The 56,595-nt window shown below is 56.2% G+C and carries 57 protein-coding genes (1 of these 57 only partly in view); 45 read left to right on the top strand and 12 right to left on the bottom strand.

What is annotated here, in order from left to right:
* Positions 1-265: 265 nt before the first annotated feature.
* From OKF39_RS16935 to sixA, 4 genes are all read left to right on the top strand, one after another.
* Positions 266-550, top strand: coding sequence for a YfcZ/YiiS family protein (locus tag OKF39_RS16935; RefSeq protein WP_041908873.1), 285 nt, complete (start codon positions 266-268; stop codon positions 548-550).
* Positions 551-796: 246 nt separating this feature from the next.
* Positions 797-2,107, top strand: a complete 1,311-nt coding sequence (gene fadI, locus OKF39_RS16930; protein ID WP_041908875.1) for an acetyl-CoA C-acyltransferase FadI — start codon at positions 797-799, stop codon at positions 2,105-2,107.
* The gene (gene fadJ / locus OKF39_RS16925; protein ID WP_479983172.1) at positions 2,107-4,254 is read left to right on the top strand and encodes a fatty acid oxidation complex subunit alpha FadJ; all 2,148 of its coding nucleotides are present in this window, start codon (positions 2,107-2,109) and stop codon (positions 4,252-4,254) included. Before fadI ends, fadJ begins: the two co-directional genes overlap by 1 nt.
* Before the next feature lie 209 nt (positions 4,255-4,463).
* The gene (sixA, locus tag OKF39_RS16920) at positions 4,464-4,949 is read left to right on the top strand and encodes a phosphohistidine phosphatase SixA (RefSeq protein ID WP_003861375.1); all 486 of its coding nucleotides are present in this window, start codon (positions 4,464-4,466) and stop codon (positions 4,947-4,949) included.
* Positions 4,950-4,995: 46 nt separating this feature from the next.
* Here sixA and smrB read toward each other — a convergent pair whose 3' ends face one another.
* Complete coding sequence (gene smrB / locus OKF39_RS16915) at positions 4,996-5,547, bottom strand: endonuclease SmrB (protein WP_008502613.1); 552 nt, start codon at positions 5,545-5,547, stop codon at positions 4,996-4,998.
* A 145-nt stretch (positions 5,548-5,692) separates the two neighbouring features.
* On the opposite strand from smrB, the gene prmB reads away from it, so the two are divergent.
* The 6 genes from prmB to OKF39_RS16885 are packed head-to-tail and all read left to right on the top strand — an operon-like array spanning position 5,693 to position 10,241.
* Positions 5,693-6,625: a 50S ribosomal protein L3 N(5)-glutamine methyltransferase gene (gene prmB / locus OKF39_RS16910; RefSeq protein ID WP_023312578.1), complete on the top strand. Its 933-nt coding sequence runs from the start codon at positions 5,693-5,695 to the stop codon at positions 6,623-6,625.
* 60 nt (positions 6,626-6,685) lie between these two features.
* Positions 6,686-7,771, top strand: a complete 1,086-nt coding sequence (gene aroC, locus OKF39_RS16905) for a chorismate synthase (RefSeq protein WP_028013970.1) — start codon at positions 6,686-6,688, stop codon at positions 7,769-7,771.
* Positions 7,772-7,773: 2 nt separating this feature from the next.
* Positions 7,774-8,598, top strand: a complete 825-nt coding sequence (gene mepA, locus OKF39_RS16900; protein ID WP_479983171.1) for a penicillin-insensitive murein endopeptidase — start codon at positions 7,774-7,776, stop codon at positions 8,596-8,598.
* Positions 8,598-9,407 (top strand): sulfite exporter TauE/SafE family protein, encoded by an 810-nt coding sequence (locus OKF39_RS16895; protein ID WP_041908882.1) that lies wholly within the window; start codon positions 8,598-8,600, stop codon positions 9,405-9,407. Before mepA ends, OKF39_RS16895 begins: the two co-directional genes overlap by 1 nt.
* A complete protein-coding gene (locus OKF39_RS16890) occupies positions 9,407-9,952 on the top strand; it encodes an elongation factor P hydroxylase (protein WP_045259677.1) in 546 nt (181 codons plus the stop codon). The genes OKF39_RS16895 and OKF39_RS16890 overlap by 1 nt, the downstream gene beginning before the upstream one ends.
* Before the next feature lie 13 nt (positions 9,953-9,965).
* Entirely contained in the window at positions 9,966-10,241 is a 276-nt protein-coding gene (locus OKF39_RS16885; protein WP_028013966.1) for a YfcL family protein, read from the top strand.
* 53 nt (positions 10,242-10,294) lie between these two features.
* On the opposite strand, the gene mnmC is transcribed toward OKF39_RS16885, so the two are convergent.
* The gene (mnmC, locus tag OKF39_RS16880) at positions 10,295-12,292 is read right to left on the bottom strand and encodes a bifunctional tRNA (5-methylaminomethyl-2-thiouridine)(34)-methyltransferase MnmC2/FAD-dependent 5-carboxymethylaminomethyl-2-thiouridine(34) oxidoreductase MnmC1 (protein WP_479983170.1); all 1,998 of its coding nucleotides are present in this window, start codon (positions 12,290-12,292) and stop codon (positions 10,295-10,297) included.
* 158 nt (positions 12,293-12,450) lie between these two features.
* Between mnmC and fabB the strand changes: the two genes are divergently transcribed.
* Positions 12,451-13,668 (top strand): beta-ketoacyl-ACP synthase I, encoded by a 1,218-nt coding sequence (gene fabB, locus OKF39_RS16875; RefSeq protein WP_023336433.1) that lies wholly within the window; start codon positions 12,451-12,453, stop codon positions 13,666-13,668.
* A 68-nt stretch (positions 13,669-13,736) separates the two neighbouring features.
* Positions 13,737-14,915 (top strand): MFS transporter, encoded by a 1,179-nt coding sequence (locus OKF39_RS16870; RefSeq protein WP_045259679.1) that lies wholly within the window; start codon positions 13,737-13,739, stop codon positions 14,913-14,915.
* 89 nt (positions 14,916-15,004) lie between these two features.
* Here the strand turns inward: OKF39_RS16870 and flk are convergent, their stop codons facing one another.
* The gene (flk, locus tag OKF39_RS16865) at positions 15,005-16,009 is read right to left on the bottom strand and encodes a flagella biosynthesis regulator Flk (protein ID WP_028013964.1); all 1,005 of its coding nucleotides are present in this window, start codon (positions 16,007-16,009) and stop codon (positions 15,005-15,007) included.
* 113 nt (positions 16,010-16,122) lie between these two features.
* Between flk and pdxB the strand changes: the two genes are divergently transcribed.
* The 15 genes from pdxB to hisP all read left to right on the top strand — a co-directional run bounded on the left by pdxB (position 16,123) and on the right by hisP (position 30,121).
* The gene (gene pdxB / locus OKF39_RS16860; RefSeq protein WP_479983169.1) at positions 16,123-17,259 is read left to right on the top strand and encodes a 4-phosphoerythronate dehydrogenase PdxB; all 1,137 of its coding nucleotides are present in this window, start codon (positions 16,123-16,125) and stop codon (positions 17,257-17,259) included.
* A 67-nt stretch (positions 17,260-17,326) separates the two neighbouring features.
* On the top strand, positions 17,327-18,340 hold the full coding sequence (locus OKF39_RS16855; protein WP_088204761.1) for an aspartate-semialdehyde dehydrogenase: 1,014 nt from the start codon (positions 17,327-17,329) through the stop codon (positions 18,338-18,340).
* Entirely contained in the window at positions 18,340-19,152 is an 813-nt protein-coding gene (gene truA / locus OKF39_RS16850) for a tRNA pseudouridine(38-40) synthase TruA (RefSeq protein ID WP_045259682.1), read from the top strand. The genes OKF39_RS16855 and truA overlap by 1 nt, the downstream gene beginning before the upstream one ends.
* Before the next feature lie 28 nt (positions 19,153-19,180).
* Positions 19,181-19,840 (top strand): DedA family protein, encoded by a 660-nt coding sequence (locus tag OKF39_RS16845; protein ID WP_008502599.1) that lies wholly within the window; start codon positions 19,181-19,183, stop codon positions 19,838-19,840.
* Between the two features lie 154 nt (positions 19,841-19,994).
* Positions 19,995-20,900 carry an acetyl-CoA carboxylase, carboxyltransferase subunit beta gene (gene accD / locus OKF39_RS16840; RefSeq protein ID WP_003861408.1) on the top strand — a complete coding sequence of 302 codons (906 nt, stop codon included), beginning with the start codon at positions 19,995-19,997 and terminating at the stop codon, positions 20,898-20,900.
* A 70-nt stretch (positions 20,901-20,970) separates the two neighbouring features.
* Positions 20,971-22,239: a bifunctional tetrahydrofolate synthase/dihydrofolate synthase gene (gene folC / locus OKF39_RS16835; protein ID WP_479983168.1), complete on the top strand. Its 1,269-nt coding sequence runs from the start codon at positions 20,971-20,973 to the stop codon at positions 22,237-22,239.
* Positions 22,229-22,921, top strand: coding sequence for a cell division protein DedD (dedD, locus tag OKF39_RS16830; protein WP_045259684.1), 693 nt, complete (start codon positions 22,229-22,231; stop codon positions 22,919-22,921). Before folC ends, dedD begins: the two co-directional genes overlap by 11 nt.
* Positions 22,922-23,085: 164 nt before the next feature.
* On the top strand, positions 23,086-23,574 hold the full coding sequence (gene cvpA, locus OKF39_RS16825) for a colicin V production protein (RefSeq protein WP_000262116.1): 489 nt from the start codon (positions 23,086-23,088) through the stop codon (positions 23,572-23,574).
* Between the two features lie 33 nt (positions 23,575-23,607).
* Positions 23,608-25,125: an amidophosphoribosyltransferase gene (purF, locus tag OKF39_RS16820; protein ID WP_014884664.1), complete on the top strand. Its 1,518-nt coding sequence runs from the start codon at positions 23,608-23,610 to the stop codon at positions 25,123-25,125.
* Between the two features lie 88 nt (positions 25,126-25,213).
* Entirely contained in the window at positions 25,214-25,783 is a 570-nt protein-coding gene (locus tag OKF39_RS16815) for a UbiX family flavin prenyltransferase (protein WP_048958028.1), read from the top strand.
* A gap of 290 nt (positions 25,784-26,073) precedes the next feature.
* The gene (gene argT / locus OKF39_RS16810; protein ID WP_028013956.1) at positions 26,074-26,856 is read left to right on the top strand and encodes a lysine/arginine/ornithine ABC transporter substrate-binding protein ArgT; all 783 of its coding nucleotides are present in this window, start codon (positions 26,074-26,076) and stop codon (positions 26,854-26,856) included.
* Between the two features lie 213 nt (positions 26,857-27,069).
* The gene (hisJ, locus tag OKF39_RS16805; RefSeq protein WP_047367997.1) at positions 27,070-27,852 is read left to right on the top strand and encodes a histidine ABC transporter substrate-binding protein HisJ; all 783 of its coding nucleotides are present in this window, start codon (positions 27,070-27,072) and stop codon (positions 27,850-27,852) included.
* Positions 27,853-27,939: 87 nt separating this feature from the next.
* Positions 27,940-28,626: a histidine ABC transporter permease HisQ gene (locus OKF39_RS16800; RefSeq protein ID WP_028013954.1), complete on the top strand. Its 687-nt coding sequence runs from the start codon at positions 27,940-27,942 to the stop codon at positions 28,624-28,626.
* Complete coding sequence (locus OKF39_RS16795; protein WP_028013953.1) at positions 28,623-29,339, top strand: ABC transporter permease; 717 nt, start codon at positions 28,623-28,625, stop codon at positions 29,337-29,339. The genes OKF39_RS16800 and OKF39_RS16795 overlap by 4 nt, the downstream gene beginning before the upstream one ends.
* An 8-nt stretch (positions 29,340-29,347) precedes the next feature.
* Complete coding sequence (hisP, locus tag OKF39_RS16790) at positions 29,348-30,121, top strand: histidine ABC transporter ATP-binding protein HisP (protein ID WP_028016220.1); 774 nt, start codon at positions 29,348-29,350, stop codon at positions 30,119-30,121.
* Positions 30,122-30,220: 99 nt separating this feature from the next.
* Here hisP and OKF39_RS16785 read toward each other — a convergent pair whose 3' ends face one another.
* From OKF39_RS16785 to yfcG, 4 genes are all read right to left on the bottom strand, one after another.
* Positions 30,221-30,730, bottom strand: a complete 510-nt coding sequence (locus OKF39_RS16785) for a GNAT family N-acetyltransferase (protein ID WP_479983167.1) — start codon at positions 30,728-30,730, stop codon at positions 30,221-30,223.
* A 44-nt stretch (positions 30,731-30,774) separates the two neighbouring features.
* Positions 30,775-31,668 carry a TIGR01777 family oxidoreductase gene (locus OKF39_RS16780; protein WP_479983166.1) on the bottom strand — a complete coding sequence of 298 codons (894 nt, stop codon included), beginning with the start codon at positions 31,666-31,668 and terminating at the stop codon, positions 30,775-30,777.
* Between the two features lie 13 nt (positions 31,669-31,681).
* Positions 31,682-32,050, bottom strand: a complete 369-nt coding sequence (gene folX, locus OKF39_RS16775; RefSeq protein ID WP_028013950.1) for a dihydroneopterin triphosphate 2'-epimerase — start codon at positions 32,048-32,050, stop codon at positions 31,682-31,684.
* Between the two features lie 75 nt (positions 32,051-32,125).
* Entirely contained in the window at positions 32,126-32,755 is a 630-nt protein-coding gene (yfcG, locus tag OKF39_RS16770) for a GSH-dependent disulfide bond oxidoreductase (protein WP_028013949.1), read from the bottom strand.
* Between the two features lie 140 nt (positions 32,756-32,895).
* Here yfcG and yfcF point away from each other — a divergent pair, with 140 nt between their 5' ends.
* From yfcF to yfcD, 3 genes are read left to right on the top strand one after another with little or no spacing between them, the layout of a single operon-like run.
* Positions 32,896-33,540 (top strand): glutathione transferase, encoded by a 645-nt coding sequence (gene yfcF, locus OKF39_RS16765; protein WP_479983165.1) that lies wholly within the window; start codon positions 32,896-32,898, stop codon positions 33,538-33,540.
* A 55-nt stretch (positions 33,541-33,595) separates the two neighbouring features.
* Positions 33,596-34,147, top strand: coding sequence for a phosphodiesterase (yfcE, locus tag OKF39_RS16760; RefSeq protein WP_479983164.1), 552 nt, complete (start codon positions 33,596-33,598; stop codon positions 34,145-34,147).
* A gap of 55 nt (positions 34,148-34,202) precedes the next feature.
* Positions 34,203-34,769, top strand: a complete 567-nt coding sequence (gene yfcD / locus OKF39_RS16755; RefSeq protein ID WP_006811396.1) for an NUDIX hydrolase YfcD — start codon at positions 34,203-34,205, stop codon at positions 34,767-34,769.
* A 3-nt stretch (positions 34,770-34,772) separates the two neighbouring features.
* Here the strand turns inward: yfcD and OKF39_RS16750 are convergent, their stop codons facing one another.
* Positions 34,773-35,792: a LacI family DNA-binding transcriptional regulator gene (locus OKF39_RS16750; protein ID WP_041908911.1), complete on the bottom strand. Its 1,020-nt coding sequence runs from the start codon at positions 35,790-35,792 to the stop codon at positions 34,773-34,775.
* 232 nt (positions 35,793-36,024) lie between these two features.
* Between OKF39_RS16750 and OKF39_RS16745 the strand changes: the two genes are divergently transcribed.
* The 5 genes from OKF39_RS16745 (at position 36,025) to OKF39_RS16725 (ending at position 40,007) form a co-directional block, all read left to right on the top strand.
* Complete coding sequence (locus OKF39_RS16745) at positions 36,025-36,468, top strand: PTS sugar transporter subunit IIA (protein WP_049137261.1); 444 nt, start codon at positions 36,025-36,027, stop codon at positions 36,466-36,468.
* Between the two features lie 80 nt (positions 36,469-36,548).
* Positions 36,549-36,821, top strand: coding sequence for a PTS sugar transporter subunit IIB (locus OKF39_RS16740; RefSeq protein WP_041908914.1), 273 nt, complete (start codon positions 36,549-36,551; stop codon positions 36,819-36,821).
* 21 nt (positions 36,822-36,842) lie between these two features.
* On the top strand, positions 36,843-38,234 hold the full coding sequence (locus OKF39_RS16735) for a PTS ascorbate transporter subunit IIC (protein ID WP_045259690.1): 1,392 nt from the start codon (positions 36,843-36,845) through the stop codon (positions 38,232-38,234).
* A complete protein-coding gene (locus OKF39_RS16730; protein ID WP_028013942.1) occupies positions 38,231-39,061 on the top strand; it encodes a transketolase in 831 nt (276 codons plus the stop codon). Before OKF39_RS16735 ends, OKF39_RS16730 begins: the two co-directional genes overlap by 4 nt.
* Positions 39,054-40,007 (top strand): transketolase family protein, encoded by a 954-nt coding sequence (locus OKF39_RS16725; protein ID WP_047346623.1) that lies wholly within the window; start codon positions 39,054-39,056, stop codon positions 40,005-40,007. The genes OKF39_RS16730 and OKF39_RS16725 overlap by 8 nt, the downstream gene beginning before the upstream one ends.
* A 107-nt stretch (positions 40,008-40,114) precedes the next feature.
* Here the strand turns inward: OKF39_RS16725 and pta are convergent, their stop codons facing one another.
* Together pta and ackA are read right to left on the bottom strand one after the other, a co-directional pair.
* Positions 40,115-42,256, bottom strand: coding sequence for a phosphate acetyltransferase (gene pta / locus OKF39_RS16720; RefSeq protein ID WP_422711716.1), 2,142 nt, complete (start codon positions 42,254-42,256; stop codon positions 40,115-40,117).
* A 75-nt stretch (positions 42,257-42,331) separates the two neighbouring features.
* On the bottom strand, positions 42,332-43,534 hold the full coding sequence (gene ackA / locus OKF39_RS16715; protein ID WP_041908924.1) for an acetate kinase: 1,203 nt from the start codon (positions 43,532-43,534) through the stop codon (positions 42,332-42,334).
* A 337-nt stretch (positions 43,535-43,871) separates the two neighbouring features.
* On the opposite strand from ackA, the gene yfbV reads away from it, so the two are divergent.
* The 4 genes from yfbV to OKF39_RS16695 all read left to right on the top strand — a co-directional run bounded on the left by yfbV (position 43,872) and on the right by OKF39_RS16695 (position 47,493).
* Positions 43,872-44,327 (top strand): terminus macrodomain insulation protein YfbV, encoded by a 456-nt coding sequence (gene yfbV, locus OKF39_RS16710; RefSeq protein ID WP_028013938.1) that lies wholly within the window; start codon positions 43,872-43,874, stop codon positions 44,325-44,327.
* A gap of 92 nt (positions 44,328-44,419) precedes the next feature.
* A complete protein-coding gene (locus tag OKF39_RS16705; RefSeq protein ID WP_003861461.1) occupies positions 44,420-44,914 on the top strand; it encodes a YfbU family protein in 495 nt (164 codons plus the stop codon).
* 11 nt (positions 44,915-44,925) lie between these two features.
* Positions 44,926-45,585: a sugar phosphatase gene (locus OKF39_RS16700; protein WP_333022191.1), complete on the top strand. Its 660-nt coding sequence runs from the start codon at positions 44,926-44,928 to the stop codon at positions 45,583-45,585.
* 75 nt (positions 45,586-45,660) lie between these two features.
* Positions 45,661-47,493 (top strand): SLC13 family permease, encoded by a 1,833-nt coding sequence (locus tag OKF39_RS16695; RefSeq protein ID WP_273905860.1) that lies wholly within the window; start codon positions 45,661-45,663, stop codon positions 47,491-47,493.
* A 52-nt stretch (positions 47,494-47,545) separates the two neighbouring features.
* Here the strand turns inward: OKF39_RS16695 and yfbR are convergent, their stop codons facing one another.
* Positions 47,546-48,145 (bottom strand): 5'-deoxynucleotidase, encoded by a 600-nt coding sequence (gene yfbR / locus OKF39_RS16690; protein WP_028013935.1) that lies wholly within the window; start codon positions 48,143-48,145, stop codon positions 47,546-47,548.
* Between the two features lie 94 nt (positions 48,146-48,239).
* Positions 48,240-49,454 (bottom strand): alanine transaminase AlaA, encoded by a 1,215-nt coding sequence (gene alaA / locus OKF39_RS16685; RefSeq protein ID WP_003861471.1) that lies wholly within the window; start codon positions 49,452-49,454, stop codon positions 48,240-48,242.
* Between the two features lie 938 nt (positions 49,455-50,392).
* On the opposite strand from alaA, the gene lrhA reads away from it, so the two are divergent.
* From lrhA to nuoF, 6 genes are all read left to right on the top strand, one after another.
* On the top strand, positions 50,393-51,331 hold the full coding sequence (gene lrhA, locus OKF39_RS16680) for a transcriptional regulator LrhA (RefSeq protein ID WP_028013934.1): 939 nt from the start codon (positions 50,393-50,395) through the stop codon (positions 51,329-51,331).
* A gap of 630 nt (positions 51,332-51,961) precedes the next feature.
* Positions 51,962-52,402 carry an NADH-quinone oxidoreductase subunit NuoA gene (nuoA, locus tag OKF39_RS16675; RefSeq protein WP_014171000.1) on the top strand — a complete coding sequence of 147 codons (441 nt, stop codon included), beginning with the start codon at positions 51,962-51,964 and terminating at the stop codon, positions 52,400-52,402.
* Between the two features lie 15 nt (positions 52,403-52,417).
* Positions 52,418-53,092 (top strand): NADH-quinone oxidoreductase subunit NuoB, encoded by a 675-nt coding sequence (gene nuoB / locus OKF39_RS16670; protein WP_003861482.1) that lies wholly within the window; start codon positions 52,418-52,420, stop codon positions 53,090-53,092.
* A gap of 89 nt (positions 53,093-53,181) precedes the next feature.
* Positions 53,182-54,984 (top strand): NADH-quinone oxidoreductase subunit C/D, encoded by a 1,803-nt coding sequence (gene nuoC / locus OKF39_RS16665; RefSeq protein WP_028013933.1) that lies wholly within the window; start codon positions 53,182-53,184, stop codon positions 54,982-54,984.
* 2 nt (positions 54,985-54,986) lie between these two features.
* Positions 54,987-55,487 (top strand): NADH-quinone oxidoreductase subunit NuoE, encoded by a 501-nt coding sequence (nuoE, locus tag OKF39_RS16660; protein ID WP_006176513.1) that lies wholly within the window; start codon positions 54,987-54,989, stop codon positions 55,485-55,487.
* Positions 55,484-56,595: the 5' portion of an NADH-quinone oxidoreductase subunit NuoF gene (gene nuoF, locus OKF39_RS16655; RefSeq protein ID WP_006811381.1), read on the top strand. It continues 226 nt past the right edge of the window; the window shows 1,112 of its 1,338 coding nt (coding positions 1-1,112); the start codon lies at positions 55,484-55,486; the stop codon falls past the right edge of the window. The genes nuoE and nuoF overlap by 4 nt, the downstream gene beginning before the upstream one ends.

The raw sequence follows: 56,595 nt of genomic DNA, 5'->3' as shown, positions 1-56,595 counted from the left end.
AGTATAGGTCCGACCAGCCTGAATGTTGCAAGTTTGTTTATTAATATTTTCAAACATGTTTCTTGAAACGAGATCTGGTTGGCAAAATTGTGACCATCGCGGCGCACTCAAAAGGGTGGTTTTTGTTTTAGATCATTTTTTAGTGTGATATCGGTCACTTATCCGATTTTGCGCCATTAACGGCTGGAGAGAGCCAGCGCTGGGGCGTAAAATATCAGCATCGTGTTTATCTCGCGCGCTGCGCGAATACAGAGGAAATTGAGCTATGAGTAAATGCAGTGCTGATGAAACCCCGGTTTGCTGCTGTATGGATGTTGGCACCATCATGGACAACACCGATTGCACCGCGTCTTACAGCCGTGTGTTCACCAACCGCGCCGAAGCCGAAGATACGCTGGCCGCGCTGAGCAAGCGCGCGCGTGATGTGGAGTCCGATCCGTGTGAAATCAAATCTACCTTCACGGAAGTGGACGGCGGCGTGAAGCTGGATATCGACTTTGTGTTTGCCTGCGAAGCTGAAACGCTGATTTTCCAGCTCGGTCTGCGTTAATCCTTTTTGCCCGGCGGCGCTTCGCTTGCACGGGCCTACGATCGTGTAGGCCGGGTAAGGCACCGTCGCCACCCGGCAACAAACCGCACAATTGCCTCTGCCATGCAGGGGCATTTTCTTTTTCTTCTCTGTGTTTTACCTCGCATTTTTAAGCTTCCCCGATTGGCTGAATGTAAAAAAATGGTTAAGACTGTTATCAGGTCAGACCACTTTATAGTCATGTAAAATTTTTCACAGGGGAAGGTTATGAGTCAGGCATTACCGCTAATCACCCGACAAGGTGACCGCATTGCCATTGTCAGCGGTCTGCGTACGCCGTTTGCACGTCAGGCGACGGCGTTTCACGGTATACCGGCTGTCGATCTGGGGAAAATGGTAGTGGGGGAGATGCTGGCTCGCAGCGAAATTCCGCCTGAGGTCATCGAACAGCTGGTCTTCGGCCAGGTGGTGCAGATGCCTGAAGCCCCTAACATTGCGCGTGAGATTGTTCTCGGTACCGGCATGAACGTTCATACCGATGCCTACAGCGTTAGCCGCGCGTGCGCGACCAGCTTCCAGGCGGTAGCAAACGTGGCGGAAAGTCTGATGGCGGGCACCATTCGCGCCGGGATCGCAGGTGGCGCCGATTCTTCCTCCGTACTGCCGATTGGCGTCAGTAAAAAGCTGGCCCGCATTCTGGTGGATGCTAATAAAGCCCGCACCACCGGTGCGAAGCTCAAACTCTTCTCGCGTTTACGCCTGCGCGATCTCATGCCCGTGCCACCTGCCGTAGCGGAATATTCGACTGGCCTGCGAATGGGCGATACCGCCGAGCAGATGGCCAAAACCTACGGCATCACCCGCGAGCAGCAGGATGCGCTGGCGCATCGCTCGCATCAGCTGGCAGCGAAAGCCTGGTCGGAGGGCAAACTCACCGACGAGGTCATGACCGCCTACACGCCTCCCTATCGAGAGCCTCTTACTGAAGACAACAATATTCGTGGTACCTCGACGCTGGCGGATTACGCCAAACTGCGTCCGGCGTTTGACCGCAAGCACGGCACCGTGACGGCGGCCAACAGTACGCCGCTGACCGATGGTGCTGCTGCGGTGATCCTGATGACGGAGTCGCGTGCAAAAGAGCTGGGCATCACGCCGCTGGGCTATTTGCGCAGCTATGCCTTTACCGCCATTGATGTCTGGCAGGACATGCTGTTAGGTCCGGCGTGGTCCACGCCGCTGGCGCTGGATCGCGCGGGGCTAACCCTGGCGGATTTAACCCTGATTGATATGCACGAAGCCTTTGCCGCGCAAACCCTGGCAAACGTGCAGCTGCTGGCAAGCGAGCGTTTTGCACGCGACGTGCTGGGCCGCGCCCATGCCACCGGCGAAGTGGATCAGAGCAAATTCAACGTGTTGGGTGGGTCGATCGCCTACGGCCATCCGTTTGCGGCCACGGGCGCGCGAATGATCACCCAGACACTACACGAACTCCGTCGCCGCGGCGGCGGGTTTGGTCTCGTCACCGCCTGCGCGGCGGGCGGCCTTGGTGCAGCAATGGTTCTGGAGGCTGAATAATGGATATGCCATCTGCATTTAATCTGACGGTTCGCCTCGATAACGTCGCGGTTATCACTATTGATGTGCCTGATGAAAAGATGAATACCCTGAAGGCTGAATTCGGCACTCAGGTTCGCGCCATGCTCAAGCAGATCCGCGAAAATAAAGCGATTCGTGGTCTGGTCTTTATCTCGGCTAAGCCGGATAACTTTATTGCCGGGGCCGATATCAACATGATCGCCCGAGCGAAAAGCGCGCAGGAAGCTGAAGATCTGGCGCGTCAGGGACAGCAGGTGATGGCTGAAATCAACGCTCTGCCGATTCCGGTTATTGCCGCGATCCACGGTGCCTGCCTGGGCGGCGGGCTGGAGCTGGCGCTGGCCTGTCACAGCCGTATCTGCACTGACGATCCGAAAACCGTTTTAGGGTTGCCAGAAGTGCAGTTAGGTCTGCTGCCGGGATCGGGTGGAACACAGCGTCTGCCGCGTCTGGTTGGGGTTAGCACCGCCCTGGAGATGATCTTAACCGGCAAGCAGCTACGCCCCCGTCAGGCACTGAAAGTGGGGTTGGTTGACGACGTCGTTCCGCACACCATTTTACTGGACGCTGCCGTTGAGCTGGCGCTGAAGGGACGTCAGACAAAACGTCCTCTCCCCGTACGCGAGCGCGTGCTGGCAGGGCCACTGGGGCGCGCGCTCCTGTTCAACATGGTAGGCAAAAAAACCGAGCAAAAAACCAAAGGCAACTACCCGGCGGCAAAGCGCATTCTGGAAGTGATTGAAACCGGGTTGTCGCAGGGCAGCAGCAGCGGCTATGCCGCTGAGGCCAAAGCCTTTGGCGAACTGGCGATGACGCCGCAGTCGCAGGCGCTGCGCAGCATCTTCTTCGCCAGTACTGAGGTGAAAAAAGATCCGGGCAGCGAGGCTGAGCCTGCGCCGCTGCGCGCCGTTGGCGTGCTGGGCGGTGGGCTCATGGGCGGCGGAATCGCGTTTGTTACCGCCAGCAAAGGCAAATTGCCCGTGCGTATCAAAGACATCAGCGCAAAGGGCATCAACCACGCGCTGCAGTACAGCTGGCAGAACCTTGATCGGAAGGTCAAACGCCGCCATATCAAGGCAAGCGAGCGTGATAAAACCCTGGCGACGATCTCCGGCACGACGGATTACAGCGGTTTTGCGCACCGGGACCTGGTGATTGAAGCCGTATTTGAAGACCTGGCGCTTAAGCAGCAGATGGTGGCCGACGTAGAGCAGCACTGCGCGCCGCACACTATTTTCGCCTCAAACACCTCGTCTTTACCGATTGGCGATATCGCGGCGAAAGCTGCTCGTCCGGAGCAGGTCATTGGTCTGCACTTTTTCAGTCCGGTCGAAAAAATGCCGCTGGTGGAGGTGATCCCGCACGCCACGACCAGCCCGCAGACCATCGCCACCGTGGTGAAGCTGGCGAAAAAACAGGGTAAAACCCCTATTGTGGTCGCGGACAAGGCTGGCTTCTACGTCAACCGTATTCTGGCACCCTATATCAACGAAGCGATGCGGCTGCTAACGGAAGGGGAGAAAATCGAGCACGTCGACGAGGCGCTCGTAAAGTTTGGCTTCCCCGTCGGTCCAATCCAACTTTTGGATGAGGTGGGAATAGACACCGGCACTAAAATTATACCTGTGCTGGAAGCGGCTTATGGCGATCGTTTTACCCCGCCTGCAAACATTGTTTCTGCAATTTTGAAGGACGATCGCAAAGGCAGAAAAAATGAACGCGGTTTCTATCTTTACGGCGCGAAAGGGCGTAAAAGCAAGAAACAGGTCGACCCTTCGGTTTATGGGCTTATTTCGGCCACCGGTCAGGGAAGACTGTCTGCCGTTCAGTGCGCAGAACGTTGCGTCATGATGATGCTCAATGAAGCGGCGCGCTGCTTTGGTGAACAGGTGATCAAGAGCGCACGCGATGGCGACATCGGCGCGGTATTTGGTATTGGTTTCCCGCCGTTCCTTGGCGGCCCGTTCCGTTACATGGATACGCTCGGTGCGGGTGAAGTGGTTGTCATTTTGCAACGTCTGGCCTCGCAATACGGTCCGCGGTTTACACCGTGTGACGAATTATTGCAGATGGCGGAGCGGGGCCAGACATTCTGGCCTGCAAGGGAAACTGATTTCGTAAACTGAAGTCAAAGAAGGGTAAATCCTGAGGTGAATGAACCTGTTCTGGCGATTTTGTAAACAGAGATTGACTATACTTACGCCATTGAGGTAAAAAACAGCGTTTCATTCACCGAATGGATCAGGCACAATGCCCGGCCATCGGGTTTTCTACCTCAGAGCATTAATCGCGGGTAGTTAACGCCGGTGATTCTGGTTAACAAAAGCGGTGCAATATGCAAGTTTTTATCATGCGTCACGGCGACGCGGCACTCGATGCCGCCAGTGACTCAGTACGTCCTTTAACCGTCTGTGGCTGTGACGAATCCCGTCAAATGGCGACGTGGCTTAAAGGTCAAAAAGTGGACATTGAACGTGTTCTGGTGAGTCCGTTCCTGCGTGCAGAACAGACGCTGGACGTGGTTGGGGAGTGTATGAACCTGCCATCCAGCGTGGACGTTCTCCCTGAGCTGACGCCATGCGGCGATGTCGGTCTTGTCAGCGCTTACCTTCAGGCGCTGTGCAATGAAGGTGTCGCTTCCGCACTGGTCATTTCCCACCTGCCGCTGGTCGGCTATCTGGTATCTGAGCTCTGCCCGGGCGAAACGCCGCCAATGTTCACCACTTCCGCCATTGCCAACGTCACTCTCGACGAAACCGGCAAAGGGGTCTTCAACTGGCAAATGAGCCCGTGCAACCTGAAGATGGCAAAAGCCATCTGACGTGACGTGTGACAGGGCGGGGTACTACGTGTTTCCCGCCCTTCTGTCAGGGCAACTCTGGCGGCTGCCACTCCTCAACTTCAATCAACACCAGCAATGCGGCATCGCCGCCGTACTCTTTCGGTGCCTGATGAAACGCCATCACGTGCGGGTGCTGAGCCAGCCACAGCGGCGTCTGTTGCTTCAGAATGTGTTTACCGTGGCCGTGCATCACGCAGGCGCAAAAAACATGTTCGCGGCGACAGGCGGCAATCAACGCCCCCAGCTCCTGTTTCGCCTGCATCTGGGTTAAGCCGTGCAGATCGAGAAACAGCTCCGGCGAATAATCTCCGCGTCGTAACTTTTTCAGCTCAAAATGGCTGACGTCTTCGCGCACGTACTTCACAGCCCCTTGCGTATTGAGCAGCGGCTGAAATTCATCTGAAAAATAGTGGCTGTTATCCGCCTGCTCCTGGAGCAGCCGTTTGACCGGAACTTCGCTGATTTTTTTACGCTGCGGACGGTGGACAATCGTGTCCTGCGCGATTTTACGCGTCCCGGTCATTAGCTGGCGGAAGAGAGCCTGATCCTCCTCGCTGAGCGATGTTTTCTTTTTCATTCGTCATTCTCATCTCGTATTTCCGATAGTGTACCCGACTAAACGCATTTTTTAACCTCAAGCGGTACGCGTCATTGCTGATTTATCGCCGTCTTCATGGCAAACTAGCCGCCGAAAATTATGCGAGCATGCCCTGGAGGAAAGAGTGGATAAAATATTTGTCGATGAAGCAGTAAACGAGCTGCATACCATACAGGACATGTTGCGCTGGTCGGTTAGCCGCTTCAGCGCCGCTAATATCTGGTACGGTCACGGTACCGATAACCCGTGGGACGAGGCCGTTCAGCTGGTGCTGCCGTCTCTTTACCTGCCGCTGGACATTCCGGAAGACATGCGCACCGCGCGCCTGACCTCCAGCGAAAAACATCGCATCGTTGAGCGCGTGATCCGTCGCGTAAACGAGCGCATTCCGGTGGCTTACCTGACCAACAAAGCCTGGTTCTGCGGCCACGAGTTTTACGTCGATGAACGCGTGCTGGTACCGCGCTCGCCGATTGGTGAGCTAATCAACAACCACTTTGAAGGCCTGATTAACCATCAGCCGCAGCACATTCTCGATATGTGCACCGGCAGCGGCTGCATCGCTATTGCCTGCGCCTACGCTTTCCCTGAAGCGGAAGTGGACGCCGTCGATATCTCCACCGACGCGCTGGCCGTGACCGAACACAACATCGAAGAGCACGGCCTGATCCATCACGTCACGCCAATCCGCTCTGACCTGTTCCGCGACCTGCCGACGCTGCAATACGATCTGATCGTCACTAACCCGCCGTACGTCGATGCAGAAGACATGTCCGATCTGCCGAACGAATATCGTCACGAGCCGGAGCTGGGCCTGGCGTCAGGCTCTGACGGCTTGAAGCTGACCCGCCGCATTCTGGCCTGCGCGCCGGATTACCTGACCGATGACGGCGTTCTGATTTGTGAAGTGGGCAACAGCATGGTACATCTGATAGAGCAGTACCCGGATGTGCCGTTCACCTGGCTTGAGTTCGACAACGGCGGTGACGGCGTCTTTATGCTGACCAAAGCGCAGCTGCTCGACGCGCGCGAACACTTCAGCATCTATAAAGATTAATCCAGCGGGCTTCGGCCCGTTTCACAACGCTCAAACACAAACAACAACATCGGAGCCGTGATGGCAGGAAACAGTATTGGACAGTTATTCCGCGTGACCACCTTTGGCGAGTCGCACGGGCTGGCGCTGGGCTGTATCGTTGATGGCGTACCGCCAGGCATCGAACTGACCGAAGCAGATTTACAGCACGACCTTGACCGCCGTCGTCCGGGCACCTCTCGCTACACCACGCAGCGTCGCGAGCCGGACCAGGTCAAAATTCTCTCCGGCGTTTTTGAAGGCCGCACCACCGGCACCAGCATTGGTCTGCTGATTGAAAACACCGATCAGCGCTCTCAGGACTACGGTGCTATCAAGGACGTGTTCCGCCCGGGCCATGCCGACTACACCTACGAGCAAAAGTACGGCTTTCGCGACTATCGCGGCGGCGGACGCTCTTCCGCGCGTGAAACCGCGATGCGCGTGGCCGCTGGCGCTATTGCAAAAAAGTATTTGCAGCAGAAATTTGGCATCGTCATTCGCGGCTGTCTGACCCAGATGGGCGACATTCCGCTGGCGATCAAGGACTGGGATCAGGTCGAGCAAAACCCGTTCTTCTGCGCCGATGCGGATAAGCTTGACGCCCTGGACGAACTGATGCGCGGCCTGAAAAAAGAGGGCGACTCCATTGGCGCGAAAGTCACCGTGGTGGCAGATGGCGTCCCGGCTGGCTGGGGCGAGCCGGTATTTGACCGTCTCGACGCCGATATCGCCCACGCGCTGATGAGCATCAACGCGGTGAAGGGCGTCGAGATTGGCGACGGCTTCGACGTGGTGGCGCTTCGCGGCAGCCAGAACCGCGACGAAATCACGAAAGCGGGCTTCCAGAGCAACCATGCGGGCGGCATTCTCGGCGGTATCAGCAGTGGACAGCAGATTATTGCCAACATCGCGCTGAAGCCGACCTCAAGCATCACCGTGCCGGGCCACACGATTAACCGCTCAGGCGAAGAAGTTGAGATGATCACCAAAGGTCGTCACGATCCGTGCGTGGGGATCCGCGCGGTGCCGATCGCGGAAGCGATGCTGGCGATCGTGCTGATGGATCACTTCCTGCGCCAGCGCGCGCAGAACGCGGACGTGACGACCACCATTCCACGCTGGTAAACATGAAAAAAACCGCAATTGCTCTGCTGGCGCTGCTGGCCAGTGGAGCCAGTCTGGCCGCCACGCCGTGGCAAAAAATCACCCATCCGGTGGCGGGAAGCGCGCAGTCCATCGGCGCCTTCTCTAACGGCTGTATCGTGGGCGCGCAGGAGCTGCCGCTGCAATCAGATACCTATCAGGTGATGCGTACCGACCAGCGTCGTTACTTCGGCCACCCTGACCTGGTGCTGTTCATTCAGCGACTGGGGAACCAGGTGCATAACCTGGGGCTGGGGACGATGCTGATTGGCGATATGGGGATGCCTGCCGGTGGCCGCTTTAACGGCGGGCACGCCAGCCACCAGACCGGACTGGATGTCGACATCTTCCTGCAGCTGCCGAAAACGCGCTGGACGTCTGCGCAGCTGCTGAAGCCGCAGGCGCTGGATCTGGTGTCGCGCGACGGCAAAAATGTGGTGCCCTCGCTGTGGACGCGGGAGGTTTCCAGCATGATCAAGCTGGCGGCGAAAGATAACGACGTCACGCGGATCTTTGTGAACCCGGCGATCAAGCAGCAGCTCTGTCTGGATGCGGGGACGGATCGCGACTGGCTGCGCAAAGTGCGCCCGTGGTTCCAGCATCGTGCGCATATGCACGTTCGTCTGCGCTGCCCGGCGAACAGCCTGGAATGTGAAGATCAGCCGCTACCGCCGCCAGGCGATGGCTGTGGTTACGAACTGCAAAGCTGGTTTGAGCCGGCAAAACCTGGAACCTCTAAGCCTGAGAAGAAGACACCGCCTCCGTTGCCGCCTTCCTGCCAGGCGCTACTGGATGAGCATGTACTTTAATGGATAATTTCGTCGATCTGTTTATGGTGTCACCGCTGCTGCTGGTGGTGCTGTTCTTCGTGGCCATGCTGGCCGGTTTTATCGATGCCCTTGCGGGCGGCGGCGGGCTGTTAACCGTGCCCGCGCTGCTGGCGGCGGGCATGAGCCCGGCGCAGGCGCTTGCCACCAATAAGCTGCAGGCCTGCGGCGGCTCGCTTTCGGCGTCGCTCTATTTTATCCGCCGCAAGGTGGTGAATCTCGCCGATCAAAAGCTCAATATCCTGATGACCTTTATCGGCTCAACGTCGGGCGCGCTGCTGGTGCAGCACGTGCAGTCGGATATTTTGCGCCAGATCCTGCCGATTCTGGTTATCTGCATTGGCCTGTATTTCCTGCTGATGCCTAAGCTCGGCGAGGAAGACCGGGCGCGGCGGCTGCACGGCCTGCCGTTTGCGCTGATTGCCGGTGGCTGCGTCGGCTTTTACGACGGCTTCTTTGGCCCGGGGGCAGGCTCGTTTTACGCGCTGGCGTTCGTGACGCTGGCCGGCTTTAACCTCGCCAAATCCACCGCCCACGCCAAGGTGCTGAATGCGACCTCGAACGTCGGCGGCCTGCTGCTGTTTATCATTGGCGGCAAGGTTATCTGGGCAACCGGGTTTGTGATGATGGCAGGGCAGTTTTTGGGCGCGCGCGCAGGCTCGCGTCTGGTATTAAGCAAAGGGCAAAAGCTGATCCGCCCGATGATCGTTGTCGTCTCGGCGGTGATGAGCGCCAAACTTCTTTATGACAGCCATGGACAGGAGATCCTCACCTGGTTGGGGATGAACTAATGAACAGTACGCATAAATACGAACAGCTGATTGAGATCTTCGATAGCTGTTTTGCTGATGATTTTAATACCCGTCTGATTAAAGGCGACGACGAACCGATCTATCTTCCTGCTGATGCAGAGGTTCCGTACAACCGCATCGTCTTTGCCCACGGCTTTTACGCCAGCGGTTTGCACGAGATTTCGCACTGGTGCATCGCGGGGAAAGCGCGTCGCGAGCTGGTGGACTTCGGTTACTGGTACTGTCCGGACGGGCGCGACGCCGCAACCCAGGGCCAGTTTGAAGACGTGGAAGTGAAGCCGCAGGCGCTGGAATGGCTGTTCTGCGTGGCGGCGGGTTTCCCGTTCAACGTGAGCTGTGACAACCTTGAAGGTGACTTTGAGCCAGACCGTATCGTCTTCCAGCGCCGCGTGCATGCGCAGGTGATGGAGTATCTTGAGAAAGGCATCCCGGAACGTCCGGCGCGCCTGATCGAGGCTTTACAGAATTATTACCACACGCCGGAGATCACGGCGGAATGCTTCCCTTGGCCGGAAGATCTTTAACAGAGGAAAGAAGATGATCGCAGAATTTGAATCACGCATTCTGGCGTTAATTGATGACATGGTGGAACACGCCAGTGATGATGAGCTGTTCGCCAGCGGTTATCTGCGTGGTCACCTGACGCTGGCGGTAGCCGAGCTGGAAGCAGGTGACGATCACTCTGCCGACGCCGTTCACGCTGAAGTCACGCGCAGCCTGGAAAAAGCCATTCTGGCCGGGGAGCTCTCTCCGCGCGACCAGTCTCTGGTGCTGGGGATGTGGGACAATTTATTCCAGCAGGCTAAACGCTAAGCCGCTGCCTACTCTTCCCTCTCCCCTTTGGGGAGAGGGGATTCGACCGCACCCTACTTAACCATTTTCCCCTTCAGCAGTTTCCGTACCCACAGTCGATTCGGGTTCAGCCCCGCAAGCGTGGTTCTGTCCAGCGGAACAGGCTCATTACTCATTTGCGCGGCTAACGTTTCAGCCAGCAGCGGCGCGGAGCACAATCCTCGCGATCCTAATCCGCCCAGCATGAACAGTTCCGGATAAACCGGGGCACTTACCGCCGTTTCCTTGTTTTCTGCCAGATCCTGATAGAGTTCAAGCGTGGCTTCATAGTCCGGCACGTTTCCCGCCATCGGCAGATGATCGCGGGTCGCGCAGCGCACGCCGCAGCGCGCTTCGCCCTCGCTCACGTCAACCTCTTTCGCCCACGCCGCGTCCGGGAAGCAGTCAATCAGGCGCTGGCGGTTTTGCTGCTGATCCGCTTCGCTGTAGCGCATATCCGCTTCGCCACGATGGTAGCTGGCGCCGATGCAGTGATGTCCGTTAGACGGATTTTGTGGCGTCAGATAGCCGTCATAGCACAGCACCTGGCGCAGCTTGCTCAGTTCGGGCGCGGTCGGGATATGGCTTACCTGGCCGCCGACCGGATAAACCGGCAACGTCTCGGTCTGGATATACTGGCTGATGTTATGTCCGTTTGCCAGCACAACGCTGGCATGGTGTGCCGCTTTGCCATCAGCAAAATGCAGAGTCCACCGTTCTGACCGGCTAAGCGATTCAACCTTATGAGCATAATGCACCCTCAGCCCGCGTGACTGCGCCAGGCTAATCGCCGCCGCGGTCAGTTCAGCCGGGCACAGCCAGCCGCCGAGCGGATATTGAATGCCGCCACAGCCGGTTTCCACACCCGCGGTGTCTGCCACCTCTTGCGCACTGACCGCGCGGGCAATCTCCTCCGGCAGACCCAGCGACAGCATCTGGGCGATTTTTTGCTGGCTCTTTTCATCCCAGCCGAGCTGCGTCACGCCACACCAGTCATGGTCGAATGCCACCGGAATGGAATCATACAGGCGGCGAGCGAAGGTAAACGCTGCCGGGAAAAACTGGAACAGGGCCGGGTCGTGCGCGCTTAAAAGCGGGTAAAGCGCGCCCTGGCGGTTACCGGACGCGCCGCTGGCTGGTGCCTCGTCAGCGCAGTAGAGTGTCACCTGCCAGCCCCGGTGCAGCAGCGCGAGAGAGAGCAGGGCGCTGGCGATCCCTCCGCCAACGATCGCCACTTCGCGCGATGCGCTGGCGCTGCGCGCAAACCAGGGAGCCCGAGCGGGAATGTCCAGCGTCCGTTCCATCGTGCCGACCAGCATGTCGCGCTTGCGGCCAAAGCCTTTGGTCTTCTGCATGGTAAAGCCCGCGTCCTGCAGGCCGCGGCGAACAAAGCCGGCCGAGGTAAAGGTGGCGAGCGTTGCGCCGGGACGCGCCAGCCGGGCCATCGCGCTAAACAGATGCTGGCTCCACATGTCCGGGTTCTTGGCGGGCGCAAAGCCGTCAAGGAACCACGCGTCCACCGTCTGGTTCATCGCGTCGTCGAGCGTATCGGTCAGGTCGTTAATGTCGCCCAGCCATAAATCCAGCGTCACTCGTCCGCCGTCCAGAATCAGACGGTGGCAGCCGCCGATATGCGGCGGCCACTGCGCCTGAAGCTGCTCCGCCCAGGCTGCAAGCTCCGGCCAGCGTTGGTGGGCGAGCCGCAGATCGTGCGCGGTAAGCGGAAATTTTTCAAAACTGATGAAATGTAATCTTTGTAGCGTAGCCTCGGGGTGTGCAGCGCGAAATCGATCGAACGCCTGCCAGAGAGTCAGAAAATTCAGTCCGGTTCCGAAGCCGCTTTCCGCAACAACGAACAGACTGCGCGGGTGCGCAGGGAAGCGGGCGCTGAGCTGGTTTCCCTCGAGGAAAACATAGCGGGTTTCTTCGAGTCCGTTATCATTAGAAAAGTAGACGTCATCAAAATCTCGGGAAACAGGTGTACCCTCAGCGTTGAATTCGAGGTTGGCGGGTTGTATAGCGTTTTGTTTCACGTAAGTTACTCGTCTGACAGGCAGTGGCACGATCTTAACGATGTGAGTCCATCGGTGCAAATTTCCGCAGAAAATGTCTGATCGGACTTGTTCGGCGTACAAGTGTACGCTATTGTGCGACTCGAAACTTTTTATAGTGCGACTTACAGAGGTATTGAATGAAACGTGCAGTGATTACTGGCCTGGGCATTGTTTCCAGCATCGGTAATAACCAGCAGGAAGTCCTGGCATCTCTGCGTGAAGGACGCTCCGGGATCACTTTCTCTGAAGAGTTTAAAGATTCAGGTATGCGTAGCCACGTATGGGGTAACGTCAAACTGGACACCACCGGTTTGATTGACCGCAAAGTGGTTCGTTTCATGAACGATGCCTCTATTTATGCTTATCTCTCCATGCAGGAAGCGATCAAAGATTCCGGCCTGAGCGAAGAGGTTTATCAGAACAACCCGCGCGTGGGCCTGATTGCCGGTTCTGGCGGTTCCTCTAAAGCGCAGGTATTCGGTGCTGACGCCATGCGCAGCCCGCGTGGTCTGAAAGCGGTAGGTCCGTACGTGGTGACTAAAGCCATGGGTTCTGCGGTTTCCGCGTGCCTGGCGACCCCGTTCAAAATCCACGGTGTGAACTACTCCATCAGCTCCGCGTGTGCGACTTCCGCACACTGTATCGGTAACGCTGTTGAGCAGATCCAGCTGGGTAAACAGGACATCGTATTTGCTGGCGGCGGCGAAGAGCTGGGCTGGGAAATGGCCTGTGAGTTCGACGCGATGGGCGCACTGTCCACCAAGTACAACGAAACCCCAGACAAAGCCTCCCGTACCTACGATGCGCACCGTGACGGTTTCGTCATCGCGGGCGGCGGCGGAATGGTTGTGGTTGAAGAGCTGGAGCACGCGCTGGCGCGCGGCGCGCACATCTACGCTGAGATCGTGGGCTACGGTGCAACGTCCGACGGCGCCGACATGGTTGCTCCGTCCGGCGAAGGCGCGGTGCGCTGCATGAAGATGGCGATGCACGGTGTTGATACCCCAATCGACTACCTGAACTCCCACGGTACCTCTACTCCGGTAGGTGACGTGAAAGAGCTGGGTGCGATCCGCGAAGTGTTCGGCGACAACAGCCCGGCTATCTCTGCCACCAAAGCCATGACCGGTCACTCTCTGGGTGCGGCGGGCGTGCAGGAAGCGATCTACTCTCTGCTGATGCTGGAAAACGGCTTTATCGCCCCAAGCATCAACATCGACGAGATGGACGAGCAGGCGGCTGGCCTGAACATCGTGACCAAACCAACGGAAGCGACGCTGACCACCGTCATGTCCAACAGCTTCGGCTTCGGCGGCACCAACGCCACGCTGGTTATGCGCAAGCTGAAAGCATAAGCGTTTGAATGTATAATAGAAGGGAGCCGGAAGGCTCCCTTTTTTTATGCCTGAACACGGAGTTATGCATGAAGGCTGTTACCCCCGAGAAGGGCACTCCTTCCGGGAACCTTTCTCTTTTCCGCATCGCCTTTGCGGTATTCCTGACCTACATGACCGTTGGCCTGCCGCTGCCGGTGATCCCACTGTTCGTTCATCAGGAACTCGGCTATGGCAACACCATGGTCGGCATTGCTGTGGGCATTCAGTTTTTAGCCACGGTATTAACCCGCGGCTACGCAGGACGGCTGGCCGATCAGCACGGTGCAAAACGCTCGGCGCTGCAGGGCATGTTTGCCTGCGGTCTGGCGGGGGGCGCGTGGCTGCTGGCCGCTCTCCTGCCGGTCGACGCCGCGTATAAATTTGCGCTGCTGGTGGTGGGCCGTTTAATCCTTGGCTTCGGTGAAAGCCAGCTGCTGACCGGTACCCTGACCTGGGGGATGGGGCTGGTGGGGCCTGCGCGCTCCGGCAAAGTGATGTCATGGAACGGGATGGCGATTTATGGCGCACTGGCTGCAGGCGCGCCGCTGGGTTTGCTGATCCACAGCCAGTTTGGTTTTGCGGTACTGGCAGCAACCACCATGGTATTACCGCTGCTGGCGTGGGCTTTTAACGGTTCGGTACGCAAGGTGCCCGCCCATAAAGGCGAACGTCCTTCGCTGTGGAGTGTGGTGGGGCAAATCTGGCAGCCAGGGCTGGGGCTGGCGCTTCAGGGAGTAGGCTTCGCGGTGATTGGTACCTTCGTCTCCCTCTATTTCATGAGCCGCGGCTGGGCAATGGCGGGCTTTACGCTGACGGCCTTTGGCGGCGCGTTTGTCCTGATGCGTGTCCTGTTCGGCTGGATGCCGGATCGCTTTGGCGGCGTGAAGGTGGCGGTGGCATCGCTGGTGATTGAAACCGTTGGGCTGGTGTTACTCTGGCAGGCGCCGGTCGCCTCCGTTGCGCTGCTTGGTGCGGCGTTAACCGGCTGCGGCTGCTCGCTTATCTTCCCGGCGCTGGGCGTTGAGGTGGTGAAGCGCGTGGCGCCGCAGGTCCGCGGTACGGCGCTGGGCGGCTATGCGGCGTTTCAGGATATCTCATACGGCGTAACCGGGCCGCTGGCGGGTCTGTTAGCCACCTCGTTTGGCTACCCGTCCGTCTTCCTGGCCGGCGCGGTTTCTGCGGTGGTGGGGATCGTGGTGACGCTGGTGGCGTTTCGCAGAAATTAACTGTTGTCGCCGGGTGGCGGCTGCGCCTTACCCGGCCTACGGTTCGAGCCGTTGTAGGCCCGGTATGCGTAGCGCCACCGGGCAAATCCTCAGGCAACCAGCCAGAAAATCGCCAGCGCAATCAATAATGCAATCAACATTAATCCCGGGCGGGCAGAGAGCGTTCTGAACGTCTCCACAACGGGCGCAAACAGCGGGCTGTAGATCGGCTGAACGTTTCTTACCTCCGGCACGCCGCCTTCCCGCTCGGCGCGGCGAACAAAGATCTGATTCAGCACATCCTGTACCTGCGCGGTAGTCAGTACCGTTTGCGGCGTGGCCTGCCAGTTCTGCTGGGCGTAATCCCGAATCACCTCGAACTCGTGCGGTTCCAGCGGCTGTTTAAGCGCCGCCTGAACGGTATGCAGGGTAGGGGCGCTTTGGGTGCTGAGCGTCTGGCGCGCCTGGAGCCAGGTCACCAGATGGGTAAACTGTTTGGCCGGAATCAGCTCGCCCGCCTTCACGCCGGACAGTTCCAGCATGGATTGCCAGATAAGCTTCGTCGACTCGCCGGTGGCGGCGGCCAGTTTGGTCACCATCTGGTTCAGCGTGTTGTGCTCGGCAGGCTGCAGCGGGCGCTCGGTTGAGGGGCGCACCTGAGGCTGCGGAATAGACAACTGATTGTTCTGCAACAGCGTCAGCACGGTTTTAAGCTGGTCTGGCGTCAGCTGGCTCAGGGCGGTCTGGCCATACTGCTGACGGATAAAGTCACTGACAGCCTGACGGTTATTTCCCTGGCCCAGCAGCTCGGTCAACTGCGTGACAATCTGACGCGTGGTGTGGTTCTGCTGCGCGGTCGTAATACGCTGGTTGAGATTTTGCTCGGCGGCAGGGAAATGGCGCGACTGCAGCGGTGCGTCGTTCCTCACGCCTAAATCATGCTTTACCCCGGCCCAGACTTCCGCGTTTTGCTGCGAAGTCAGCGCTATCAGGCGCGTGATCAGTCGCTCCAGCACGGTGCGCTGTTGCGTGGATAGTGGCTGTTCACCGGCAACGTTTGGCGTGACAGGGCCTTCACCCGGAGGGCGTGGCGGCGTACCTGAAATGGGCTGCATCGTCAAAAATCCTTAAAGTCAAAACTCAGCGTAAACCCGGCATACGTATATGCCTGGCGGCCAGATTATGGCACACTTGGCAGGTTTTCTTCCTCTCAAACAGGTACTCAGACGTGAAAATCCTCGTTGATGAAAATATGCCTTACGCCCGCGAGCTGTTTAGCCGCCTCGGCGACGTTAAGGCTGTCCCTGGTCGCCCGATCCCGGTTAACGAACTGGATGACGCAGACGCGCTGATGGTGCGCTCGGTGACCAAAGTAAATGAGGCGTTGCTTGCCGGTAAAGCGATTAAGTTTGTCGGAACCGCAACGGCAGGGACCGATCATGTGGATGATCAGTGGCTGAAGCAGGCCGGAATCGGTTTTTCCGCCGCGCCGGGCTGTAACGCCATTGCCGTCGTGGAATACGTTTTCTCCTCGCTGCTGATGCTGGCCGAGCGCGATGGTTTTGCGCTGAAAGACCGCACCGTGGGGATTGTCGGCGTGGGTAACGTCGGCGGGCGTCTGCAAAAGCGCCTTGAAGCGTTAGGTATCCGCACGCTGCTGTGCGATCCGCCGCGTAAAGACAACGGTGACGACGAGGATTTCCGCGCGCTGGATGAGCTGGTTGAACAGTGCGATGTGCTGACGTTCCACACGCCGCTGTTTAAAGAGGGGCCGTATAAGTCCCTGCATCTGGCGGACGAGGCGCTGATTCGCCGTCTGAAGGCTGGCACTATTCTGATTAATGCCTGCCGTGGCCCGGTGGTGGATAATGCCGCGCTGCTGAAATGTCTGAATGAAGGACACGATCTCAGCGTGGTGCTGGACGTCTGGGAGCCGGAGCCGGATCTCAACGTTGAGCTGCTGAACAAGGCTGACGTTGCCACCGCGCATATTGCGGGCTATACGCTTGAAGGCAAAGCGCGCGGCACGACGCAGGTGTTTGAAGCCTACAGCGCCTTTATCGGCCATCCGCAGCAGGTGGCGCTTGATACTCTACTCCCCGCGCCTGAATTTGGCCGCATTACCCTGCATGACCCGCTCGATCAGGCAACGCTGAAAAGGCTGGTGCATTTGGTGTATGATGTGCGCCGCGACGATGCGCTGCTGCGTAAGGTGGCGGGGATCCCGGGTGAATTTGATAAGCTGCGCAAGAACTACGTTGAGCGCCGCGAGTGGTCTTCCCTGTATGTGATGTGCGACGACGCAGCGGCTGCGACGTTGCTCAAGAAACTGGGTTTTAACGCCGTTCATCACCCGGCGCATTAATGTCTTCTTAATGCTCCCTGTCGGATACGCCGACAGGGACGCTTTTTTATTTCTGGAGTAAACCACCATGTCTGAAGGCTGGAACATTGCCATTTTAGGTGCCACGGGTGCCGTGGGCGAAGCCCTGCTCGAAACTCTTGCCGAGCGTCAGTTCCCGGTGGGAGATATCTATGCGCTGGCGCGCACCGACAGCGCGGGCGAACATCTGCGTTTTGGCGGTAAATCCGTGATGGTTCAGGATGCGGCCGCGTTTGACTGGACCCAGGCGCAGCTGGCGTTTTTTGCCGCAGGTGCTGAAGCCACGGCGTCTTACATTGAAGAGGCGACCAATTCGGGCTGCCTGGTGATCGACCTGAGCGGTCTGTTCTCCCTGGAGCCGGACGTGCCGCTGGTGGTCCCGGACGTCAATCCGTTTGTGCTGGCTGACTACCGCAACCGTAACGTTATCGCGGTACCGAACAGCCTGACCAGCCAGCTGCTGACCGCCCTGAAACCGCTGATTGACGACGGCGGCCTGTCGCGCATTACCGTCACCAGCCTTCTGTCCGCGTCGGCGAACGGTAAAAAGGCCGTTGACGCGCTGGCCGGGCAGAGTGCGAAGCTGCTGAATGGCATCCCGATCGACGAAGATGATTTCTTTGGCCGCCAGCTGGCGTTCAACATGCTGCCGCTGCTGCCGGATCGTGAAGGTTCCGTGCGCGAAGAGCGTCGTCTCGTCGACGAAGCGCGCAAGATTCTGCAGGACGAGGGGCTGATAATTTCCGCCAGCGTCGTACAGTCCCCGGTCTTCTACGGCCACGCGCAGATGGTCGGTTTTGAAGCCCTGCGCCCGCTGGCGGCAGAGGAAGCGCGCGACGCGTTTGGCCGCGGTGAAGATATCGTCCTTTCCGAAGAGAGCGAGTTCCCGACCCAGGTGGGCGACGCCACCGGCAGCGCGCATCTTTCCGTTGGCTGCGTGCGTAACGACTACGGTATGCCGGAGCAGGTCCAGTTCTGGTCCGTTGCCGATAACGTTCGCTTTGGCGGCGCGCTGATGGCGGTCAAGATCGCCGAGAAGCTGGTGCAGGAGTATCTGTACTGATGTCCGAAGTGGATCAAAAGCCGGTTCATAAAATTGCCCTCGGTATTGAGTACGATGGCAGTAAATATTATGGCTGGCAGCGTCAGAATGAGGTGCGCAGCGTTCAGGAAAAGCTGGAGAAAGCGCTCTCTCAGGTGGCAAACGAGCCGATTAACGTCCTGTGCGCGGGGCGTACGGACGCGGGTGTTCATGGCACGGGGCAGGTAGTTCACTTTGAAACCACCGCCGTGCGTAAGGATGCCGCCTGGACGCTGGGTGTAAATGCGAATTTACCTGGTGACATCGCGGTGCGTTGGGTGAAAGCTGTGCCGGATGATTTTCACGCGCGCTTCAGCGCAACGGCGCGTCGCTATCGCTATGTCATCTACAACCAGCGTCTGCGCCCGGCGGTGTTAAGCCAAGGTGTGACGCATTTTTATGAACCGCTCGATGCAGAACGTATGCATCGTGCGGCGCAGTGTCTGATTGGTGAAAATGACTTTACGTCGTTTCGTGCGGTGCAGTGTCAGTCCCGTACGCCGTGGCGTAACGTCATGCACATTAACGTCAGTCGTTTTGGCGCGTATGTGGTGGTGGATATCAAAGCCAATGCCTTTGTACATCATATGGTGCGGAATATTGTAGGCAGCCTGATGGAAGTGGGCGCCGGACACCAGCCGGAGAGCTGGATTGCAGAACTGCTGGCAGCGAAGGACAGAACGCTTGCGGCAGCAACGGCGAAAGCGGAAGGGCTTTATCTGGTCTCGGTAGACTATCCGGATCGGTTTGACCTGCCAAAACCGCCAATGGGCCCGCTGTTTTTAGCGGACTAAACAAAGGTGCAATTAAGGCTTAGACAATATGGACGTAATACGTTTTCTGATTGATTTCATTCTGCATATTGATGTTCACCTGGCGGAGCTGGTCGCGCAGTACGGCGTCTGGGTTTACGCCATTCTGTTCCTGATTCTGTTCTGTGAAACCGGTCTGGTCGTTACCCCGTTCCTGCCGGGAGACTCGCTGCTGTTTGTGGCCGGAGCGTTGTCGGCGCTGCCCACCAATGATTTGAACGTGCATCTGATGGTGGTGTTGATGGTGATTGCCGCGATTGTCGGGGATGCGGTCAACTATACGATTGGCCGGGTATTCGGTGAGCGGTTGTTCAGTAATCCGGACTCGAAAATTTTCCGCCGCAGCTATTTAGACAAGACCCATGCCTTCTATGAACGTCATGGTGGAAAAACCATTATCCTTGCGCGTTTTGTGCCTATTGTGCGCACATTTGCACCGTTTGTGGCGGGAATGGGCCATATGTCCTATCGTCATTTTGCAATGTATAACGTGGTGGGCGCACTGCTTTGGGTGTTGCTCTTTACCTATGCAGGCTATCTGTTTGGCGACTTGCCGGTGGTTCAGGAAAACCTTAAGTTACTGATTGTAGCGATTATTGTGCTTTCCGTTCTGCCGGGTGTTATCGAAATCATTCGTCACAAACGCGCGGCAGCAAAGCAAGCGAAGTAAATGCACGCTGGCGGTTCGACCACTTTTTTATCCAAAGTTTCGGGCTGTTATGTTTTAATGTGCAACATTCATGGTCTGTTGGAGGCAAAAATGGCATTATTCGCCTCTTATAGCAAAACTGGCATACGACCAGGTTCAGGCAGAAAGGTTATCAATGAGCTGGATTGAACGAATTAAAAGCAACATTACCCCGACGCGCAAAGCGAGCATTCCTGAAGGGGTATGGACGAAGTGTGATAGCTGCGGCCAGGTTCTGTATCGCGCAGAGCTGGAACGCAATCTCGAGGTGTGTCCGAAGTGTGACCACCACATGCGTATGTCGGCGCGCAACCGCCTGCATAGCCTGCTGGACGAAGGTTCTTTGGTAGAACTGGGCAGCGAACTGGAGCCAAAAGATGTGCTCAAGTTCCGCGACTCCAAAAAATACAAAGATCGTCTGGCCTCTGCACAGAAAGAGACCGGCGAGAAAGACGCGCTGATCGTCATGAAGGGCACCCTGCACGAGATGCCGGTGGTTGCCGCTGCGTTTGAGTTCTCCTTTATGGGCGGCTCAATGGGCTCCGTGGTCGGCGCGCGTTTCGTGCGTGCCGTTGAGCAGGCGCTGGAAGACAACTGTCCGCTGATCTGCTTCTCCGCCTCCGGTGGTGCGCGTATGCAGGAAGCGCTGATGTCCCTGATGCAGATGGCGAAAACCTCTGCGGCGCTGGCGAAAATGCAGGAGCGCGGTCTGCCGTACATCTCGGTACTGACCGACCCAACCATGGGTGGCGTCTCCGCAAGCTTCGCGATGCTGGGTGACCTGAACATCGCTGAGCCAAAAGCGCTGATCGGCTTTGCCGGTCCTCGCGTCATCGAGCAGACCGTTCGTGAAAAACTGCCGCCGGGCTTCCAGCGCAGTGAGTTCCTCATTGAGAAAGGCGCTATCGATATGATCGTCCGCCGTCCGGAAATGCGCCTGAAACTGGCCAGCATTCTGGCGAAGCTGATGAATCTGCCAGCGCCTAACCCGGATGAGCCGCGCGAAGGCGTGGTGGTACCGGATCAGGAACCCGAGGCCTGATAACTGAAAAGGGCAGGGCCAGATGGCGCTGCCCTTTTGCTTTATAACCTGTTAATGACAACCGGGCATTATGGAAAATAAAAGCATTCCCCAAGCCACGTCGCCCCTGGCCGCGTGGCTTTCTTATCTGGAAAACCTGCACAGTAAAACCATCGATATGGGTCTTGAGCGCGTAAGCCAGGTTGCCGCGCGTCTCGACGTGCTGAAACCGGCTCCGTTCGTGTTCACCGTTGCAGGTACTAACGGTAAAGGGACGACCTGCCGCACGCTGGAGTCAGTCCTGATGGCGGCGGGGTACAAGGTTGGCGTTTACAGCTCACCGCATCTGGTGCGCTATACCGAGCGCGTGCGGGTGCAGAACACCGAGCTGGCGGAATCTGCCCATACGGCATCGTTCGCGGCTATCGAAGCGGCGCGCGGGGAAACCTCATTAACCTATTTTGAATACGGCACCCTGTCGGCGCTGTGGCTGTTCAAACAGGCGCAGCTGGACGTGGTGATCCTGGAAGTGGGGCTGGGCGGGCGTCTGGATGCCACCAATATGGTGGATGCGGACGTGGCGGTGGTCACCAGCATCGCGCTGGATCATACCGACTGGCTGGGCCCGGACCGTGAAAGCATTGGCCGCGAGAAGGCCGGTATTTTCCGGGCGAATAAGCCCGCCGTGGTGGGCGAGCCGGACATGCCGCATACCATTGCCGACGTGGCGAAAGAGAAGGGCGCACATCTGTTGCGCCGAGGCGTTGACTGGCAGTATGAGCTGCAGGGCAACGGCTGGCGCTTCAGCGATGCGCAGGGCGTGCTGGAGAATCTGCCGCTGCCGCAGGTACCACAGCCTAACGCGGCAACCGCGCTGGCGGCACTGCGCGCCAGCGGATTAGCTGTAAGTGAGCAGGCGATCCGTGACGGCATTCAGAATGCGCTGCTGCCGGGTCGTTTCCAGATAGTCAGCGAGTCACCGCGTCTGATTCTGGATGTGGCGCACAACCCACATGCGGCGGCGTATCTCGCAGGACGTCTCAAATCGTTACCAAAAACCGGGCGCGTGCTGGCGGTTATCGGTATGCTTCATGATAAAGATATCGGCGGCACGCTGGCCTGCATGGAGAGTGTGGTCGATAGCTGGTATTGTGCTCCTCTGGAGGGGCCGCGCGGTGCGACTGCTGAGCAGTTGATGGAACATCTCGGTAAAGGTGCAATCTACAGTAGCGTGGCGCAGGCCTGGCATGCCGCGATGGCGGATGCTAAACCAGAAGATACCGTGCTGGTGTGTGGCTCTTTCCACACGGTGGCACATGTCATGGAAGTGATGGACGCGGGGAGAACCGGTGGCGAGTAAGTTTCAGAACCGTTTAACAGGAACCATTGTGCTGGTCGCGCTCGGGGTGATTATTCTTCCCGGGCTGCTCGACGGGCAGAAAAAACATTATCAGGACGAGTTTGCAGCCATTCCGCTGGTGCCGAAGCCGGGCGACCGCGATGAGCCGGATATGCTGCCTGCGGCGACTCAGGCGCTGCCTGCTCAGCCGCCTGAAGGGGCGGCGGAAGAAGTTCGCGCGGGCGATGCCGCTGCACCGTCACTCGACCCGTCGCGTCTGGCGGCGAATAACAACATCGAGATCGATCCGGTACCGGTAGAGAAGCCTAAGCCTGTTGAAAAACCGAAGCCGGTAGAGAAACCGCAGCCGAAGCCTCAGCAACAGCGAGATAAAGCAGCAGAGCAGCTGGCTGCAGCGTCTGAAACTCCACCACCTGCGAAGCAAGACGCAGCGCCGACCGGCAAAGCCTACGTTGTGCAGCTGGGGGCGCTGAAAAACGCCGATAAAGTCAACGAGGTTGTGGGTAAACTGCGCAGCGCGGGCTATCGCGTTTACACTTCACCTTCCACGCCGGTGCAGGGTAAAATCACCCGTATCCTCGTGGGGCCGGAGGCGTCGAAAGACAAGCTGAAAGGGTCGCTGGGCGAGCTGAAGCAGATCTCCGGGCTGAGTGGTGTGGTGATGAGCTACAGCGCGAACTAAGTACGACCTGCTCCTTTAGAGAGAGGCGATAAGCCACGGCGTTGAACATTTTTTCAGCGCCTTTTTTATTTACGCGCGGGAAGGAAATCCCTACGCAAACGTTTTCTTTTTCTGTTAGAATTCGCCCCGAACTGGATGACAGGGCGTTTAATCGTGGGACACATATGGTCTGGATTGATTACGCCATCATTGCGGTGATTGGTTTTTCCTGTCTGGTTAGCCTGATCCGTGGCTTTGTTCGTGAAGCGTTATCGCTGGTAACCTGGGGTTGTGCTTTCTTTGTTGCCAGTCATTACTACACTTACCTGTCTGTCTGGTTCACGGGCTTTGAAGATGAACTGGTCCGAAATGGAATCGCCATCGCGGTGCTGTTTATCGCGACGCTGATTGTTGGCGCTATCGTGAATTACGTGATAGGTCAGCTGGTCGAGAAAACCGGTCTGTCAGGAACGGACAGGGTACTCGGGATCTGTTTCGGGGCATTACGAGGCGTGCTGATTGTGGCCGCGATCCTGTTCTTCCTGGATACCTTCACCGGGTTCTCCAAAAGCGAAGACTGGCAAAAATCGCAGCTCATTCCAGAGTTCAGCTTCATCATCAGATGGTTCTTTGACTATCTGCAAAGCTCGTCGAGTTTTTTGCCCAGGGCATAAACCCTGAGATGTGGCTTAACGAGGAAAAGACGAATGTGCGGTATTGTCGGTATCGCCGGTTTCATGCCGGTAAACCAGTCGATTTATGACGCGTTAACGGTGCTTCAGCACCGTGGGCAGGATGCTGCGGGTATCATCACCATTGATGCAAACAACTGCTTCCGTTTACGTAAGGCCAATGGCCTGGTAAACGATGTGTTTGAAGCCCGCCATATGCAGCGTCTGCAAGGTAATATGGGGATCGGTCACGTTCGTTATCCTACTGCTGGCAGTTCCAGCGCCTCTGAGGCACAGCCTTTCTACGTCAACTCACCGTATGGCATCACGCTTGCCCATAACGGCAACCTGACCAACGCTCATGAGCTGCGTAAGAAGCTGTTCGAAGAGAAACGTCGCCACATTAACACCACCTCTGATTCAGAAATCCTGCTCAATGTGTTCGCCAGCGAGCTGGATAACTTCCGTCACTACCCGCTGGAAGCAGACAATATCTTCGCTGCCATTGCCGCGACCAACCGCCAGATCCGCGGTGCGTACGCCTGCGTGGCGATGATCATCGGTCACGGCATGGTCGCCTTCCGCGATCCAAACGGCATTCGTCCGCTGGTGCTGGGCAAGCGCGACCTCGGCGATGGCCGTACCGAATATATGGTTGCCTCTGAGAGCGTGGCGCTGGATACCCTGGGCTTCGAATTCCTGCGCGACGTTGCGCCGGGCGAAGCGGTGTATATCACCGAGAAGGGCCAGCTGTTCACCCGTCAGTGTGCCGACAACCCGGTCAGCAACCCGTGCCTGTTTGAATACGTCTATTTTGCCCGTCCGGATTCGTTCATCGACAAGATTTCCGTCTACAGCGCGCGCGTCAATATGGGCACGAAGCTCGGCGAGAAGATTGCCCGCGAGTGGGACGATCTCGACATTGACGTGGTGATTCCTATCCCGGAAACCTCCTGCGATATCGCCCTGGAGATCGCCCGCATTCTGGACAAGCCGTACCGTCAGGGCTTCGTGAAGAACCGCTACGTTGGCCGCACGTTTATCATGCCGGGCCAGCACCTGCGCCGTAAGTCGGTGCGCCGTAAGCTGAACGCCAACCGCGCGGAATTCCGCGACAAGAACGTTCTGCTGGTGGATGACTCCATCGTTCGCGGCACCACCTCTGAGCAGATTATCGAGATGGCGCGCGAAGCGGGTGCGAAGAAAGTCTACCTGGCGTCTGCCGCGCCGGAGATTCGCTTCCCGAACGTGTACGGCATTGATATGCCAACCGCCAACGAGCTGATTGCTCACGGCCGTGAAGTGGATGAGATTCGCCAGATCATCGGTGCCGACGGCCTTATTTTCCAGGATCTGAACGATCTCATCGACGCGGTGCGCGCCGAGAATCCGGAGATTCAGCAGTTCGAATGCTCCGTGTTCAATGGCGTCTACGTGACGAAAGACGTTGACCAGCAGTACCTCGACTACCTTGATTCGCTGCGCAACGACGATGCGAAAGCCGTTCAGCTGCAAAACGATCTCGAAAGCTTAGAGATGCACAACGAAGGTTAATCTCTCCGCAGGTGAGGGCGCTCGCCCTCACTTGCAACTCCCCGCAAAATCCTGCACAGTCAGCCCAGAATTCAGCAAGGGCGAAATCATGAAACGACTCATAATAGGCATCAGCGGTGCCAGCGGCGCGATTTACGGCGTACGCCTGCTACAGGTTTTGCGTAACGTGGCAGAAGTGGAAACGCATCTGGTGATGAGCCAGGCGGCGCGGCAAACCCTCTCCCTTGAAACGGATCTCTCCCTGCGCGATGTCCAGGCGCTGGCGGACGTGGTTCACGATGCCCGCGATATCGCCGCCAGCATCTCCTCAGGCTCGTTTAAAACCGCCGGTATGGTGATCCTGCCCTGTTCAATCAAAACGCTCTCCGGGATTGTGAACAGCTATACCGACACGCTGGTAACGCGCGCGGCGGACGTGGTGCTGAAGGAGCGCCGCCCGCTGGTGCTCTGCGTGCGGGAAACGCCGCTGCACCTGGGCCATCTGCGCCTCATGACTCAGGCCGCTGAGCTGGGCGCGGTGATCATGCCGCCGGTGCCGGCGTTCTATCACCGACCGCAGTCGCTGGACGATGTGATCAATCAGACCGTCAATCGCGTGTTGGATCAGTTTGACATCGACCTGCCCGAAGACCTCTTCACCCGCTGGCAGGGAGCCTGATTCTGTGCACAAATGCTGTGCATGAAAAGAGACGTTGCCCTGTTTCAGGGCAATTATGCAACGGCGATCATATCCTCGACATTTAATTCGCTTTTTCCCTTTTTCTCTTTCCGGTTCGTTCGGCAGACCTGCTATCTTTCACCATTAAGGCAATATCGCAACGTTTTATTAACATATTTAACGTCGAACTTTTGACCAGACGGCAATGTGGCATAAGACCTGCAAGAGAAGCCTGCAACACAACACATAACACAATACATAATAAAATCACGGTACTTGAGGGTAAATGTATGAAGAAGACGGTTCTGGCTCTGTCTTTGCTGGTGGGGTTAAGTGCGGCGGCAGGTAGCTACGCAGCGCTTCCACAGACGGTTCGTATCGGTACAGACGCAACCTACGCGCCATTCTCTTCCAAGGATGCGAAAGGCGATTTCGTGGGGTTTGATATCGATTTGGGAAATGAAATGTGCAAACGTATGGAAGTGAAATGCACATGGGTGGGCAGCGACTTCGACGCGTTAATCCCGTCGCTGAAGGCAAAGAAAATCGACGCCATTATCTCTTCTCTCTCCATCACCGAAAAACGCCAGCAGGAGATTGCCTTCTCTGACAAGCTCTACGCTGCGGATTCGCGTCTGATTGCCGCGAAAGGTTCCCCGATCCAGCCGACCATCGACTCGCTGAAAGGCAAGCATGTGGGCGTGCTCCAGGGCTCGACCCAGGAAGGTTACGCGAATGCCAACTGGCGCGAGAAGGGCGTCGACGTGGTGGCTTACCAGAACCAGGATCTGATCTACTCTGACCTGGCGGCAGGCCGTCTGGATGCCGCGTTCCAGGATGAAGTCGCGGCGAGCGAAGGCTTCCTGAAGCAGCCGGCCGGTAAAGATTACGCCTTTGCGGGCCCGTCCGTGAAAGACAAAAAATACTTTGGTGACGGCACCGGCATCGGCCTGCGTAAGGACGATAAAGAGCTGAAAGCCGCCTTTGACAAAGCATTCACGGAGCTGCGCAAAGACGGTACCTACGACAAACTGGCGAAGAAATACTTCGACTTCAACGTCTACGGTGACTAACGCACCAGCGTGGTGCGTCGCGGGTGTGGATGATTCAATATGGTGCAATTTGTGCACCATATTGGGTCACTACGTGCATACTTAAGCATTTATAATGCAAAAATTCCCGTCTGAAAGGCATTATTCTTTGCCTGACAGCGTGGATTAATGGCACATTAACCCCACCCCGTCGTCGTAAAAAAAACGTATGAAGACAGTTTGTTGAGGACAAATATGAAAAAACTCGTGTTGTCATTATCTCTGGTACTGGCCTTTTCCAGCGCCACCGCGGCCTTCGCAGCCATTCCGCAGAAAATTCGTATTGGCACCGATCCCACCTACGCGCCGTTTGAATCGAAGAATTCAAAGGGTGAACTGGTGGGTTTTGACATCGATCTGGCCAATGAGCTGTGCAAACGCATCAAAGCACAGTGTACTTATGTAGAGAACCCGCTGGATGCGCTGATCCCTTCACTGAAAGCAAAAAAAATAGACGTGATTATGTCCTCGCTTTCCATCACCGAGAAACGTCAGCAGGAGATTGCCTTCACCGACAAGCTCTATGCGGCCGATTCACGTCTGGTAGTGGCTAAGTCTTCTGACATTCAACCGACCCTCGAGTCGCTGAAGGGGAAACGCGTGGGCGTGCTGCAGGGCACCACGCAGGAAACTTACGGTAACGAACACTGGGCGCCGAAGGGGATCGAAATCGTCTCCTATCAGGGCCAGGAAAATATTTACGCAGACCTGACGGCAGGCCGTATTGATGCGGCATTCCAGGATGAAGTCGCGGCAAGCGAAGGTTTCCTGAAGCAGCCGGTAGGCAAAGATTACAAGTTCGGCGGTCCGTCCATTAAGGATGAGAAGCTCTTTGGCGTGGGTACCGGTATGGGCCTGCGTAAGGAAGACAACGAACTGCGTGAGGCGCTGAACAAAGCGTTTGCTGAAATGCGCGCTGACGGCACCTACGACAAGCTGGCGAAAAAGTACTTCGATTTCAATGTGTACGGCGGCTAATCGCTCCGTCAAATAACGTGCGGCCCCTCCCGCTGGGGGAGGGGATAAGACACGGTTTACCACTCACGATACGACAGGGCTCGCGGTATGCTGTACGGATTTTCTGGCGTTATTTTACAGGGCGCGCTTGTCACCCTTGAGCTGGCTATCAGCTCCGTGGTGCTGGCGGTGCTGATAGGTCTGGCGGGCGCAGGGGCGAAGCTTTCGGCTAACAAACCGCTGGCGCTCATTTTCGAAGGCTATACCACGCTCATTCGCGGCGTACCCGATCTGGTGCTGATGCTGCTTATTTTTTACGGCCTGCAGATTGCCCTGAACAGCGTGACGGATGCGATGGGCATGGGACAAATTGATATCGACCCGATGGTGGCCGGTATTATCACCCTCGGTTTTATCTACGGTGCCTACTTCACGGAAACCTTCCGTGGCGCTTATATGGCGGTTCCCAGAGGACACATTGAAGCGGCAACCGCATTTGGTTTTACCTCTTCACAAACGTTTCGCCGGATTATGTTCCCGGCCATGATGCGCTATGCGCTGCCGGGCATCGGTAATAACTGGCAGGTTATCCTCAAAGCGACGGCGCTGGTCTCGCTGCTCGGTCTGGAAGACGTCGTGAAAGCGACTCAGCTGGCGGGCAAGAGCACCTGGGAGCCATTCTACTTTGCGGTGGTCTGCGGCGCGATCTATCTGGTCTTTACGACCGTCTCCAATGGTGTGCTGCTTCTGCTCGAGCGTCGCTACTCCGTGGGTGTGAAGAGGGCTGACCTGTGATTGAGATTATTCAGGAATACTGGAAATCCCTGCTGTGGACGGATGGCTACCGCTTTACCGGCGTGGCGATCACGCTCTGGCTGTTGATTTCTTCCGTGGTGATGGGCGGCATTCTGGCGGTGTTTCTCGCCATCGGTCGCGTGTCGAACAATAAATTTATTCAGTTCCCGATTTGGCTATTTACCTATGTGTTTCGCGGCACGCCGCTGTACGTGCAGCTGCTGGTGTTCTATTCGGGGATGTATACGCTGGAGATCGTAAAAGGCACGGAAATGCTGAATGCGTTCTTCCGCAGTGGCCTGAACTGTACGGTGCTGGCGCTAACGCTCAATACCTGCGCCTATACCACCGAGATTTTCGCCGGGGCCATTCGTTCCGTGCCGCACGGTGAGATCGAGGCCGCGCGCGCGTACGGCTTCTCGTCGGTGAAGCTTTACCGCTGCATTATTCTGCCGTCGGCGCTGCGCATTGCGCTACCGGCCTACAGCAACGAAGTGATTTTGATGCTGCACTCCACCGCGCTCGCCTTTACCGCCACGGTGCCGGACCTGCTCAAAATCGCGCGCGATATCAACTCCGCGACCTATCAGCCGTTTACCGCGTTTGGCATTGCGGCGGTGCTCTATTTAATTATCTCTTATGTTCTGATTAGCCTGTTCCGTAAGGCTGAAAAACGCTGGTTGCAGCATATAAAACCTTCTTCGACGCACTGAGAAAGATGATGGCTGAGAACAAATTAAACGTTATTGATTTGCACAAACGCTACGGCGAACATGAAGTGCTGAAAGGGGTGTCGCTGCAGGCTAACGCAGGCGACGTAATCAGTATCATCGGTTCATCCGGCTCGGGTAAAAGTACCTTCCTGCGCTGCATTAACTTCCTCGAAAAGCCGAGCGAAGGCTCGATTGTGGTGAGCGGGCAGAACATCAACCTGGTGCGTGACAAAGACGGCCAGCTGAAGGTGGCGGATAAGAATCAGCTGCGCCTGCTGCGTACGCGCCTGACGATGGTGTTCCAGCATTTCAACCTCTGGAGCCACATGACGGTGCTGGAGAACGTGATGGAAGCGCCGGTTCAGGTGCTCGGCCTAAGCAAGCAGGAAGCCCGGGAACGCGCGGTGAAATACCTGGCGAAAGTGGGGATCGATGAGCGCCAGCAGATGAAGTATCCGGTACACCTCTCCGGCGGCCAGCAGCAGCGTGTCTCCATCGCCCGCGCGCTGGCGATGGAGCCGGAAGTGCTGCTGTTCGACGAACCGACCTCCGCGCTGGACCCGGAACTCGTAGGCGAAGTGCTGCGCATCATGCAGAAGCTGGCCGAAGAGGGCAAAACGATGGTGGTGGTGACGCACGAGATGGGCTTCGCCCGTAACGTCTCGAACCACGTGATTTTCCTGCATCAGGGGAAAATTGAAGAGCAGGGGCACCCGGACGAGGTGCTGGCAAACCCGCAGAGCCCGCGTTTGCAGCAGTTCCTTAAAGGATCTCTGAAATAAAGAGGGCATCAGCCCGCAGTGCAGCCCAATCGCCCGGTGACGCTTCGCTTACCGGGCCTACAAAACCCCAGGCCGGGCAAACGCAGTGCCGCCCGGCATTCAGGCCGCACCACACTCCAGGCGATACACCCAGTCGTCATACCGCACGCCGTCAATCTCATACGCCTTTTCAAGCACCTGCGTGCGCACAAACCCGGCTTTCTCAAGCACCCGTACAGAGCCGCCGTTGTCCGCCAGCACGTACGCGTTAATCGCCTTCACGCCGGTCTGGTTGAACGCATAATCACACACCGCGCGCAGCGCTTCGCTGGCGATCCCTTTTCCCTGCGCGGCAGGCACAACCGTATAACCGATATCCGCCTCTTCATGATTCTCAGGGCTGATTTGCAGGCCAATATCGCCCAGCGGCGTATCTTCATTCAGAAAGCGGATCACGAAGACATGCTCCGCCATCAGGCGTGCGGCAAACACGCGTCGGGTCTCTTTCTCAGGCGCAATCGCGGCCATATAGCGCATAATATCGCGGTTTTCGCGCAGCGAACGGAAGAACGCCCAGTCAGAGGGTTCGAAAGGGGTGAGATGAAGCCGGGGAGTGGTGATGGTTGCCATTGTTACGCCATTTCATCGGAACATGGTGTATCACTGTAACATATTCAGCGTACCACATCCCCCAGCGCCTCTTCTAAGTCATACCAGCGAAACGCAAACCCGGCCGCTTCCAGCCGTTTTGGCAGCGCGCGCTGACCGCCCAGCACCAGCACGGACGCTTCGCCCATCAACAGGCGAATTGCCGTCGCAGGCACGCGTAATATCGCCGGGCGATGCAGGGCATGCCCCAGCGCGTGGGCAAACTGTTCATTTCGCACCGGATACGGCGCAACCATGTTAAACGGCCCGCGCAGATCGTTATCCAGCAGCCATATAATGCCGTTCACCATATCGTCGATATGGATCCAGGCCAGGTACTGTCGACCGTTGCCGATCGGCCCGCCGAGCCCCAGCCTGAATGGCGGAAGCATTTTACCCAGAATGCCGCCTTTCGACGCAAGCACCACGCCGGTACGCAGCAGGCAGACGCGGGTATTATCGCTTTGCGCCGCGCAGGCGATGCGCTCCCACTGGGCGCAGAGTTTATGGGTGAACTCGTTGTGGGGCGGCTCTTCCTCGGTCACCACCACTTCGCCGAGATCGCCGTAATAGCCCGTCGCAGAGCCTGAAATCAGCACCGACGGCGGGGTCTGGCTGTTGCGAATCAGCTCAACCAGCTTCTCGGTGATGTTCCAGCGGCTGCTGCACAACCGCTGTTTCTGCTCTTCGGTCCAGCGCTTATCGGCGATGGGTTCACCCGCAAGGTTGATGACGGCGTCGAAGCCGTCCAGATTCTGCCGATCGGCCAGCCCTTTCCAGATATCGACTCCCGCGCCCAGCACCTGGCGCGCTTTCTCCGGGCTGCGGGTCACTACGGTAATGTCGTGATGCAGCGCCTGCAAACGCGCAATGAGATGGCGCCCAATCAGGCCTGTACCGCCGGTCAGCAGAATCTTCATACAACCTCCAGGTTTACGCCTGGCGTCGCCAGCTTAACGTCATGGAGACGGAGTCGGCATAGCGCAGGGCGTGAAGTTTATCGATCTCTACTTCAGCATAAGTGACCCAGTGATGATCGCGTGCGATATCGAGCACATCCTGAGTTAATTTCTCCAGCAGCGAGAAGCGGTTGTTTTCCACGTACTGGATGATGTTTTTGGTTATCGTGCGATAGTTCAGCGCGTCATTGATGTCTTCACTGGCCCGCGCTTTGTCTGCCGGGTAGTGAATCACCACATTAATGACAATATCCTGACGGTTGGCAATCTCTTCCTCTTTGATACCAATGAACGTGCGCAAGCGTAAATTTTTTATACGAATAATAGCGTCTGGCTGTGACATTGCAGGTCTTCTCCGTGTCAGTATTTCCCGCCCATAATACATGAGAGCCTCTCAGCCACCCAGCCTCATAGGTGATTAAACCTGCTGGATTTTTTGCATTGCGCGTTCGGTGGCCGGGCGGGTCCGGATACGCTCAAACCAGTTGTTCACCGCCGGGTAAGACGCTAAGTCAATCCGGTGTTTATCATGCGTATTTACCCACGGCCAGCAGGCGATATCGGCAATGCTGTAATGGTCGCCCCCAAGCCACGGCGTTTTCTCCAGCCGCTGGTTCAGAACGCCGTAAAGACGCTGGGTTTCAACCTGATATCGCTCAATGGCGTAAGGAATGGTCTGAGGCGCGAAGGCGGTGAAGTGGTGGTTCTGCCCCAGCATCGGCCCAAAGCCGCTTGACTGCCAGAAAAGCCACTGCAGAGTGTGGTGACGCTCGCGCAGTTCACCGCTCAGCAGCTTGCCGGTTTTCTCTGCCAGATAAAGCAAAATTTCACCGGATTCAAACAGGCTTAACGGCCTGCCTCCGTCCGCCGGCTGGCTATCAATAATGGCCGGAATTTTATTGTTGGGCGAGATAGCCAAAAACACAGGGTTGAACTGTTCGCCTTTGCTGATATCCACGCGGATGATTCTGTAATCCAGTTCGGCTTCTTCGAGAAAGAGGGTGATCTTGTGGCCATTTGGGGTAGGGGCGTAATAAAGGTCAATCATTCTCAACTCCTGTCCATGCGAATAGTGGTGCCATGACAAATGAGTATAGGTGCTTGTTGTAAATCGTGAGTTTTCATCAAGTGACAGCGAAGCAAAGAGATTATATGTTGAGTAAAAACCGATCAGCCGATGAGGATGTTATGAACCAGCCCGTAATTACGTTGTGGTCCGATGCAAATTTCTTTTCTCCCTATGTTATGAGCGTTTACGTCGCGCTGGCCGAAAAGGGGCTCTCTTTTACGCTGAAGACCGTCGATCTCGACGGTGGTGAACACCTCAAACCCCAGTGGCAGGGTTACGACCTGACGCGACGCGTGCCGGTGCTGGAACTGGATGGTTTTGCACTGAGCGAATCCTCGGCTATCGATGAATATCTGGAAGATCGTTTTGCGCCGCCGGAGTGGGAGCGCATCTATCCTCACGATCTGCAAAAGCGCGCCCGCGCCCGGCAGATCCAGGCGTGGCTGCGTAGCGACCTGGTGCCGATTCGCGTCGAGCGCTCCACGGATGTCGTGTTTGCCGGTGTGAAAAAGCCAGCGCTCAGCGCAGAAGGCGTCGAAAGCGCGCAAAGGCTGATTGAAACTGCAACCTCGCTGCTCGCTCACGGCAACCCGAACCTGTTCGGTGAATGGTGTATTGCCGATACCGATCTGGCGCTGATGCTGAACCGTTTGATCCTCAACGGCGATGAGGTCCCTCAACTGCTGGTGGACTATGCGGCGTTCCAGTGGCAGCGAGCCTCCGTACAGCGCTATGTGGCACTCTCCGCTAAGCGCGCGGGCTGATAAGCCCTGACGCTTCAGGTATGATAAGGGGAGTTTTTTTACCAGGGAGTGACGGATGAAACTGATGTTTGCGTCAGATATCCATGGATCGCTGCCCGCGACCGAGCGAGTGCTTTCTCTGTTTTCGCAAAGCGGGGCCCAATGGCTGGCGATTCTGGGGGATGTATTAAATCATGGTCCGCGTAATGCGCTGCCGGAAGGCTATGCCCCGGCGCAGGTGGCGGAAAAGCTTAACCCGTTTGCCTCGCGCATTATCGCCGTTCGCGGTAATTGCGACAGCGAAGTCGACCAGATGCTGCTGCATTTTCCCCTTACCGCGCCATGGCAACAGGTTCTGCTGGAAAACAGCCGCCTGTTTCTGACCCACGGACACCTTTTCGGCCCGGATAATCTCCCGGCGCTCGCGGCTGGCGATGTCCTGGTTTACGGCCATACTCATATTCCGGTGGCTGAAAAACGCGGTGAGATTTACCACTTTAACCCGGGGTCGGTCAGCATTCCGAAAGGCGGATATCCTGCGAGCTATGGCCTGCTCGATGGAAATACCCTGAGCGTTATCGCACTTAATGATCAGCAAGTTATTGCGCAGGTAGCGATTAATCCGTAAGTTACACCACAACTGCAAACGCGCCGAAAGAGCGCTTAGACGAGAAGGTTTCCCGATGGTGGAGCAGAATCATTTGGCAAGTACTGAATGGGTTGACATTGTCAGCGAAGAAAATGAAGTGATCGCGCAGGCGAGCCGCGAACAAATGCGTGCAGAGCGACTGCGTCACCGTGCAACGTACATCGTTGTACATGACGGCATGGGCAAGATTCTGGTCCAGCGCCGCACGGACACCAAAGATTTTCTTCCGGGCATGCTTGATGCCACCGCAGGCGGCGTCGTGCAGGCCGATGAAGTGCTGCTGGATTCCGCACGTCGTGAAGCGGAAGAAGAGTTAGGTATCGCCGGGGTGCCGTTTGCCGAGCACGGGCAGTTCTATTTCGAAGACGAACATTGCCGCGTCTGGGGTGGACTGTTTAGCTGCGTTTCCCATGGGCCTTTCGCCCTGCAGGAAGAGGAAGTGAGCGAAGTCTGCTGGATGACGCCGGAAGAGATTACCGCCCGCTGCGACGAGTTCACGCCGGATTCGTTAAAAGCGCTGGCGCTGTGGATGACCCGCAACGCCAAAAACGAATCCGCTAAGCCGGAAAACAAAGCGGAAAAAGAGGAAGAGGCTGAGTAAGCCTTAACAGCTTTCCCGCAGGCACAGGCTGGACGCGATGGGTTTTTGGTCGCGCCAGTCTCCGTCATTCAGACGTTCCAGTAGCGCTTTACCTGCCTCAATCCCAATCTTTCGATGCGGTACCGCCATCGTCGTCAGCGGCGGCTGGCAGACGCGGCTCACATCGCTATCGCCAAAGCCCACGACAGCCAGATCGTCCGGCACTTTAATGCGTCGACGCTGACACTCATACAGCGCGCCGCAAGCCAGCTCGTCTGATACGCACACCAGCGCATCCAGTTCCGGCCACGCCAGCAAGAACTCTGGCAGCTGTGCCGCGCCGGTCGAGAAGCTCGGCGGCATCGCCGCGTTAATCACCCGGTTCGGCGACAGATGATGGCGCAGCATCGCCTTGTACCAGCCCTGCAAATGCTGCTGGAAAATCCACTGCTCCTGGTTGGCGCACAGCAGGCCGATATTCTGGTAGCCGCGCCTAATCACCATTTCCGTCAGCTCGTACATGGCCGCCACGTTATCGATCCCGATATTCATATCGATCGGATCGGCGCGCATCGCACCCATCTCCATTACCGGAATCGAGGCGTTTTTCAGCCAGTGGCGAACGGTGTCGGTGTGCTCGACGCTGAGCAAAATCGCGGCGGCGATATTTGACGCCAGTAGGGTCTCAAGCAGCTTCTCTTCCTGCTCAAGCCGATGCTGGGACTCTGCCAGCATAATCTGGTATCCGGCGGGCTGCAGCACCTGCTGTAGGCCCGCAAACATTTCAGAGCAACCGGCTTCGGAAAGGTTGGGAACAACCATCGCAATCGTCCATGAGGACGCGGATGCCAGTGCGCTGGCGGCGAGATTAGGCATATAGCCCAGCTCCTGCACCGCAGCTTCAATTTTTTCACGCAGTTTATCGGAAACCTGTTCGGGCGTGCGGAGCGCACGGGAGACGGTCATCGTGCCGACTCCGGCAAGCTGCGCGACATCAGCGAGCGTGACTTTTCCGGTACTGCGCCGTTTTCGGGTTAAAGACATACACCTTCCTGCTGACCAGACGCGTTCTTTTTTCCTTCATTTCAGGTGACAGGCAGTATACGCCTTAAATCCCTTTTTTTGCTGTGATTTCACACCATGATTACATTTTGATAGCGCTATCACATTTCTGCATGTTGGTAATTGGTAGCGCTATCTTTGTGATCGCGATCGCAGTCAATGATTGATGGGTTGAATAAAGTTTGCTCATCTTTAGCGTTTGGCGGGAGGGAAAATGCTCAAAAATTGGATATATGATACAACCATCACGCTGCAGGATAGCGTGGAAAGCTGGCCACAGGCGCTGGAGATATGCGCGAAACCGCTGCTGGATCTGCAGGTGATTGCACCGGAATACGTGACGGCAATCATTCAGCAGCACCATACGTTAGGACCCTATTATGTGCTGGCACCAGGGCTAGCCATGCCGCATGCGCGGCCGGAGGAAGGCGCCAAAGGACTGGGCTTGTCATTACTAAAACTAAAACAGGGCGTCTCTTTTGGTGCCGGAGAGTTTGACCCTGTCGATCTGATTATTATGCTTGCGGCACCGGATAAACATAGCCATATCGAAATGATATCCGCGCTCGCTGAATTATTTTCCAGCGACGAAGATATGGAGAAATTACATCAGGCGAATACCCTGGAGGACATTAAAACCATTATTAACCGCTTCTGATTTAATTTTTTAATCCGATTATTCACAACATTACGCGCCAGCGTGATGGGGCGTGCTCTACTCAAAATAAGGGGACAACAATGAAAATCATGGCTATTTGCGGTTCTGGCCTGGGCAGCAGTTTTATGGTCGAAATGAACATTAAAAAAGTGCTTAAAAAGCTGGACATTGAGGCTGAGGTTGAACACTCCGATCTCTCCTCCGCCACGCCGGGCGCGGCGGACCTGTTCGTGATGGCGAAAGACATTGCGGCCAGCGCCAGCGTGCCGGAAAGCCAGCTGGTGGTGATCAACAACATCATTGATATCAACGAACTCGAAGCGCAGCTGCGCGCCTGGTTCGACAGACAATAACCCTGATAAGGCGAGGTGGATATGTTTATCCTTGAAACGCTGAATTTCGTTGTCGATATTTTAAAAGTCCCTTCGGTGCTGGTGGGTTTAATTGCGTTAATTGGTCTGGTCGCGCAGAAAAAAGCGTTTTCTGATGTCGTAAAAGGCACAATTAAAACGATTCTCGGCTTTATTGTACTGGGCGGTGGCGCCACGGTGCTGGTGGGGTCGTTAAACCCGTTAGGCGGCATGTTTGAGCACGCTTTTAATATCCAGGGCATTATTCCAAACAATGAAGCGATTGTGTCGATCGCGCTGGAAAAATACGGCGCCTCGACCGCGCTGATCATGGCCTTCGGCATGGTGGCGAACATTGTCGTCGCGCGCTTTACCCGCCTGAAGTACATCTTCCTGACCGGGCACCACACCTTCTACATGGCGTGCATGATCGGCGTGATCCTGACGGTCGCGGGCTTTGAAGGGGTGGGCCTGGTCTTTACCGGCTCGCTGATCCTCGGCCTAATTATGGCCTTCTTCCCGGCGATTGCGCAGCGCTATATGAAGCGTATTACCGGCAACGATGAGATCGCCTTCGGTCATTTCGGTACGCTGGGCTACGTGCTGTCCGGCTGGATTGGCAGCAGGGTCGGCAAAGGCTCGCGCTCCACCGAAGAGATGAACCTGCCGAAAAACCTCAGCTTCCTGCGCGACAGTTCGATCTCCATCTCCCTGACCATGATGATTATCTACCTGATCATGGCGGTAAGCGCCGGGCGTGAGTACGTCGAGGCCACCTTCAGCGGCGGGCAAAACTACCTGGTCTACGCCATCATCATGGCGATCACCTTCGCGGCGGGCGTGTTCATCATCCTGCAGGGCGTGCGCCTGATTCTGGCGGAAATCGTCCCGGCCTTTACCGGCTTCTCGGAAAAACTGGTGCCGAACGCGCGTCCGGCGCTGGACTGCCCGGTGGTCTACCCGTATGCGCCAAACGCGGTGCTGATTGGCTTCCTGTTCAGCTTCCTCGGCGGAATTGTGGGGTTGTTGATCTGCGGTCAGTTTAGCTGGGTGCTGATCCTGCCGGGCGTAGTGCCGCACTTCTTCACCGGCGCAACGGCGGGCGTGTTCGGTAACGCCACCGGTGGACGCCGCGGGGCAATGATAGGCGCCTTTGCTAACGGCCTGCTGATTACTTTCCTCCCGGTCCTGCTGCTGCCGGTACTGGGTGCGATTGGCTTTGCTAACACCACCTTCTCGGACGCCGACTTCGGCGCGGTCGGGATTGTGCTGGGCAACCTGGCGCGCTTCCTGTCACCGCTTGCCATCACCGGGCTGGTTGTGGCGCTGTTCGCGCTGCTGGTGGCCTACAACATCTTCGCGAAAAACAAACCTGCGGGTAGTAACGCGCAGGAAAATACCGGAGCCAAATCATGAATGAGAACGAGATAACCGAACTGGCGCGTCAGATCCGTCTTGAAACCCTCAAATCCCTGACGCAGCTGGGCTTTGGGCACTACGGCGGCAGCATGTCGGTGGTGGAAACCCTGGCGGTGCTGTACGGCGCCGTGATGAAGATCGACCCGGCGGATCCGGACTGGCCTGAGCGCGATTACTTTGTGCTGTCGAAAGGTCATGCAGGCCCGGCGCTCTACAGCACCCTGGCGATTAAGGGCTACTTCCCGGTTGAAGAGCTGAGCACGCTGAACCAGAACGGCACGCGTCTGCCCAGCCACCCGGACCGCCTGAAAACGCGCGGCGTGGATGCCACCACCGGCTCGCTGGGGCAGGGGATCTCCATTGCGGGCGGTATGGCACTCTCGCACAGGCTGGCCGGGCGACCGAATCGGGTCTTCTGCATCGTTGGCGACGGCGAGCTGAACGAAGGCCAGTGCTGGGAAGCGTTCCAGTTTATCGCTCACCATCGTCTGAACAACCTGACCGTGTTCGTGGACTGGAACAAACAGCAGCTCGACGGCGAACTGGACGAGATCATCTGCGCGTTCGACCTGGAGGGCAAATTCCGCGCCTTTGGCTTTGACGTGGTGACGGTCAAAGGGGACGACATTCCGGCACTGCTGAAGGTGACTTCAAGGGTACCGGAGGCCGATGCGCGTCCGCGGGTGGTGATCCTCGACAGCATCAAAGGGCAGGGGGTACCGTACCTGGAACAGCTCAGCAACTCGCACCACCTGCGATTAACCGCGGAGAGCAAAGCGGCCCTCAATGAGACGATTCGCCAACTGGAGGCTTCACATGATTAAGGTTGCACCGGCAGGACAGAAAGACGCCGTTGAGATGCGAAAGGTATACGCGGGGTTTGTGGCAAAGCAGATTGAGGCCGGCAGCGAAATTATCGCCCTGGAAGCGGACCTGATGAGCTCAATGGCGATGGACGGCGTAGCGCGCGATTATCCGCAGCACGTGATTAACTGCGGCATTATGGAGGCCAACGTCATCGGCACTGCGGCGGGGCTGTCGCTCACCGGCCGTAAGCCGTTCGTGCACACTTTCACCGCGTTTGCCAGCCGCCGCTGCTTCGACCAGCTGTTTATGTCCCTGGACTACCAGCGCAACAACGTGAAGGTGATTGCCTCGGATGCGGGCGTGACGGCCTGCCACAACGGCGGGACGCACATGTCCTTCGAGGATATGGGCATCGTGCGCGGTCTGGCGCATTCGGTGGTGTTGGAAGTCACCGATGCGGTGATGTTCGAGGATGTGCTGCGCCAGCTTATCGATCTCGAAGGCTTCTACTGGGTGCGCACCATCCGCAAGCAGGCGCCGAGCGTCTATGCGCCGGGCTCAACATTTACCATTGGCAAAGGCAACGTGTTGCGCGAGGGAAGCGATATCACGCTGATTGCCAACGGCATCATGGTGGCGGAAGCGCTGGAGGCGGCGCGCCAGCTTGAACAGGAGGGGGTAAGCGCAGCGGTCATCGACATGTTTACCCTGAAGCCTATCGATCGGATGCTGGTGAAAAACTATGCCGAGAAAACCGGGCGCATCGTCACCTGCGAAAACCACAGTATTCACAACGGTCTCGGGTCAGCGGTGGCGGAAGTGCTGGTGGAGACCTGCCCGGTGCCGATGCGTCGCGTGGGCGTGAAGGAGCGTTACGGCCAGGTGGGCACACAGGAGTTCCTGCAAAAAGAGTATGGCCTGACGGCGCATGACATTGTGTCGGCGGCGCGGGAGCTGCTGTAATAAAAAAAGGCGACCGTGTGGTCGCCTTTTTGTTGCCCGGTGGCGCTGGCGCTTACCGGGTCTACGGTCCTGTAGGCCGGATAAGCGAAGCGCCATCCGGCAAAACATTACTGCTGCTGCGAAGACTGGATTGCCGTCAGCGCAATGGTGTAGACGATATCGTCAACCAGCGCACCACGGGACAGGTCGTTCACAGGCTTGCGCATGCCCTGCAGCATTGGCCCGATGGAGATCAGGTCGGCAGAACGCTGTACCGCTTTGTAGGTGGTGTTACCGGTGTTCAGATCCGGGAAGATGAACACGGTAGCGCGACCGGCAACCGGCGAGTTCGGCGCTTTGGATTTCGCCACGTCAGCCATTACCGCGGCGTCGTACTGCAGCGGGCCGTCGATCATCAGATCGGGACGTTTTTCCTGCGCAATACGGGTCGCTTCACGGACTTTCTCTACGTCGCTACCTGCACCAGAGGTGCCGGTGGAGTAGGAGAGCATTGCTACGCGCGGCTCGATACCGAAAGCGGTCGCGGAGTCCGCAGACTGGATAGCGATTTCTGCCAGCTGTTCTGCGGTAGGATCCGGGTTGATCGCGCAGTCGCCGTAAACGTAAACCTGTTCAGGCAGCAGCATGAAGAACACAGAGGAGACCAGCGAGCTGCCCGGTGCGGTTTTGATCAGCTGCAACGGTGGACGGATGGTGTTCGCGGTGGTGTGAACCGCACCGGAAACCAGACCGTCAACTTCGTCCTGCTCCAGCATCAGCGTGCCCAGCACGACGTTGTCTTCCAGCTGCTCGCGCGCAACGGCTTCGGTCATGCCCTTGTTCTTACGCAGCTCAACCAGACGGGCAACGTAGCTTTCGCGCACCACTTCCGGGTCAACGATTTCAATGCCAGCACCCAGCTCAACGCCCTGAGACGCCGCAACGCGGTTGATCTCATCCGGGTTACCCAGCAGCACGCAGGTCGCGATGCCGCGCTCTGCACAGATGGCCGCCGCTTTAACGGTACGTGGCTCGTCGCCTTCTGGCAGAACCACGCGTTTGCCCGCTTTACGCGCCAGCTCGGTCAGCTGGTAGCGGAAGGCTGGAGGAGACAGACGGCGGCTGCGCTCGGAGGTCGCGGTCAGGGATTCAATCCAGTCTGCGTCGATGTAGCCCGCAACGTATTCCTGAACTTTCTCGATACGCTCGTGGTCATCAACCGGCACTTCCAGGTTGAAGCTTTGCAGGCTTAGAGAGGTCTGCCAGGTGTTGGTGTTCACCATGAAGACTGGCAGGCCGGTAGCGAACGCACGTTCGCACAGCTTGCTGATGCGCGCGTCCATTTCGTAGCCGCCGGTCAGCAGAATTGCACCGATTTCCACGCCGTTCATCGCCGCCAGGCAGGCAGCAACCAGCACGTCCGGACGGTCTGCGGAGGTCACCAGCAGGGAACCTGCGCGGAAGTGCTCCAGCATGTGAGGAATGCTGCGCGCGCAGAAAGTCACGGACTTCACGCGGCGGGTGTTGATATCGCCTTCGTTAACGATGGTCGCGTTCAGGTGACGCGCCATATCGATTGCACGGGTGGCAATCAGATCGAAGCTCCATGGCACTGCGCCGAGTACAGGCAGCGGGCTGGATTCCTGCAGCTTTGCCGGATCAACCTTGATGACTTTCGCTTTGGAAGAGTCGTCGAAGATTTCGGACAGGTCAGGACGCGTACGGCCCTGCTCATCCACTGGCGCGTTCAGCTTGTTCACGATCACGCCGGTGATGTTGGTATTTTTCGCGCCGCCGAAGCTGCTGCGCGTCAGTTCGATACGCTCTTTCAGCTGCTCTGGGGTATCAGTCCCCTGAGACATCACGAAAACGATCTCTGCGTTCAGGGTTTTCGCGATTTCAAAGTTCAGGGACTGGGCAAACTGGTGTTTGCGGGTCGGGACCAGGCCTTCAACCAGCACCACTTCCGCGTCCTGCGCGTTAGCGTGGTAGTTGGCGATGATCTCTTCCATCAGCACGTCTTTCTGGTTGCTGGAGAGCAGAGACTCAACGTGGCTCATCTTCAGCGGTTCAGCCGCAGGAAGATTGGAATTCTTACGCACGATGGTGGTGGTCTGGTCTGGCGCATCGCCACCGGCACGAGGCTGGGCAATAGGCTTAAAGACGCTCAGACGAACGCCTTTGCGTTCCATAGCGCGGATCACGCCGAGGCTGACGCTGGTCAGGCCGACGCTGGTTCCGGTAGGGATCAGCATAATAGTACGGGACACGGTTTATCCTCTTTCGTTACCGCCGCGTTGGGCGGGTTACAAAACAGCACCGCCAGCATTGCTGGCGGTGTGGAATCAGGCAGTCAGGCGGCACGCGTCTTGCGCGATGACCAGCTCTTCGTTAGTTGGGATAACGATAGCCGGGCGGGTGCCTTCTTTGTTGATGAAGCCAGACTTGCCGAAGCGGGCAGCCAGGTTACGCTCGTGATCGACTTCGAAGCCAAGAACGCCCAGTTTGCCCAGGGACAGTTCACGTACCATTGCCGCGTTCTCACCGATGCCACCGGTGAAGATAACCGCGTCCAGACGACCGTCCATCAGCGCGGTGTAAGAACCGATGTACTTCGCCAGACGGTGGCAGTAAACGTCCATTGCACGCTTAGCGTCTTCTTTGCTGTCGTAGTTGTCTTCAACGTAACGGCAGTCGCTGGTGACTTCGGTCAGACCCAGCAGGCCAGACTCTTTGGTCAGCATTTTGTTGATGTCGTCAACACTCATGCCCAGAGTGTCGTGCAGGTGGAAGATGATCGCCGGGTCGATGTCACCGGAACGGGTACCCATTACCAGACCTTCCAGCGGGGTCAGACCCATAGAGGTATCAACACATTTACCGTTGCGGATAGCAGAAACAGAACCACCGTTACCCAGGTGGCAGGTGATGATGTTGACTTCTTCAACCGGCTTGTTCAGGACTTTTGCGGCTTCCTGAGTCACATAGAAGTGGCTGGTGCCGTGCGCGCCGTAGCGACGTACGCCGTGCTCTTTGTACAGGCTGTACGGCAGGGCATAGAGGTAAGACTCTTCCGGCATGGTCTGATGGAACGCGGTGTCAAACACGGCCACGTTTTTGTCTTTCAGATTCGGGAAGGACTTCAGCGCTTCAGCGATACCGATCAGGTGCGCCGGGTTATGCAGCGGAGCAAAAGAGGCAGAGTCTTTGATGCCCTGGATAACTGAGTCGTCGATGACAACGGAGCTGGTGTATTTTTCGCCGCCGTGGACGATACGGTGACCAATCGCAGTCAGCTGAGCAGACAGTTCTGGTTTTTGTGCCAGAATAGTGTTAACGATAAAGTTCAGCGCTTCACTGTGAGCGGCGCCTGCACCTAAAGCCGCTTCTTGTTTGCTGCCGTCCATCTTCCACTTGATACGTGCTTCAGGCAGATGGAAACATTCGGCCAAACCAGAGAGGTACTCGTCACCGTTGAGCGCATCGATGATGGCGAATTTCAGTGAAGAGCTACCGCAGTTCAGAACCAGTACTAACTTACTCGACATGGAAGTACCTATAATTGATACGTGGCTAAAAAAACGTCAATGAGCCTAAAAGCGTAACGCAAGCTGACCCAGACGTTTATGATTAACATCATGCCAAACGAACATTCTGGCAGGATGGAAGAAATACCTATGATTTTAAGCCATTTTGAACATTTTTCAGACAATGGCATAATATGCGATAATTTGACGAGTTAACGCTTCTCGTCTACGGCCCTATCAGGCTGGCACAGAATACCCGATACGGGGTAGCGATGACAAAATATTTTGAACGTTGTCATAGCCTGTTGTGGTTTTGCACAAAAATTTTAATTTTTATATGTGAAGTTGAGGTACAGCCATGTCGACACCCGAAATCCCGTCCGTGAGCTTTTTCAGTCTGTTTCGTCGGGGACAGCATTACGCAAAGACGTGGCCAATGGAAAAGCGCCTTGCGCCAATGTTTATTGAGAATCGCACGATCCGCGCCACGCGCTATGCGATTCGCTTTATGCCTCCGGTCGCTATCTTTACTCTGTGCTGGCAAATCGCCCTCGGTGGACAGCTTGGTCCTGCCGTCGCAACGGCGCTCTTCGCGTTAAGCCTGCCGATGCAGGGGCTGTGGTGGTTAGGCAAACGCTCCATTACGCCGCTTCCGCCTTCTATTTTACACTGGTTTTATGAAGTGCGTGGAAAACTGGAGGAGGCCGGGCAGGCGCTGGCCCCGGTTGAAGGCAAGCCGGATTACCAGGCGCTGGCGGACACGTTAAAGCGTGCTTTTAAGCAGCTGGATAAAACATTCCTCGATGACTTGTGATTGATCATCGAAACGACTAACAAAAGAAGGCACAGTAACACACCGTTACCGTGTCTTTTTTTTACAGTGCAATGCGCTACAGGAGTCGAAAGATGGAAATGACCCATGCTCAACGTCTGATTTTGTCTAACCAGTACAAGATGATGACTATGCTTGATCCCGATAACGCTGCGCGCTACAGCCGCCTGCAAACCATCGTCGAACGCGGTTTTGGTTTGCAAATGCGCGAACTGGACCGCGAGTTTGGCGAGCTGAAAGAAGAAACCTGCCGCATCGTGATCGACATTATGGAGATGTATCACGCTCTGCACGTCTCCTGGACGAACCTCAAAGACCAGCAGACCATTGACGAACGTCGCGTGACCTTCTTAGGCTTTGATGCCGCGACGGAAGCGCGCTATCTGAGCTATGTTCGCTTTATGGTGAACACCGAAGGGCGCTACACCCATTTTGATGCGGGAACGCACGGCTTCAACGCCCAAACCCCCATGTGGGATAAATATCAACGTATGTTGAGCGCGTGGCACGCCTGCCCGCGTCAGTACCATTTAAGCAGCAACGAAATTCAACAAATCATTAATGCCTGACGGAGGTGCGTGTGCAGTGTAAAGGTTTTCTGTTTGATCTGGACGGTACGCTGGTGGATTCGCTGCCGGTGGTGGAACGCTCGTGGTGCCACTGGGCCGACCGGCACGGCATCGACCATCAGGACGTGCTGAATTTTATCCATGGCAAACAGGCCATTACCTCATTGCGGCACTTTTTAGCGGGGCGTTCTGAGGAAGAGATCCAGGCGGAGTTCAAATACCTGGAGCAGATTGAGGCCACCGACACCGAGGGCATTACCGCGCTGCCCGGGGCGCGCGAACTGCTTGAGCATCTGAATGAAGCGCAGATCCCGTGGGCTATCGTCACCTCCGGCTCTGTTCCGGTCGCGCATGCCCGCCATAAGGCGGCCGGTTTACCGAAGCCAGAGGTGTTCATTACGGCTGAGCGCGTTAAACGCGGCAAGCCGGAGCCGGATGCGTTTCTGCTTGGTGCAGAAATGCTGGGCTTAACGCCTGCAGAGTGTGTGGTGGTGGAAGATGCGGCCGCTGGCGTGCTGGCCGGGCTGAACGCCGGGAGCCACGTCATTGCCGTTAACGTTCCGGCGGGATCTCCACGCCTGGACGAGGCGGACTTTGTGATTCATTCCCTGACGGCGCTGGCGGTGTCAAAAGCGCCCGACGGAGTTGTAACCGTCTCGCTAAAAATGTAATCCCATGATATAGCCCCACGCTGCTGGGGCTTTTTTATGGCAAAATTTCTCATCTTCCACTGACAAGGATAGGTTGTGAACGGTGAACTGATCTGGGTTCTGAGCCTGCTTTTAATCGCCATTATTCTCTTCGCCACAGGCAAGGTGCGCATGGATGCCGTCGCCCTGTTTGTCATCGTCGCGTTTGTGCTGAGCGGCACGCTCACGCTACCGGAAGCCTTCTCCGGGTTCAGCGACCCCAACGTTATCCTTATAGCTGCCCTGTTTATCATCGGCGACGGCCTTGTTCGCACCGGCGTGGCGACCATCATGGGCGCGTGGCTGGTTAAGGTGGCCGGCAGCAGTGAAACCAAAATGCTGATCTACCTGATGCTGACGGTCGCCGGACTGGGAGCGTTTATGAGCTCAACGGGCGTGGTCGCTATTTTTATCCCGGTGGTGCTGAGCGTTTCAATGCGGATGCAGAGCTCGCCGTCGCGCCTGATGATGCCCCTGAGCTTTGCCGGTTTGATCAGCGGAATGATGACGCTGGTGGCGACGCCGCCGAACCTGGTTGTCAACAGCGAGCTGATTCGTGAAGGGTTTCAGGGCTTCAGCTTTTTCAGCGTCACCCCGCTTGGGCTGGTGATTCTGGCGATGGGCGTGGTCTACATGCTGCTGACCCGTTTTGCCCTGAAGGGCGACAAACAGGATAAGAACAAAGAGGGGTGGAAGCGACGCACCTTCCGCGATCTGATCAAAGAGTACCGCCTCACCGGGCGGGCGCGCCGTCTGGCCATTCGCCCCGGCTCGCCGATGGTCGGCCAGCGGCTCGACGACCTTAAGCTGCGCGAGCGTTATGGCGCGAACGTGATCGGGGTTGAGCGCTGGCGTCGTTTTCGTCGGGTGATCGTTAACGTGAACGGGGTATCAGAGTTCCGCGCGCGTGATGTCCTGCTGATTGATATGTCAACGGCGGAAGTGGATCTGCGAGAGTTCTGTAGCGAGCAGCTGCTGGAGCCGATGGTGCTACGCGGCGAGTATTTCTCCGACCAGGCGCTGGATGTGGGGATGGCCGAAGTGTCGCTGATACCGGAATCGGAACTGCTGGGTAAAACCGTGCGTGAAATGGGTTTCCGTACCCGCTATGGCCTGAACGTAGTGGGGCTGAAGCGTGATGGCGTGGCGATGGAAGGGGCCGTCGTCGATGAGCCGATCCTGCTGGGCGATATCTTTCTCGTGGTCGGCAACTGGAAGCTGATAAGCCAGCTCGGGCAAAAAGGGCGTGATTTTGTGGTGCTCAACATGCCGGTCGAGGAGAGCGATGCCTCCCCGGCGCACAGCCAGGCGCCCCATGCGATTTTCTGTCTGGTGCTGATGGTGGCGCTGATGCTGACCGATGAAATCCCTAATCCGGTCGCGGCCATTATCGCCTGCCTGCTGATGGGGAAATTCCGCTGCATTGACGCCGAAAGCGCGTATAAAGCCATTCACTGGCCGAGCATTATTCTTATCGTCGGGATGATGCCCTTTGCCCTGGCACTGCAAAAAACCGGCGGGGTAGATCTGATCGTAAAAGGCTTGATGGACGTGGGCGGCGGGTATGGACCGTACATGATGATGGTCTGTCTGTTTGTCATGTGCGCCACGATAGGGTTATTTATCTCGAATACCGCGACGGCGGTGCTGATGGCGCCCATTGCGCTGGCGATGGCGAAATCCATGGGGGTGTCGCCGTACCCGTTTGCGATGATGGTCGCGATGGCGGCATCCGCGGCGTTTATGACGCCGGTTTCATCGCCGGTGAACACGCTGGTGCTGGGGCCGGGGAATTATAAGTTCAGCGATTTCGTGAAGCTGGGCGTGCCGTTCACCGTGCTGGTGATGGTGGTGTGCGTGGTGTTAATTCCGGTTTTATTCCCGTTTTAGCGTGAGCGCAGAAACGTAGGCCGGGTAAGGCGAAGCCGCCACCCGGCTAAAATTACAACGGTGAATCCTGGCTAATCTCGTCCAGCGATAGATGGAAGCTCGGCACAAATACCTGCATGAAGTAGTCCATCTCTTCGCTGCGGCGGGATTCCAGCGTTTTTTCCAGACGCGTTTTTGCCAGTAAAAACTCATTATTGCCCGCAGACAGCTCTTCCAGACACTTCAGATAGGCGCACAGCGCGTCGGCCTGTTTGACCAGCGACTTTTCATCTTCCGTATACTGATGCTCGTCGATGAGCGGTTCAAAGATATCGCGCAGCTCTTCGGGCACCATCTCGATAAGCTTCTGCTGGGCAATCTTCTCGATAGCCTTATATTCCTGAGCAATCTGAGAATTGAAATATTTCACTGGCGTAGGCAGGTCGCCGGTCAGCACCTCTGATGCGTCGTGGTACATCGCCAGCAAAGCGATGCGCTCGGCATTCACCTGCCCGTTAAATTTGCGATTCTTAATGGCAGCCAGCGCATGAGCAACCATAGCAACCTGCAGGCTATGCTCAGACACGTTCTCTGTACGCACGTTGCGCATCAGCGGCCAGCGGTTGATCAGTTTCAGGCGGGAGAGGTGGGCAAAGAAATGGCTCTGACTCATAGGTTACCTTTTGTCTTCACTGCGACAGGACTTCATTGTGCGGGGAGGGGAGGGAAGATGCAAATCAGGCTACCGAAGTAGCCTGATTTTAAGATTACTGATGGTATCCAGAGAGGAATCGCCCGAAGCGGCTGATAGCCATTTCGAGATCGTCTTCACGTGGCAGGGTCACGATACGCACGTGGTCCGGCCACGGCCAGTTAAACGCCGTTCCCTGAACCAGCAGCACTTTTTCCTGCAACAGGAAATCGAGCACCATTTTCTGATCGTCGTGGATATTGAAGCGCTTCGCGTCAATTTTCGGGAACATATACAGCGCCCCGTTCGGCTTCACGCAGGAGACGCCCGGGATATCGTTGATCAGTTCCCATGCGCGGTTACGCTGTTCGTACAGGCGACCGCCAGGGACGATAAACTCGCTGATGCTCTGGTAGCCGCCCAGCGCCGTCTGGATCGCGTGCTGAGCAGGCACGTTGGCGCAAAGACGCATCGACGCCAGCATCTCAAGCCCTTCAATATAGCCTTTTGCGTGCTTTTTCGGGCCGTTCAGCACCATCCAGCCCTGACGGAAACCGGCCACGCGGTAGGTTTTAGACAGTCCGTTAAAGGTGACGGTCAGCAGGTCGGGTGCCAGCGCGGCGATAGAGTGGTGCTGCGCCGCGTCGTACAGGATCTTGTCGTAGATTTCGTCAGCGAAGATGATCAGGTTGTGCTGGCGGGCAATCTCCACGATCTCCATCAGCAGCTCTTTTGAATAGACCGCGCCCGTCGGGTTGTTCGGGTTGATGATCACAATCCCACGCGTGCGAGGCGTGATTTTCGCGCGAATGTCATCCAGATCCGGGAACCAGTCAGAGGATTCGTCGCAAAGATAATGTACTGCTTTACCGCTGGAGAGCGATACGGCAGCGGTCCACAGCGGATAGTCCGGCGCGGGAACCAGCATTTCGTCACCGCTGTTCAGCAGCGCCTGCATGGCCTGAACGATAAGTTCGGAGACGCCGTTGCCGATATAGATATCTTCGACGGTAACGTCACGCATACCGCGCGCCTGGTAGTGCTGCATAATGGCTTTACGGGCGGAGTAAAGTCCCTTTGAGTCACAATAGCCTTGTGCAGTAGGCAGGTTGCGGATCACATCAACCAGAATTTCATCCGGCGCTTCAAAACCAAATGGCGCGGGGTTGCCGATGTTGAGCTTCAGAACCTTGTTGCCTTCTTCTTCAAGGCGTTTTGCCTCTTTCAGAACCGGGCCACGGATGTCATAACAGACGTTATCTAGCTTGCTGGATTTTTCGATAGGGGACATGAACCTTTAACCTTTTCGCTATTATTGCCACTCCCTGCCGTGGAAGTCAGCACGGAATAATGTACTCCCCCCACGCTTCGTTTTGAAGGGTGTGCAGAAGAAGATTTTGTGCCCATAGCGAAATTGTGATGAATCTTTTTAACTATTGACTGTCGCTTTCACCGCCTTAACGTCATGTACAAACCATAAATAAATGTTGATTGTGCTACGAATTTATGTGAATTATGTATATTGTTCTGATGGAAAATAAAAAACGCGCAGACAACAAGCAGAAGTTACGCTGGGTGACATTTCGTAAAACCTGAGTGTTGAAGGGACCTTGCAGTAATAGCCCGGAGCGGCTAAAAGTTAATCATGTGAAATTAATGTTAAGTGTTATTAATGAATGACCATAATCTAAATTAAAATTTATTTATTATTAACCAACAAAATGCAACTTTAGTTAATTCTAATAAAATTAGTTTAGAAGCTTAACAAACCTCTTTAATCCCGAATATTGCAATAAGACTTATAAATAAAGTGGATTTGGGTTAAGATGTCTATACGGAAAGCAGTAGAAAGATGCAGTGGTTTTGCATTTTTGAAACTGATTTTCCGATTTAATTGATTGTTATTGTTGGAGTTATCTCTGGCTGGAATGTGTCAAACATCTCCTGCTACGTTGACAGCGCTGCGAAAAAGATGGCAGAAAAAGTGTTACGCCTTTAATGTAATTTACATAACCCTGCGAACATCTAAATATCCTGAACGTTTAAGAGAATAAAAATAACGTCATGAAACGTGCTTTCTGACTGTTGATATAAAGCAGCACAATAACTATCTGTCAGGCAGTCTGCCGGGCCGGGATGCGAGGGAAAACCTTCAGAAGGAATTGCTTAACTGTTACACACAGCTTCAACCCGGGCAGCTCCGCACGAGCAACCTGAAAGTGAATAGATATGATAAATGCAAATCGTCCGATAATGAATCTCGACCTCGATCTGCTGAGAACGTTTGTTGCGGTCGCCGATCTCAACACTTTTGCAGCAGCTGCTGCCGCCGTCTGCCGAACTCAGTCCGCCGTTAGCCAGCAAATGCAGCGGCTGGAGCAACTGGTTGGGAAAGAGCTTTTTGCCCGTCACGGGCGTAATAAGCTCTTAACGGAACACGGTATTCAGCTACTGGGTTATGCCAGGAAAATTCTTCGCTTTAATGATGAAGCATGTATGTCATTAATGTTTAGCAACCTTCAAGGGGTGTTAACCTTAGGGGCATCTGATGAGTCAGCGGATACAATATTGCCGTTTCTTCTCAACCGAATTAGCTCGGTTTATCCGAAGCTTGCGCTGGATGTGAGCGTAAAGCGTAATGCCTTTATGGTTGAGATGTTAAATGAGAACAAGGTCGACCTGGTGGTCACGACGCATCGTCCCGGACAGTTTGATTGTCTGACCTTGCGCACATCGCCAACGCACTGGTATTGCGCAGCGGAATACGTGTTGCAAAAAGGGGAACCCGTACCGCTGGTTTTACTGGACGATCCGAGTCCTTTCCGGGATATGGTGCTTACGGCGTTAAATGAAGCCAACATTCCGTGGCGTCTGGCCTATGTAGCGTCCACGCTGCCCGCGGTGCGTGCCGCCGTGAAAGCGGGTCTTGGCGTAACGGCCCGTCCGGTAGAGATGATGAGCCCCGATCTGCGCGTTCTCGGTAAATCTGATGGTCTCCCAGCGCTGCCGGATACCGAGTATCTGCTTTGCCATAACGCGTCCAGTCATAACGAGCTGGCGAAGGTGGTGTTTGAGGCGATGGAAAATTACCATAACCCATGGCAGTTCGAGCATGTTACCTCCGAAGGGGGGGATGATTCCCTGATCGTTGAAGGTGACTTTGAGTGATCAAAAGCTCAAAATTCTGGTAACAAATTGTAAGTGTAAAAAAAAGCCACTCGTGCCGTTTTCGCACGCAGTGGCTTTTTTTTGCCATTATTATCCTCTTTCGTTACAGGGTTTTCATAAATAAAACATACATATCAAGGGAATAAATGCTTCTGCTTAAATCTTGTTCACTTTCCGTTCTAACTTCATCCATAACCCCTTGATGTTAAAAAAGCAGCAAATATGTTGCCGGTTTTTTGGGTGAATTAACAAAAGCGTGTCTCAGATCAAGAAAATACTCCTATTTGGGGGGAGGAATCGTTGGCAAATCCTGTCAAAATAGGAGGGTTATTTTTTTTACTTCCAAAACGGACACGATTCAACAACATGCATTTGACGAAAAGTCAGGTAACCACCAGGGTTAAAGGGCACCAAATGTTAATGAGAATCGCTCGATGTAATTTAATGTGAAGAAACCTTTGTTAAAGTTGACAATAGGTTATAGAAAGGAGTAAAAAACCCCATCATTTTGCTGTCTACGTCTCATTTCAGACAGTTAGTGTAAGGTTATTTGTTCCTCCCCATGAATCGATGTGATGCCCATCTGCCAGCAAGAGCAGTGTCGTCGGTATCACTTTTGATGAGTAAGCAATGAGTATGTCAACATCCACAGAAGTCATCGCTCATCACTGGGCATTCGCAATCTTTCTTATTGTAGCCATTGGCCTGTGCTGCCTGATGTTAGTCGGCGGCTGGTTCCTGGGCGGTCGCGCCCGTGCAAGGCACAAAAACACACCTTTCGAATCAGGTATTGATTCAGTAGGTTCCGCTCGCTTACGCCTGTCTGCCAAGTTCTATCTGGTAGCGATGTTCTTCGTCATCTTTGACGTGGAAGCGCTCTACCTGTTCGCATGGTCGACCTCCATTCGCGAAAGTGGTTGGGTGGGCTTTGTCGAGGCCGCAATTTTCATTTTAGTGCTACTGGCCGGTCTGGTTTATCTGGTGCGTATTGGCGCGCTTGACTGGACGCCTGCGCGTTCACGTCGTGAACACATCAACCCGGAAAACAGTATCTCTAATCGTCAGCAGTAACAGCGAGGCAATAAGATGGATTATACGCTCACCCGCATAGATCCTAACGGTGAGAATGACCGTTACCCCCTGCAAAAACAGGAGATCGTAACCGACCCCCTGGAGCAAGAAGTCAACAAAAGCGTGTACATGGGCAAACTCGAACATGCCATGCACGATATGGTCAACTGGGGTCGTAAGAACTCCATCTGGCCATACAACTTTGGCCTTTCTTGCTGCTACGTTGAAATGGTGACGTCATTCACTGCGGTGCATGACGTTGCGCGTTTTGGGGCCGAGGTACTTCGTGCTTCCCCGCGTCAGGCTGACCTGATGGTGGTGGCCGGTACCTGCTTTACCAAAATGGCACCTGTTATTCAGCGTCTGTATGACCAGATGCTGGAGCCAAAATGGGTTATTTCCATGGGCGCATGTGCAAACTCCGGCGGTATGTACGACATTTATTCCGTTGTACAGGGCGTTGATAAGTTCATTCCGGTGGATGTTTACATCCCGGGCTGCCCGCCGCGCCCAGAAGCCTATATGCAGGCGCTGATGCTGCTGCAGGAGTCTATCGGTAAAGAACGTCGCCCACTCTCATGGGTTGTTGGCGATCAGGGTGTCTATCGCGCGAACATGCAGTCCGAGCGCGAGCGTAAACGTGGTGAACGTATTGCCGTCACCAACCTGCGTACGCCTGACGAAATTTAATTTGCGCCTGTAGGCCTGGAGAAAACCTTCGCATATCACTACTCAAATAGCGCGAAGCCAGGCTTAACAGTCACCACGGACCATTTGCAATGGTGAACAATATGACCGACTTAACCGCGCAAGAAGCCGCCTGGCAGACCCGGGATCATCTTGATGACCCCGTTATTGGCGAACTGCGCAACCGTTTTGGGCCGGATGCCTTTACCGTTCAGGCGACCCGCACCGGGGTACCCGTTGTTTGGGTGAAGCGTGAACAATTGCTGGAAGTTGTCGATTTCCTCAAGAAATTGCCAAAACCTTACGTCATGCTGTTTGACTTACACGGCATGGACGAACGTCTGAGAACGCACCGCCAGGGTCTCCCTGCTGCGGATTTTTCCGTTTTCTACCACCTGATCTCAATAGACCGCAACACGGATATCATGCTCAAGGTGGCATTGTCTGAAAACGACATGCATCTGCCGACGATCACCAAACTTTTCCCGAACGCTAACTGGTATGAGCGTGAAACCTGGGAAATGTTCGGCATGACCTTCGACGGCCACCCGCACCTGACGCGCATCATGATGCCGCAGACCTGGACCGGCCACCCGCTGCGTAAAGACTACCCGGCACGTGCGACCGAATTCGATCCGTTTGAGCTGACCAAAGCCAAGCAGGATCTGGAGATGGAAGCGCTGACCTTCAAGCCGGAAGACTGGGGCATGAAGCGCGGTACTGAAAACGAGGACTTCATGTTCCTCAACCTCGGTCCGAACCACCCGTCTGCGCACGGTGCATTCCGTATTATTCTTCAGCTTGATGGCGAAGAGATTGTCGACTGCGTCCCTGACATCGGCTACCACCACCGCGGTGCTGAGAAGATGGGCGAGCGTCAGTCCTGGCACAGCTACATTCCGTATACCGACCGTATCGAGTACCTCGGCGGGTGCGTAAACGAAATGCCATACGTGCTGGCCGTTGAGAAACTGGCAGGCATCACCGTACCGGATCGCGTTAACGTGATTCGCGTTATGCTGTCAGAACTGTTCCGCATCAACAGCCACCTGCTGTACATCTCTACGTTCATTCAGGACGTGGGCGCGATGACCCCGGTCTTCTTCGCTTTTACCGATCGTCAGAAAATCTACGATCTGGTGGAAGCGATTACCGGCTTCCGTATGCACCCGGCCTGGTTCCGTATTGGCGGTGTGGCGCACGATCTGCCGCGCGGCTGGGACCGCCTGCTGCGTGAATTCCTCGACTGGATGCCGAAGCGTCTGGCGTCTTACGAGAAAGCCGCGCTGCGCAACACCATCCTGAAAGGCCGTTCCCAGGGCGTTGCTGCCTACGGTGCGAAAGAAGCGCTGGAGTGGGGGACTACAGGTGCTGGCCTGCGCGCGACCGGTATTGATTTCGACGTGCGTAAAGCCCGTCCTTACTCTGGCTACGAGAACTTCGACTTTGAAGTCCCGGTTGGCGGCGGTGTTTCCGACTGCTACACCCGCGTGATGCTGAAAGTGGAAGAGCTGCGCCAGAGTCTGCGCATCCTCGAGCAGTGCCTCAACAACATGCCGGAAGGCCCGTTCAAGGCGGATCACCCGCTGACCACGCCGCCGCCGAAAGAGCGCACGCTGCAGCATATCGAAACCCTGATCACCCACTTCCTGCAGGTTTCCTGGGGCCCGGTCATGCCGGCGCAAGAATCCTTCCAGATGATTGAAGCGACCAAGGGTATTAACAGTTACTACCTGACCAGCGACGGCAGCACCATGAGCTACCGTACCCGCGTGCGTACGCCGAGCTTTGCGCACCTGCAGCAGATCCCGTCCGCCATCCGCGGCAGTCTGGTCTCTGACCTGATTGTGTATCTGGGTAGTATCGATTTTGTTATGTCAGATGTGGACCGCTAATTATGCACGAGAATCAACAACCACAAACCGAGGCTTTTGAGCTGAGTGAAGCAGAGCGTGCCGCCATTGAGCACGAGATGCACCACTACGAAGACCCGCGTGCGGCGTCCATTGAAGCGCTGAAAATCGTACAGAAACAGCGTGGTTGGGTGCCGGATGGGGCGATTTACGAGATCGCAAAAGTGCTGGGTATTCCGGCAAGTGACGTAGAGGGCGTAGCCACGTTCTACAGCCAGATCTTCCGTCAGCCGGTAGGCCGCCATGTGATCCGCTACTGTGACAGCGTCGTCTGCCACATTACCGGCTATCAGGGCATTCAGGCTGCGATTGAGAAAAAGCTCAATATTAAGCCGGGCCAGACCACGTTCGATGGACGCTTTACTCTGCTGCCAACCTGCTGCCTGGGTAACTGCGACAAGGGGCCGACCATGATGATTGATGAGGACACTCACAGCCATCTGACGCCGGAAGCGATTCCTGACCTGCTGGAGCAGTACAAATGAAAACTGTAATTCGTACTGCTGAGACGCATCCGCTGACCTGGCGTCTGCGCGATGACAAACAGCCGGTATGGCTCGACGAATACCAGAGCAAAAACGGCTATGCCGGTGCGCGTAAAGCCCTCGGCGGCATGGCGCCGGACGACATCGTTAACGCGGTGAAAGATTCCGGCCTGAAAGGCCGCGGCGGTGCGGGCTTCTCCACTGGTCTGAAGTGGAGCCTGATGCCGAAAGACGAATCCATGAACATCCGTTACCTGCTGTGTAACGCCGATGAAATGGAGCCAGGCACCTATAAAGACCGCCTGCTGATGGAGCAGCTGCCGCACCTGCTGGTGGAAGGCATGCTGATCTCCGCGTTTGCGCTGAAAGCGTACCGTGGCTACATCTTCCTGCGCGGTGAGTACATCGAAGCGGCAGAAAACCTGCGTCGCGCGATTGCCGAAGCCACCGAAGCCGGCCTTCTGGGTAAAAACATCCTGGGTACCGGGTTTGACTTCGAACTGTTCGTGCACACCGGTGCCGGGCGTTACATCTGCGGTGAAGAAACTGCGCTGATTAACTCCCTGGAAGGCCGCCGTGCGAACCCGCGTTCCAAGCCACCGTTCCCGGCAAGCTCCGGCGTTTGGGGTAAACCGACCTGCGTTAACAACGTCGAAACCCTGTGTAACGTCCCGGCTATCCTCGCCAACGGCGTGGAGTGGTATCAGGGCATCTCCTCAAGCAAAGATGCCGGTACCAAGCTGATGGGCTTCTCCGGTCGCGTGAAGAACCCTGGCGTCTGGGAACTGCCGTTCGGTACCACCGCACGCGAAATTCTTGAAGACTACGCCGGCGGCATGCGCGATGGCCTGAAATTCAAAGCCTGGCAGCCGGGTGGGGCAGGGACAGACTTCCTGACCGAAGCCCACCTTGACCTGCCGATGGAATTCGAAAGCATTGGGAAAGCAGGCAGCCGTCTGGGTACGGCGCTGGCGATGGCCGTCGACCACGAGATCGGCATGGTATCGCTGGTGCGTAACCTGGAAGAGTTCTTCGCCCGTGAGTCCTGCGGCTGGTGTACACCGTGCCGTGACGGTCTGCCATGGAGCGTGAAGATCCTGCGCGCCAT

It is taken from the genome of Enterobacter cloacae complex sp. HYC042_NIDB (genome assembly GCF_056673315.1).
Note: the sequence above shows the minus strand (reverse complement) of the source record. Positions and strands in the feature narration are given on the sequence as shown.

Excerpts from the sequence above, each read along its gene's own strand:
- yfbV (WP_028013938.1), top strand. The coding sequence starts at position 43,872 with ATGTCGACACCCGAAATCCCGTCCGTGAGCTTTTTCAGTCTGTTTCGT.
- yfcD (WP_006811396.1), top strand. The coding sequence starts at position 34,203 with ATGGTGGAGCAGAATCATTTGGCAAGTACTGAATGGGTTGACATTGTC.
- OKF39_RS16705 (WP_003861461.1), top strand. The coding sequence starts at position 44,420 with ATGGAAATGACCCATGCTCAACGTCTGATTTTGTCTAACCAGTACAAG.
- hisJ (WP_047367997.1), top strand. The coding sequence starts at position 27,070 with ATGAAAAAACTCGTGTTGTCATTATCTCTGGTACTGGCCTTTTCCAGC.
- mepA (WP_479983171.1), top strand. The coding sequence starts at position 7,774 with ATGAAAAAAACCGCAATTGCTCTGCTGGCGCTGCTGGCCAGTGGAGCC.
- OKF39_RS16750 (WP_041908911.1), bottom strand. The coding sequence starts at position 35,792 with ATGTCTTTAACCCGAAAACGGCGCAGTACCGGAAAAGTCACGCTCGCT.
- truA (WP_045259682.1), top strand. The coding sequence starts at position 18,340 with ATGTCCGAAGTGGATCAAAAGCCGGTTCATAAAATTGCCCTCGGTATT.
- smrB (WP_008502613.1), bottom strand. The coding sequence starts at position 5,547 with ATGAAAAAGAAAACATCGCTCAGCGAGGAGGATCAGGCTCTCTTCCGC.
- OKF39_RS16730 (WP_028013942.1), top strand. The coding sequence starts at position 38,231 with ATGAATGAGAACGAGATAACCGAACTGGCGCGTCAGATCCGTCTTGAA.
- purF (WP_014884664.1), top strand. The coding sequence starts at position 23,608 with ATGTGCGGTATTGTCGGTATCGCCGGTTTCATGCCGGTAAACCAGTCG.
- accD (WP_003861408.1), top strand. The coding sequence starts at position 19,995 with ATGAGCTGGATTGAACGAATTAAAAGCAACATTACCCCGACGCGCAAA.
- nuoA (WP_014171000.1), top strand. The coding sequence starts at position 51,962 with ATGAGTATGTCAACATCCACAGAAGTCATCGCTCATCACTGGGCATTC.
- OKF39_RS16935 (WP_041908873.1), top strand. The coding sequence starts at position 266 with ATGAGTAAATGCAGTGCTGATGAAACCCCGGTTTGCTGCTGTATGGAT.
- nuoB (WP_003861482.1), top strand. The coding sequence starts at position 52,418 with ATGGATTATACGCTCACCCGCATAGATCCTAACGGTGAGAATGACCGT.
- alaA (WP_003861471.1), bottom strand. The coding sequence starts at position 49,454 with ATGTCCCCTATCGAAAAATCCAGCAAGCTAGATAACGTCTGTTATGAC.
- nuoC (WP_028013933.1), top strand. The coding sequence starts at position 53,182 with ATGGTGAACAATATGACCGACTTAACCGCGCAAGAAGCCGCCTGGCAG.
- aroC (WP_028013970.1), top strand. The coding sequence starts at position 6,686 with ATGGCAGGAAACAGTATTGGACAGTTATTCCGCGTGACCACCTTTGGC.
- fabB (WP_023336433.1), top strand. The coding sequence starts at position 12,451 with ATGAAACGTGCAGTGATTACTGGCCTGGGCATTGTTTCCAGCATCGGT.
- OKF39_RS16895 (WP_041908882.1), top strand. The coding sequence starts at position 8,598 with ATGGATAATTTCGTCGATCTGTTTATGGTGTCACCGCTGCTGCTGGTG.
- yfcE (WP_479983164.1), top strand. The coding sequence starts at position 33,596 with ATGAAACTGATGTTTGCGTCAGATATCCATGGATCGCTGCCCGCGACC.
- yfbR (WP_028013935.1), bottom strand. The coding sequence starts at position 48,145 with ATGAGTCAGAGCCATTTCTTTGCCCACCTCTCCCGCCTGAAACTGATC.
- folC (WP_479983168.1), top strand. The coding sequence starts at position 20,971 with ATGGAAAATAAAAGCATTCCCCAAGCCACGTCGCCCCTGGCCGCGTGG.
- cvpA (WP_000262116.1), top strand. The coding sequence starts at position 23,086 with ATGGTCTGGATTGATTACGCCATCATTGCGGTGATTGGTTTTTCCTGT.
- OKF39_RS16815 (WP_048958028.1), top strand. The coding sequence starts at position 25,214 with ATGAAACGACTCATAATAGGCATCAGCGGTGCCAGCGGCGCGATTTAC.
- lrhA (WP_028013934.1), top strand. The coding sequence starts at position 50,393 with ATGATAAATGCAAATCGTCCGATAATGAATCTCGACCTCGATCTGCTG.
- yfcG (WP_028013949.1), bottom strand. The coding sequence starts at position 32,755 with ATGATTGACCTTTATTACGCCCCTACCCCAAATGGCCACAAGATCACC.
- OKF39_RS16735 (WP_045259690.1), top strand. The coding sequence starts at position 36,843 with ATGTTTATCCTTGAAACGCTGAATTTCGTTGTCGATATTTTAAAAGTC.
- OKF39_RS16870 (WP_045259679.1), top strand. The coding sequence starts at position 13,737 with ATGAAGGCTGTTACCCCCGAGAAGGGCACTCCTTCCGGGAACCTTTCT.
- fadJ (WP_479983172.1), top strand. The coding sequence starts at position 2,107 with ATGGATATGCCATCTGCATTTAATCTGACGGTTCGCCTCGATAACGTC.
- OKF39_RS16745 (WP_049137261.1), top strand. The coding sequence starts at position 36,025 with ATGCTCAAAAATTGGATATATGATACAACCATCACGCTGCAGGATAGC.
- OKF39_RS16725 (WP_047346623.1), top strand. The coding sequence starts at position 39,054 with ATGATTAAGGTTGCACCGGCAGGACAGAAAGACGCCGTTGAGATGCGA.
- OKF39_RS16800 (WP_028013954.1), top strand. The coding sequence starts at position 27,940 with ATGCTGTACGGATTTTCTGGCGTTATTTTACAGGGCGCGCTTGTCACC.
- OKF39_RS16855 (WP_088204761.1), top strand. The coding sequence starts at position 17,327 with ATGTCTGAAGGCTGGAACATTGCCATTTTAGGTGCCACGGGTGCCGTG.
- OKF39_RS16890 (WP_045259677.1), top strand. The coding sequence starts at position 9,407 with ATGAACAGTACGCATAAATACGAACAGCTGATTGAGATCTTCGATAGC.
- hisP (WP_028016220.1), top strand. The coding sequence starts at position 29,348 with ATGGCTGAGAACAAATTAAACGTTATTGATTTGCACAAACGCTACGGC.
- OKF39_RS16885 (WP_028013966.1), top strand. The coding sequence starts at position 9,966 with ATGATCGCAGAATTTGAATCACGCATTCTGGCGTTAATTGATGACATG.
- flk (WP_028013964.1), bottom strand. The coding sequence starts at position 16,009 with ATGCAGCCCATTTCAGGTACGCCGCCACGCCCTCCGGGTGAAGGCCCT.
- sixA (WP_003861375.1), top strand. The coding sequence starts at position 4,464 with ATGCAAGTTTTTATCATGCGTCACGGCGACGCGGCACTCGATGCCGCC.
- OKF39_RS16785 (WP_479983167.1), bottom strand. The coding sequence starts at position 30,730 with ATGGCAACCATCACCACTCCCCGGCTTCATCTCACCCCTTTCGAACCC.
- OKF39_RS16740 (WP_041908914.1), top strand. The coding sequence starts at position 36,549 with ATGAAAATCATGGCTATTTGCGGTTCTGGCCTGGGCAGCAGTTTTATG.
- yfcF (WP_479983165.1), top strand. The coding sequence starts at position 32,896 with ATGAACCAGCCCGTAATTACGTTGTGGTCCGATGCAAATTTCTTTTCT.
- ackA (WP_041908924.1), bottom strand. The coding sequence starts at position 43,534 with ATGTCGAGTAAGTTAGTACTGGTTCTGAACTGCGGTAGCTCTTCACTG.
- argT (WP_028013956.1), top strand. The coding sequence starts at position 26,074 with ATGAAGAAGACGGTTCTGGCTCTGTCTTTGCTGGTGGGGTTAAGTGCG.
- OKF39_RS16780 (WP_479983166.1), bottom strand. The coding sequence starts at position 31,668 with ATGAAGATTCTGCTGACCGGCGGTACAGGCCTGATTGGGCGCCATCTC.
- nuoE (WP_006176513.1), top strand. The coding sequence starts at position 54,987 with ATGCACGAGAATCAACAACCACAAACCGAGGCTTTTGAGCTGAGTGAA.
- fadI (WP_041908875.1), top strand. The coding sequence starts at position 797 with ATGAGTCAGGCATTACCGCTAATCACCCGACAAGGTGACCGCATTGCC.
- OKF39_RS16845 (WP_008502599.1), top strand. The coding sequence starts at position 19,181 with ATGGACGTAATACGTTTTCTGATTGATTTCATTCTGCATATTGATGTT.
- folX (WP_028013950.1), bottom strand. The coding sequence starts at position 32,050 with ATGTCACAGCCAGACGCTATTATTCGTATAAAAAATTTACGCTTGCGC.